The organism is Halobacillus dabanensis, assembly GCF_900114165.1.
Classification (GTDB): domain Bacteria; phylum Bacillota; class Bacilli; order Bacillales; family Halobacillaceae; genus Halobacillus; species Halobacillus dabanensis.
This window is the reverse complement of sequence record NZ_FOSB01000005.1, coordinates 1-57,671: the sequence shown is the minus strand read 5'-3', so window position 1 is coordinate 57,671 and position 57,671 is coordinate 1. Positions and strand designations below refer to the sequence as shown.

General features: G+C 43.6%; 61 protein-coding genes and 1 pseudogene (1 of these 62 running past the window's edge). 16 read left to right on the top strand and 46 right to left on the bottom strand.

The genetic code is table 11. The annotated features are described in order from the left end of the window. On the bottom strand, positions 1-140 hold the beginning of the coding sequence (locus BMZ58_RS09740; RefSeq protein ID WP_075036373.1) for an NADH:flavin oxidoreductase. It extends 961 nt beyond the left edge of the window; only the first 140 of its 1,101 coding nucleotides appear in the window; the start codon lies at positions 138-140; its stop codon lies beyond the left edge, outside the window. 427 nt (positions 141-567) lie between these two features. Beyond that, entirely contained in the window at positions 568-864 is a 297-nt protein-coding gene (locus tag BMZ58_RS09730) for an RNA polymerase alpha subunit C-terminal domain-containing protein (RefSeq protein ID WP_075036371.1), read from the bottom strand. Positions 865-1,175: 311 nt separating this feature from the next. Between BMZ58_RS09730 and BMZ58_RS09725 the strand changes: the two genes are divergently transcribed. After that, positions 1,176-1,631, top strand: coding sequence for a hypothetical protein (locus tag BMZ58_RS09725; protein ID WP_075036370.1), 456 nt, complete (start codon positions 1,176-1,178; stop codon positions 1,629-1,631). 348 nt (positions 1,632-1,979) lie between these two features. Here the strand turns inward: BMZ58_RS09725 and BMZ58_RS09720 are convergent, their stop codons facing one another. Further along, positions 1,980-2,216: a hypothetical protein gene (locus tag BMZ58_RS09720; protein ID WP_075036369.1), complete on the bottom strand. Its 237-nt coding sequence runs from the start codon at positions 2,214-2,216 to the stop codon at positions 1,980-1,982. Positions 2,217-2,769: 553 nt separating this feature from the next. On the opposite strand from BMZ58_RS09720, the gene BMZ58_RS09715 reads away from it, so the two are divergent. Continuing rightward, positions 2,770-4,017, top strand: coding sequence for a YeeE/YedE family protein (locus BMZ58_RS09715; protein ID WP_075036368.1), 1,248 nt, complete (start codon positions 2,770-2,772; stop codon positions 4,015-4,017). A gap of 390 nt (positions 4,018-4,407) precedes the next feature. On the opposite strand, the gene BMZ58_RS21755 is transcribed toward BMZ58_RS09715, so the two are convergent. The 12 genes from BMZ58_RS21755 to BMZ58_RS09655 form a co-directional block, all read right to left on the bottom strand. Further along, on the bottom strand, positions 4,408-4,479 hold the full coding sequence (locus BMZ58_RS21755) for a putative holin-like toxin (RefSeq protein ID WP_370551098.1): 72 nt from the start codon (positions 4,477-4,479) through the stop codon (positions 4,408-4,410). A gap of 179 nt (positions 4,480-4,658) precedes the next feature. Further along, entirely contained in the window at positions 4,659-5,741 is a 1,083-nt protein-coding gene (locus tag BMZ58_RS09710) for a copper resistance D family protein (RefSeq protein ID WP_075036367.1), read from the bottom strand. Continuing rightward, entirely contained in the window at positions 5,738-6,304 is a 567-nt protein-coding gene (locus BMZ58_RS09705; protein WP_075036366.1) for a copper resistance CopC family protein, read from the bottom strand. The genes BMZ58_RS09710 and BMZ58_RS09705 overlap by 4 nt, the downstream gene beginning before the upstream one ends. Positions 6,305-6,468: 164 nt before the next feature. After that, positions 6,469-7,287 carry a GNAT family N-acetyltransferase gene (locus BMZ58_RS09700; RefSeq protein ID WP_075036365.1) on the bottom strand — a complete coding sequence of 273 codons (819 nt, stop codon included), beginning with the start codon at positions 7,285-7,287 and terminating at the stop codon, positions 6,469-6,471. Positions 7,288-7,529: 242 nt separating this feature from the next. Continuing rightward, on the bottom strand, positions 7,530-7,751 hold the full coding sequence (locus BMZ58_RS09695; RefSeq protein ID WP_075036364.1) for a helix-turn-helix domain-containing protein: 222 nt from the start codon (positions 7,749-7,751) through the stop codon (positions 7,530-7,532). A gap of 10 nt (positions 7,752-7,761) precedes the next feature. Then, positions 7,762-8,244 carry a DUF2975 domain-containing protein gene (locus BMZ58_RS09690; RefSeq protein ID WP_075036363.1) on the bottom strand — a complete coding sequence of 161 codons (483 nt, stop codon included), beginning with the start codon at positions 8,242-8,244 and terminating at the stop codon, positions 7,762-7,764. Between the two features lie 370 nt (positions 8,245-8,614). Beyond that, entirely contained in the window at positions 8,615-9,898 is a 1,284-nt protein-coding gene (locus BMZ58_RS09685; protein ID WP_075036362.1) for a TRAP transporter large permease, read from the bottom strand. Beyond that, complete coding sequence (locus BMZ58_RS09680; protein ID WP_075036361.1) at positions 9,895-10,389, bottom strand: TRAP transporter small permease; 495 nt, start codon at positions 10,387-10,389, stop codon at positions 9,895-9,897. The genes BMZ58_RS09685 and BMZ58_RS09680 overlap by 4 nt, the downstream gene beginning before the upstream one ends. A 58-nt stretch (positions 10,390-10,447) precedes the next feature. Beyond that, positions 10,448-11,464: a DctP family TRAP transporter solute-binding subunit gene (locus tag BMZ58_RS09675; RefSeq protein ID WP_075036360.1), complete on the bottom strand. Its 1,017-nt coding sequence runs from the start codon at positions 11,462-11,464 to the stop codon at positions 10,448-10,450. A gap of 18 nt (positions 11,465-11,482) precedes the next feature. Next, the gene (locus BMZ58_RS09670; protein ID WP_075036359.1) at positions 11,483-12,127 is read right to left on the bottom strand and encodes a GntR family transcriptional regulator; all 645 of its coding nucleotides are present in this window, start codon (positions 12,125-12,127) and stop codon (positions 11,483-11,485) included. 741 nt (positions 12,128-12,868) lie between these two features. Then, positions 12,869-14,476 carry a catalase gene (locus BMZ58_RS09660; RefSeq protein ID WP_244151535.1) on the bottom strand — a complete coding sequence of 536 codons (1,608 nt, stop codon included), beginning with the start codon at positions 14,474-14,476 and terminating at the stop codon, positions 12,869-12,871. A gap of 226 nt (positions 14,477-14,702) precedes the next feature. After that, on the bottom strand, positions 14,703-15,119 hold the full coding sequence (locus tag BMZ58_RS09655; protein ID WP_075036356.1) for an Lrp/AsnC family transcriptional regulator: 417 nt from the start codon (positions 15,117-15,119) through the stop codon (positions 14,703-14,705). A 118-nt stretch (positions 15,120-15,237) separates the two neighbouring features. Here BMZ58_RS09655 and BMZ58_RS09650 point away from each other — a divergent pair, with 118 nt between their 5' ends. Then, the gene (locus BMZ58_RS09650; protein WP_075036355.1) at positions 15,238-15,999 is read left to right on the top strand and encodes an MBL fold metallo-hydrolase; all 762 of its coding nucleotides are present in this window, start codon (positions 15,238-15,240) and stop codon (positions 15,997-15,999) included. 326 nt (positions 16,000-16,325) lie between these two features. On the opposite strand, the gene BMZ58_RS09645 is transcribed toward BMZ58_RS09650, so the two are convergent. The 8 genes from BMZ58_RS09645 to BMZ58_RS09610 all read right to left on the bottom strand — a co-directional run bounded on the left by BMZ58_RS09645 (position 16,326) and on the right by BMZ58_RS09610 (position 24,123). Beyond that, on the bottom strand, positions 16,326-16,958 hold the full coding sequence (locus tag BMZ58_RS09645) for a class I SAM-dependent methyltransferase (protein ID WP_075036354.1): 633 nt from the start codon (positions 16,956-16,958) through the stop codon (positions 16,326-16,328). 45 nt (positions 16,959-17,003) lie between these two features. After that, positions 17,004-17,903 (bottom strand): NAD(P)/FAD-dependent oxidoreductase, encoded by a 900-nt coding sequence (locus BMZ58_RS09640; RefSeq protein WP_075036353.1) that lies wholly within the window; start codon positions 17,901-17,903, stop codon positions 17,004-17,006. A gap of 5 nt (positions 17,904-17,908) precedes the next feature. Beyond that, a complete protein-coding gene (locus BMZ58_RS09635) occupies positions 17,909-18,340 on the bottom strand; it encodes an Rrf2 family transcriptional regulator (protein ID WP_075036352.1) in 432 nt (143 codons plus the stop codon). A 168-nt stretch (positions 18,341-18,508) separates the two neighbouring features. Beyond that, a complete protein-coding gene (locus BMZ58_RS09630) occupies positions 18,509-18,904 on the bottom strand; it encodes a secondary thiamine-phosphate synthase enzyme YjbQ (protein WP_075036351.1) in 396 nt (131 codons plus the stop codon). 4 nt (positions 18,905-18,908) lie between these two features. Beyond that, complete coding sequence (dapF, locus tag BMZ58_RS09625) at positions 18,909-19,877, bottom strand: diaminopimelate epimerase (protein ID WP_075036350.1); 969 nt, start codon at positions 19,875-19,877, stop codon at positions 18,909-18,911. Between the two features lie 167 nt (positions 19,878-20,044). Beyond that, positions 20,045-22,069: an iron ABC transporter permease gene (locus BMZ58_RS09620; RefSeq protein ID WP_075036349.1), complete on the bottom strand. Its 2,025-nt coding sequence runs from the start codon at positions 22,067-22,069 to the stop codon at positions 20,045-20,047. 14 nt (positions 22,070-22,083) lie between these two features. Then, positions 22,084-23,106, bottom strand: coding sequence for an ABC transporter substrate-binding protein (locus BMZ58_RS09615; RefSeq protein WP_075036348.1), 1,023 nt, complete (start codon positions 23,104-23,106; stop codon positions 22,084-22,086). 192 nt (positions 23,107-23,298) lie between these two features. Continuing rightward, positions 23,299-24,123 carry a helix-turn-helix domain-containing protein gene (locus BMZ58_RS09610; RefSeq protein WP_075036347.1) on the bottom strand — a complete coding sequence of 275 codons (825 nt, stop codon included), beginning with the start codon at positions 24,121-24,123 and terminating at the stop codon, positions 23,299-23,301. A 573-nt stretch (positions 24,124-24,696) separates the two neighbouring features. Here BMZ58_RS09610 and BMZ58_RS09605 point away from each other — a divergent pair. Beyond that, positions 24,697-24,993, top strand: coding sequence for a hypothetical protein (locus tag BMZ58_RS09605; protein WP_075036346.1), 297 nt, complete (start codon positions 24,697-24,699; stop codon positions 24,991-24,993). Positions 24,994-25,016: 23 nt separating this feature from the next. Here BMZ58_RS09605 and BMZ58_RS09600 read toward each other — a convergent pair whose 3' ends face one another. The 9 genes from BMZ58_RS09600 to BMZ58_RS09560 form a co-directional block, all read right to left on the bottom strand. Continuing rightward, positions 25,017-25,223 (bottom strand): cytochrome C oxidase subunit IV family protein, encoded by a 207-nt coding sequence (locus BMZ58_RS09600; protein WP_075036345.1) that lies wholly within the window; start codon positions 25,221-25,223, stop codon positions 25,017-25,019. Positions 25,224-25,244: 21 nt separating this feature from the next. Then, on the bottom strand, positions 25,245-25,619 hold the full coding sequence (gene qoxD / locus BMZ58_RS09595) for a cytochrome aa3 quinol oxidase subunit IV (protein ID WP_075036344.1): 375 nt from the start codon (positions 25,617-25,619) through the stop codon (positions 25,245-25,247). A 1-nt stretch (position 25,620) separates the two neighbouring features. Next, entirely contained in the window at positions 25,621-26,226 is a 606-nt protein-coding gene (gene qoxC, locus BMZ58_RS09590) for a cytochrome aa3 quinol oxidase subunit III (RefSeq protein ID WP_075036343.1), read from the bottom strand. Position 26,227: 1 nt separating this feature from the next. Next, positions 26,228-28,171: a cytochrome aa3 quinol oxidase subunit I gene (gene qoxB, locus BMZ58_RS09585; RefSeq protein WP_075036342.1), complete on the bottom strand. Its 1,944-nt coding sequence runs from the start codon at positions 28,169-28,171 to the stop codon at positions 26,228-26,230. Between the two features lie 24 nt (positions 28,172-28,195). Next, positions 28,196-29,143, bottom strand: a complete 948-nt coding sequence (gene qoxA / locus BMZ58_RS09580; RefSeq protein WP_075036341.1) for a cytochrome aa3 quinol oxidase subunit II — start codon at positions 29,141-29,143, stop codon at positions 28,196-28,198. 561 nt (positions 29,144-29,704) lie between these two features. Next, positions 29,705-30,145: a hypothetical protein gene (locus tag BMZ58_RS09575; RefSeq protein WP_075036340.1), complete on the bottom strand. Its 441-nt coding sequence runs from the start codon at positions 30,143-30,145 to the stop codon at positions 29,705-29,707. A 167-nt stretch (positions 30,146-30,312) separates the two neighbouring features. Beyond that, positions 30,313-30,783 carry a thioesterase family protein gene (locus BMZ58_RS09570; protein WP_075036339.1) on the bottom strand — a complete coding sequence of 157 codons (471 nt, stop codon included), beginning with the start codon at positions 30,781-30,783 and terminating at the stop codon, positions 30,313-30,315. 13 nt (positions 30,784-30,796) lie between these two features. Further along, positions 30,797-31,750 carry a 3-hydroxyacyl-CoA dehydrogenase NAD-binding domain-containing protein gene (locus tag BMZ58_RS09565; RefSeq protein WP_075036338.1) on the bottom strand — a complete coding sequence of 318 codons (954 nt, stop codon included), beginning with the start codon at positions 31,748-31,750 and terminating at the stop codon, positions 30,797-30,799. Between the two features lie 4 nt (positions 31,751-31,754). Beyond that, complete coding sequence (locus tag BMZ58_RS09560; RefSeq protein ID WP_075036337.1) at positions 31,755-32,645, bottom strand: beta-keto acid cleavage family enzyme; 891 nt, start codon at positions 32,643-32,645, stop codon at positions 31,755-31,757. A 382-nt stretch (positions 32,646-33,027) separates the two neighbouring features. Here BMZ58_RS09560 and BMZ58_RS09555 point away from each other — a divergent pair, with 382 nt between their 5' ends. Both BMZ58_RS09555 and BMZ58_RS09550 read left to right on the top strand, forming a co-directional pair. Then, positions 33,028-34,581 (top strand): BCCT family transporter, encoded by a 1,554-nt coding sequence (locus BMZ58_RS09555; RefSeq protein ID WP_075036336.1) that lies wholly within the window; start codon positions 33,028-33,030, stop codon positions 34,579-34,581. Beyond that, a complete protein-coding gene (locus BMZ58_RS09550; RefSeq protein ID WP_075036335.1) occupies positions 34,578-34,985 on the top strand; it encodes a carboxymuconolactone decarboxylase family protein in 408 nt (135 codons plus the stop codon). Before BMZ58_RS09555 ends, BMZ58_RS09550 begins: the two co-directional genes overlap by 4 nt. 280 nt (positions 34,986-35,265) lie before the next feature. Here the strand turns inward: BMZ58_RS09550 and BMZ58_RS09545 are convergent, their stop codons facing one another. Beyond that, entirely contained in the window at positions 35,266-35,808 is a 543-nt protein-coding gene (locus BMZ58_RS09545; protein WP_075036334.1) for a TetR/AcrR family transcriptional regulator, read from the bottom strand. Positions 35,809-36,094: 286 nt separating this feature from the next. Here BMZ58_RS09545 and BMZ58_RS09540 point away from each other — a divergent pair, with 286 nt between their 5' ends. The 5 genes from BMZ58_RS09540 (at position 36,095) to BMZ58_RS09520 (ending at position 40,453) form a co-directional block, all read left to right on the top strand. Beyond that, the gene (locus tag BMZ58_RS09540) at positions 36,095-37,006 is read left to right on the top strand and encodes an ABC transporter ATP-binding protein (RefSeq protein WP_075036333.1); all 912 of its coding nucleotides are present in this window, start codon (positions 36,095-36,097) and stop codon (positions 37,004-37,006) included. Positions 37,007-37,023: 17 nt separating this feature from the next. Next, on the top strand, positions 37,024-37,767 hold the full coding sequence (locus BMZ58_RS09535) for an ABC transporter permease (protein WP_075036332.1): 744 nt from the start codon (positions 37,024-37,026) through the stop codon (positions 37,765-37,767). Between the two features lie 253 nt (positions 37,768-38,020). Continuing rightward, the gene (locus BMZ58_RS09530) at positions 38,021-38,773 is read left to right on the top strand and encodes a PAS domain S-box protein (RefSeq protein WP_075036331.1); all 753 of its coding nucleotides are present in this window, start codon (positions 38,021-38,023) and stop codon (positions 38,771-38,773) included. Between the two features lie 313 nt (positions 38,774-39,086). Then, positions 39,087-39,692, top strand: a complete 606-nt coding sequence (locus BMZ58_RS09525) for a cupin domain-containing protein (RefSeq protein WP_075036330.1) — start codon at positions 39,087-39,089, stop codon at positions 39,690-39,692. Between the two features lie 230 nt (positions 39,693-39,922). Further along, complete coding sequence (locus BMZ58_RS09520) at positions 39,923-40,453, top strand: DUF2179 domain-containing protein (RefSeq protein WP_075036329.1); 531 nt, start codon at positions 39,923-39,925, stop codon at positions 40,451-40,453. Positions 40,454-40,556: 103 nt separating this feature from the next. Here BMZ58_RS09520 and BMZ58_RS09515 read toward each other — a convergent pair whose 3' ends face one another. Then, a complete protein-coding gene (locus tag BMZ58_RS09515; RefSeq protein ID WP_075036328.1) occupies positions 40,557-40,868 on the bottom strand; it encodes a hypothetical protein in 312 nt (103 codons plus the stop codon). Positions 40,869-41,158: 290 nt separating this feature from the next. Then, positions 41,159-41,467, bottom strand: a complete 309-nt coding sequence (locus BMZ58_RS21605; RefSeq protein ID WP_279626126.1) for a gamma-type small acid-soluble spore protein — start codon at positions 41,465-41,467, stop codon at positions 41,159-41,161. A 161-nt stretch (positions 41,468-41,628) separates the two neighbouring features. Here BMZ58_RS21605 and BMZ58_RS09505 point away from each other — a divergent pair, with 161 nt between their 5' ends. Continuing rightward, positions 41,629-42,747, top strand: coding sequence for a glycerol dehydrogenase (locus tag BMZ58_RS09505; RefSeq protein WP_075036327.1), 1,119 nt, complete (start codon positions 41,629-41,631; stop codon positions 42,745-42,747). A gap of 314 nt (positions 42,748-43,061) precedes the next feature. Here the strand turns inward: BMZ58_RS09505 and BMZ58_RS09500 are convergent, their stop codons facing one another. The 6 genes from BMZ58_RS09500 to BMZ58_RS09475 all read right to left on the bottom strand — a co-directional run bounded on the left by BMZ58_RS09500 (position 43,062) and on the right by BMZ58_RS09475 (position 49,704). After that, a complete protein-coding gene (locus BMZ58_RS09500; protein ID WP_075036326.1) occupies positions 43,062-44,360 on the bottom strand; it encodes an APC family permease in 1,299 nt (432 codons plus the stop codon). Positions 44,361-44,604: 244 nt separating this feature from the next. Further along, entirely contained in the window at positions 44,605-45,963 is a 1,359-nt protein-coding gene (locus BMZ58_RS09495) for an amino acid permease (protein WP_425268652.1), read from the bottom strand. Between the two features lie 407 nt (positions 45,964-46,370). Further along, entirely contained in the window at positions 46,371-46,856 is a 486-nt protein-coding gene (locus tag BMZ58_RS09490) for a GyrI-like domain-containing protein (protein WP_075036324.1), read from the bottom strand. A gap of 152 nt (positions 46,857-47,008) precedes the next feature. Then, positions 47,009-48,499 (bottom strand): BCCT family transporter, encoded by a 1,491-nt coding sequence (locus tag BMZ58_RS09485; protein WP_075036323.1) that lies wholly within the window; start codon positions 48,497-48,499, stop codon positions 47,009-47,011. Between the two features lie 180 nt (positions 48,500-48,679). After that, positions 48,680-49,306: a LysE family transporter gene (locus BMZ58_RS09480; protein WP_075036322.1), complete on the bottom strand. Its 627-nt coding sequence runs from the start codon at positions 49,304-49,306 to the stop codon at positions 48,680-48,682. A gap of 146 nt (positions 49,307-49,452) precedes the next feature. Then, entirely contained in the window at positions 49,453-49,704 is a 252-nt protein-coding gene (locus BMZ58_RS09475; RefSeq protein ID WP_075036321.1) for a hypothetical protein, read from the bottom strand. A 237-nt stretch (positions 49,705-49,941) separates the two neighbouring features. Between BMZ58_RS09475 and BMZ58_RS09470 the strand changes: the two genes are divergently transcribed. The 4 genes from BMZ58_RS09470 (at position 49,942) to BMZ58_RS09455 (ending at position 54,659) form a co-directional block, all read left to right on the top strand. After that, positions 49,942-50,826: a DMT family transporter gene (locus BMZ58_RS09470; protein WP_075036320.1), complete on the top strand. Its 885-nt coding sequence runs from the start codon at positions 49,942-49,944 to the stop codon at positions 50,824-50,826. Positions 50,827-51,025: 199 nt separating this feature from the next. Next, on the top strand, positions 51,026-51,760 hold the full coding sequence (locus BMZ58_RS09465; protein ID WP_075036319.1) for a GntR family transcriptional regulator: 735 nt from the start codon (positions 51,026-51,028) through the stop codon (positions 51,758-51,760). After that, positions 51,753-53,291 (top strand): gluconokinase, encoded by a 1,539-nt coding sequence (gene gntK / locus BMZ58_RS09460; RefSeq protein ID WP_075036318.1) that lies wholly within the window; start codon positions 51,753-51,755, stop codon positions 53,289-53,291. Before BMZ58_RS09465 ends, gntK begins: the two co-directional genes overlap by 8 nt. A 21-nt stretch (positions 53,292-53,312) precedes the next feature. Then, positions 53,313-54,659: a GntP family permease gene (locus BMZ58_RS09455; RefSeq protein ID WP_075036317.1), complete on the top strand. Its 1,347-nt coding sequence runs from the start codon at positions 53,313-53,315 to the stop codon at positions 54,657-54,659. A 276-nt stretch (positions 54,660-54,935) separates the two neighbouring features. Here the strand turns inward: BMZ58_RS09455 and BMZ58_RS09450 are convergent, their stop codons facing one another. From BMZ58_RS09450 to BMZ58_RS09435, 5 genes and pseudogenes are all read right to left on the bottom strand, one after another. After that, the gene (locus tag BMZ58_RS09450) at positions 54,936-55,391 is read right to left on the bottom strand and encodes an SRPBCC family protein (protein WP_075036316.1); all 456 of its coding nucleotides are present in this window, start codon (positions 55,389-55,391) and stop codon (positions 54,936-54,938) included. Positions 55,392-55,742: 351 nt separating this feature from the next. Further along, positions 55,743-56,183 (bottom strand): Rossmann-fold NAD(P)-binding domain-containing protein, encoded by a 441-nt coding sequence (locus BMZ58_RS09445; RefSeq protein ID WP_075036315.1) that lies wholly within the window; start codon positions 56,181-56,183, stop codon positions 55,743-55,745. Positions 56,184-56,283: 100 nt separating this feature from the next. Next, positions 56,284-56,749: pseudogene (locus tag BMZ58_RS09440) on the bottom strand (GNAT family N-acetyltransferase). Between the two features lie 168 nt (positions 56,750-56,917). Continuing rightward, complete coding sequence (locus BMZ58_RS21435; protein ID WP_341864784.1) at positions 56,918-57,052, bottom strand: DUF6366 family protein; 135 nt, start codon at positions 57,050-57,052, stop codon at positions 56,918-56,920. A 147-nt stretch (positions 57,053-57,199) separates the two neighbouring features. Then, positions 57,200-57,671, bottom strand: a 472-nt coding sequence (locus BMZ58_RS09435) for an IS3 family transposase (protein ID WP_075036314.1), incomplete at its 5' end; no start/stop codon positions are given.

The window sequence follows — 57,671 nt, the reverse complement described above, 5'->3', positions numbered from 1 at the left end:
TACGCTGCTACATCTTCATCAGGAACGTTTCCAGGAGAGAATCCGCGTGTCATCGGTGCCATTACGGTACGGTTCGGAAGGTTTAATTTATCACTAGTAAAAGTTTCGAATAATGGTTTCGTTGTTGTTTGGTTTGTCATTGATCTTCCTCCTTGTTCAACGATGTATGTAATTATTACAGATGAAAGAAGGAAACGAAAGAAATCTGTTTCTATCATCAATACTCGACAAGAATGGAGGAGTCAGATCTCTTGTTCTTATAGATGCATCTGCATTTCTGGATTTTATCTCTTTCCATATTGCGTTACTTTTCTGGACTGTAAAACCTTCTTTTTCAACGATTTCCTTAGCTTTAGGTATGGCATATGTAAATGTTTTTCTACTCCAACTGATGGTCGTGTTCAACCTCCCTTCTTTTTGGTTGGGCCCGGTGATTAACCACAATTATGTACCCCTTTTTACTCTTGAAGGATGGATACCAAGGTATCTATAAATAGCTCTTTAATGGAGGGGGAATTTTATTGTAAGAGAACAAATCCCAAACTCCTTGCTACAGAACTAAGTAAATTATTTCTTAAAAGATAACCCCTTCTCGTTCAAAGCCGCTTTAAGCTTCGGTAAGGATGCTGGCCCCATGCCATGAAATGTCAAAATTTCTTTTTCACTGTACGTCGATAAGCTTTTCAAAGAAGTTATTCCGTTATTTTCCAAAGCTCTTCTGGCTGGTGCTGATAGTAATGAGAGAAACCCACTCTCAGGTTTTCGTGCGTTTTCACAGATTGGACAAGTTGGACAATCACTGCTTTTATAATATTTGTGCCCTTTGTCACATATCCTTTGAATTTTTTGCGTCAAGGTGAACATCTCCTTAATTAATATTCTGGGCTACCTAGTAAATAACTATCGGTCTTTTCCTGCCAATGGAGAAGGCGAGTATAGTAATAATCTATCTATTCACTAACTGGACATTAGAAGTTATCTTTACCGTATTTATTGTCTTCACTTCAGTTCATAAATGGGCAATCCTCAGAGAAGCCAGGGGATGGTTCCTCTTATGCTTCATGATGGAAGCGCACGAACCGCCCTCTCGCTTCACTATAGAAAATTCATAGGACAATTGTACAACCCAATCAAATGGTATAAGTAATCATAGTCTATTCCATGGAGGTGAAACTATGTCTTTTAACCCGAAGGATAGGGATGATGAACAGGAAAGCCAACAACAAGAAGATCAGGAAGAAAACAATGAAACAGAAGATTCCTCTACTCCAACAATTAATATTACAGGTTCTTTTAATATCGTCATCATCCAATATGACACAGTAAATGAAGGCAGCATAAGTCCGGAAATTGCTCCTAGAGCTGAGGGAGGCGGGCAGATCAACAATGATGTTGGTGCCAACGCTAACCAAGGTGGTCAAAATGCCATCGACCATAGTGCATCTGAAAATAATAAATCTCAATTTGCTGACGGAAATGGCCGCAGTGGTATTGCAGGTAAAAACAATGATGAGATGGGAGGGCAGCAGGGAATTAAAGTCCGTGATAGTGAACTGGATGAAAGTATTGTAGGTTCTGTTTCAGACCAATTAGAAATCCACGAAGATGATATAGAGGTGGACGAAGAATGATAATAGATGGGGACGGTCCAACAGTTCACAAACAATAGACCCGTCCCTATGTTTTTATTATTAATGTAGTCATGGCATTGGTGTTAGCTTATTCTGCAATCATGATCTGGATTTAGAGTGAGGAATGAATCCATTGGAAAAATTCGTCTTTAATAAATAAGCCGGCATCACCGACTCGAAAGCGAGGAGACTGCCCTTATGCTTCATTAAGCAGTGCTCGAACCCTCCCCTCTTCATGATCATAAGTTTAGTTACTTTTTAATAAAAATACTACTTATGTCCACAAAGAACTGTTTTACATATAAAAGAACCCGGCACCTAATGACCCTTAGGTGCCGAGTTTTATGCTCAATCTCTGCTAAAACGTGTTCTTTTCGCACATTTATCCAGATAGAAGCTTTCCACCCCACTCGTGTGAAGCGCCACCCCATCTTCAAGGAACCACCATGTGCCACGGTCGAGCTGTTTGATGATGAACTCCGATGTTTCCCTTTCGTCCATCTCTTCGCTCAATTCTAGATCATGGGTCACCACTCGCTTACTATCCAGCAGAAAAATGACATGCCATTCTTTCTTTTTCGCCATAAGATCACTCCTCTATATATGTAGTTATCATTCATTACCCCGCTGCTTTTTAGTTTAATCCTAGAATCTGAACCCATACATTTTATTTCATTTTTATCTTTGGCTTCATCAAATGCCAACTCAATAATGCAGGTTCCTTAAAGCAAAGACTTCAAACAAATTAGGTTATATAGCTTCTTTTTGCTTGTACAACAAAAAAGCAACGCAGGAAGCGTCGCTTTTGTATCAGTCTTTATGTAGGGGGAGGAGCGCCAGATGTACGCCAGGATGTTCTTCGATTTGCTTTTTCACAAACAAAGAAAAACCAGCGATTGACATATGAGCGAACGACAGGTATAAGACATCCCTCCAATAATAATTATAGGTCGTCCTGTCTACACTTCGAGTTTACCACTCGTTTCCTTCATGTAGTGTTAATTCTACGTAAAGACTGAGCTTTGTTCTCTTTGTACAACCATTGTATGCAAAAAGATTTACAAATAGACGGGTCTCCTTTATAATAGCGAAAGTTCTTTAAAACTTAGTAATCAAATCGGATTTAGGAGGAATCAATATGCAACAACAGGCTATCAATGAAACGGTACAAGAGAACAACCGTTCCACCATGATCGCTCCACTCGATCCGGTGCAAAAACCTTTCGTATGGATTGGCGCGATTGTATCGTTGCTTTTATTTATAACTATCATTACGGTCACTAACTTTACTCAAGGAGTACTGTTCCTGATCGGTATCGGTTTCGGCCTCGTACTTTTACATGCACGTTTCGGCTTCACTAGTGCATTCAGAAGACTTATTTCGGTCGGAAACGTTCAAGGTTTACAGGCACATATGCTTATGCTGGCCGTAGCAACAACCCTTTTCGCAATTATTTTATCGACAGGCTTCAGCTTTACAGGTAACACTCCTCAAGGGTACGTCTTCCCTGTAGGGATAAGCGTTGTTTTCGGTTCTTTCCTTTTCGGAATCGGTATGCAGCTTGGTTCCGGTTGTGCATCTGGGACACTTTACACCGTTGGCGGCGGTAAATCGTCCATGGTGCTGACATTACTCGGCTTCATCGCAGGCTCTGTCCTTGGGGCATACCACATCGGATTCTGGCGTGAGACACCGACACTTCCTGCGATTTCGTTGGCAGAATCAACAGGTTTCGGTTATTTCGGTGGCTGGATTTTGCAATTAGCCATTTTCCTCGGCATTTACGGTATTACTGTCAAGATTGCCAAGAAAAAGAATCCACCTAGAATGGCACCACTGAAAACGACGACAGGACTGAAAAAACTTTGGCGCGGTGCATGGCCATTACTTTTAGCTGCCGTCATCCTCGGTGTGTTGAACGCCATTACTCTTGCTGTTCGCGGAAACCCTTGGGGAATCACTTCTGCTTTTGCTCTTTGGGGATCCAAATTCATTCAAATGTTCGGCGTCGATGTAGCGAATTGGACGTATTGGTCCGATGACCCTGCGCCGCTGAACCAGACGGTGCTCGCTGACTCCACAAGTGTGATGAACTTCGGAATCATCCTCGGTGCCTTCCTTGCAGCAAGTTTCCAGGGCAACTTCAAGCCTGGAAAAATCAAACCAGGCATCGCTACTGCATCGATTATCGGTGGTATCTTTATGGGATATGGTGCACGCCTAGCTTTCGGTTGTAACATCGGCGCATATTTCGGCGGCATCGCTTCTTTCAGTCTGCACGGCTGGGTATGGATGCTCATGGCACTTATCGGAACATATCTCGCATTGTTCCTGCGACCATTATTCGGCATGAAAAACCCGAACCCGAAAGACTCCATTTGTTAAAACAAAAGCGCAAGTGCCCCGATAGTTACGAAACGCATAAGCAAAGCGGCCGGAGGATGGTGGTTTTCCCTTCCACAGGACGGATTGCTTATGTCGCGAGTGTCTGGGCGCTGGAGCTGGATGATACTAACTACTAAAAGTTATTCTCTTCTTTATTTTATTAATCCCTAGGACACCGAAAAGCCTCCAGCATCGCGCTGGAGGCTTTTTTCACCCTATCGATCATGCCCCTGTTTCTTTTTTCAGAAAATGTGGTATGATAAAGACAGAAGAAGGATACACATAAGAAAAGGACCACAGCTGGCACTGCGGTCCCCCCGGATGAGCGTTCTGCCAAAGGGCGCAGCCTGTAAAAATAGACTCACCCGCATTCACGTCAGAATAGGGAGTCTATTTTTTTATGCGTAAAATCGCGACAACTAAGCCGAGAACGGACACGATGAACGAACTGAATGCGATCATCACCATCAACGATTCATACATACTCAGAGGCATCACCCCCTTTACTGTGGGGTTAGCCGACACCCTATTCAATTGGCAAAACACTATCCTCTATAAATTATAGCATGTCTTCTCCCTGAAATAGACAGGCTTTTTGGACTATTGCTGACTACTCGAAAAAACATTTATCGTTCCGCCAATTATAATAGCTCTACACCACTCATCAGACCAAGATACAAACTACTTACGAACAACAGACTGACAAACAGAGCACCCGAGACCGAGTCCCGTTTAACCATGGACCATGCCAGAAACAGGAATGCCCCTGCAATGATCATGAAAAGAACACTGATGACATTCGGTGCAAGGATGAGGGGGCCATAACTTTCCATCATAGTGAAGCTGCGAAAAAGAAAGGATGGATCCTGCTCGTTCAGCATTTGAGAGATATCCCGGGGAGGCTCTTGTTCTGTCATATATCCGGTGATGGTATAAACCAAAAGCACAAGAAGACTTTCCGCTCTCCACCAGCGTCGGGGTGAAAATGATGGACGGTTCTCGACTAGTTTTTTCATTAGGAAGCCGTTCACCAAAGCAAACCCTAGCAAAACAATAAACAAGAGGTGTTTGAGCAGTAAAGACTGGCCATAAGAAAATATCCAGGAAGACACAAGATTTTCCGTCAGCGCCAAGCTCATCACGATTCCAGTCAAGGCAATCCAAACCATACAGCCAACAGCCACTTTTGTAAACCAGCCCACAAAGTTCTGCCAGTTTCCCTCGTCTGTTGAGAACAGGCTGACAACCAGTAGAATACCTGACCATATCCCGACCGCCAGGAAATGAACCGTGTGGAATACCGCCCCTTGTACGGAGTTCATACTCGCTGAATGACCGATCAAACTTTGCAGGACAATCATCGCGATAATTAAGAACAGGCTCAACGAGTCAGCTAGCCTTTTTCTATGAATGGTATTTAAGATTACCACATGAAGTAAGGCTAAAAAAAGAAGAAGAAGCCAGGCCCTTCCCCCTTCAATATTAGTCAATACATAGATGAAGCTGGAAAGCCATCCTCCTTCTCTATATTCCTGAAGCGATGTCGCCAAATCGATGATCGGAACCATTGCGAAGATAGGAACCCCGATCGATAGAAGGATACCTATGTTTCCTGGAATGGCAAGCTTCACCTTTCTTTCCACAGGGATAAAAGCTAAAATGCTTATCCCGAGTAGAATGGAGAGACAAAGATATAGCCCTCCATTCGTCCAGGCATAAATCACGATTTCTTCCTTGCTCCGAAGAAGATAAGCCCTGCTGTAATGAGTAGTCCAACTCCTATCAGCGGCAACAACCATGAAGAACCGCCACTTTCCTGATCCTCAGCCTGCTGTTCATCCGTGGATTCAGTGGCTGACTCTGCTTCCTCTCCTTCATCTGTAGAAGAATCTTCTGTGGCTGCCTCCTCTTCTTCAAAAGCATCCGCCTCGTCACCACCATTATAGTTAAACATCAACGTATTCTCCATGACATGTCCATCTTCACCGATGATACTGTAAAAGAACTCGATTTCACCATCTTCCACTTCTTCCGGCACCTCAAATTCAAGCGTATCTTCAGGGGAATGAGTGAAGTTTTCAATCGTGTATTCTTCCCCTTGTTGATCGGTCACTGACAATGTGTTCGGCTCCTGTACCGGAGAATCGAAGGTTAAGGTGACGGCAGGGTCATCTCCACTCACCGTTCCTCCCTCTTCAGGTGTCGAACTTTGCAAATGTGTATGCGCTTCTACCGTTACTGGCAGGGTGAACGCAAAAAGTACAACAAGCATCATTATATATTTCATTATCCATTCTCCTCTTTCTAACTGTTTAACAAGCCCATCCATCATCCCTATTTATAACAGACCAGACGTTGAAAAACTAGAAGGAAAGATGGACAATTTCGTGAACGAAATGCCTTTGATCCATCCCAATACTATTATTAAATTTCATGAATACTTTACCGGAATTAAAATTTCTCCCAAATACTATTCGTATAGGCTATCTTCAAACCTGCTCGTTCCATATTCCTTTGACTTACACTTCCATATGCCGCCTGCCCTACGATTAAATGACAGTTTGAATCCATCGCCTTTATTATTCGTTGGTTTATGAGGGCCTTCTGTACCCCATGATTTCTATATTCAGGGACCGTAGCAGATGCTGCCAGTGTGGCAATACCATTTTTCACAAATAGAACACCCACCCCGGCAGGCTCTCCTTCCACCCTCGCTAAATAAAAAGCCCAGCGGCCACTTTGTAAAAGAACTTGGTTGTTTTCTGTAACCCCACTACTTAAAAACGACGGCATACCAAACCCTCTCGTATAAATATCCCCAAATCTATCAAAGTTCTCCCTTGTCATTTCTTCTATACTTATTCCAGTATTTAATTCCTTTTCGGTCGTTTGTGCTACTCCCTCTAATGTTCCATAAAGAGACGAATGGAAGCCGCTTTGAACATATCCTCTGTTACCCAAATTCCTAAACAGCTCTTTTGAAACCCTTATAGGAGTAATCTCGAATCTGGCCGGGAGTTCTTTAGCAGTGTAGAATTTTAAAATAGAATCAAGCTGGTCTGTCTCTGCATCTGTAATGCCTTTCACCGTATTGAACGATGGACCGGGAATGTTTCTCACAGAGAAAGCAACCGCGTTACCAAAAGTTTCGATAGCTACATTCATAGGGTTTCCATTTCTATCTCTTATCTTTTCCAGACGATCTGTTAATGTCTCAATGTCCGATTGTTCAATCACGCGGGCATTTTCTTTGGATAATAAAAAAGACATGATCACCACTCACTTCCATGAATAAAGTCCATCTGTTTATTTATTACACAGAAAAAGGCAGAACCCTTCTACAACATAGAAAATTAAATGAGGCTTCAAGCTAAAAACTGGCAGGCGTTTGGCACAACGATTGTCAAATATGAACAAAAAAGAAAGCGGGACGAATTCTTTCACATTCGTCCCGCTTTCCCTTCTGATGAATCCCATTTTCAGTAAATTCCCACACCTTCAAAGCACAGCGATTATACGTCTTCTTCCTCATCTTTTCTATATTCCAGAACATCACCAGGCTGGCAATCCAGCGCTTGACAAATCGCCTCCAAAGTTGAAAACCGTACCGCCTTCGCTTTGCCGTTTTTCAATATCGAAAGGTTCGCCATCGTAATGCCCACCTTTTCTGAAAGCTCGGTTACACTCATTTTCCGTTTCGCCAGCATCACATCAATATTTATCACTATTGCCATTATACTCACCTCAGACCGTAAGATCATTTTCTGATTTTATGTTAATGGCTTCCTGTAAAAGCCTTTGGAGAACAGCCGCAAACACCGCAATCACCGTTGAAGCAAAAACAATGAACATCCCGATCAAAATAAGACCAGGCGCATCGTCCGCCTCAGCTATGATATAGATGAATGGTAAAAATATAACATAAAGAATACTAATGAGAACCGCACAACGCTTGATTATCCTTAATGCTTTTACAGATAAGTCAGAGAATGCCTTATTTTTGTCAATGAAGGTAAGCAATTGATATGCCTGATACAGAGCACAATAAAAAGGAATGGCCGTCCCATACACATAAATCAGTACAAGGGCCTCGATCAAAGGAAAATCTGTGAATATTTCAGCAGCATAATCGGCCATCCCTGGTACGAAAAAAATACATAAAGCAAGAATCGGTAATCCGAGAAGAATGACAGCCACTTTCAAAAAGAGTGTTGTTCCACGTTTCATAATTCCTAGCACCTCATTTCATTTGGTCCATTTGATTATAAACCTATATTTATCGTTTTTCAATAAAAATATATCCTTTTTAGTGATAATATTGTTGTTGTTTTATTCAAATGATTTTTAAAATAGCAGTCTTCAGGATAGAAGATCTGTTTTTAACATTAACTCTGTAAAAGGTTTGAATTTACACAGCACAAGAAAACATCCAATTTAATGGATGTTTTTTCGATCGGTGACCGCCCCCCAGTGCGTTAGTGATTTAGCAATTGGTAGAAGCAGTTCCATGCTATTAGAAAGGATATTTCCTAATAAAAGTTGTTTCACAAAAGAAAAGCCTTACAGAGAACCCTCCCTGTAAGACTTTCCCGAAAAACTATCGATACATTTCTGTTAACCACATCGACAATGCAGGAACATACGTAATAATAAACAAAGCGAAAATCATCACCACTAAAAGCGGAAGGACGCCTACGACGATTTTTTCAAATTTCACTTTTCCGACGGTGGAGGCAACGAATAAATTGACACCAACAGGCGGGGTGACAAATCCGATGGCCAGGTTAGCGACTAAAATGACACCAAAGTGGACGGGATCTACGCCGAACTCTGTGACGATCGGCAGCAGAACTGGTGTCAAAATCACTACAGCAGAGATCGTATCAATGAACATACCGACGAGCAGAAGCAACAGGTTAATGACGAGCAATATGAAAATCGGGTTCGTCGTTAGCCCTGTCAGGTAGCTTGATATTTGATCCGGTAGCTGGACGAGCGTCATAAAATGGGCAAAAGAGACGGACAGGCAGATAATGATCATCGTCGTTGAATTGATGATGATCGTTTGAATGAATGAATCATAGACCGTTTTCCATGTCAGTTCTTTATAAATGAAAGCTCCGATAATGAGAGCGTAGACCACAGATACGACGGCCGCTTCTGTCGGAGAGAAGATACCTCCATAAATTCCGCCTAAAATGATGACTGGGATAAACAGTGCCCACTTCGCATCGTTTAATGCGCGGAACACTTCTTTTCCGGTCGTCTTGGAACCGTCTTCTGGACGGTAGTTATTTTTCACAGAAATGACATACGCGGTTACCATTAATAGTACGGCAATGAGCATCCCCGGGATAATCCCTGCGATGAACATGTCTCCGACTGATACATTCGCCGTCACGCCGTAGATGACAAAAGGGATGCTCGGCGGGATGATGACCCCGATTGAACCTGCTGCAGCCGGTACACTGGCAGCAAAGCCCGGCTTATAATTTTTTGCGATCATCGCTGGAATCATAAAGCCGCCAATAGCGGCAACAGTTGCAGGGCCTGAACCTGAAATTGCTGCGAAAAACATACAGGCGACGATCGTAACCATCGACAATCCGCCGGTCATCCAGCCGACCATGGAAGTTGCTAAGTGAAGCAGTCGTTTAGAAACGCCGCCTTTCCCCATCAATATGCCGGCAAGCATGAAGAAGGGGATGGCTAATAACGGAAAAGAATCTAAGGAAGTAAAGGCTTTTTGAACGATGGTACCGAGAGGGAGTGTCGTTCCGAAGTAAATGGCTGTTAAAGCCGATACCCCAAGAGAGATCGCGATCGGGACTCCGATAAGCAAACAGACGAGCAACGTTCCAAATAAGAGAAGGACACTCATGTGACGATCCCCTCACTTTTTGGTTTTTCATAATTCCCTTTCCAAATCTCTATAAGCTGGAAAACTAATCGGACCGCCATCCCCAAAGATCCGATCGGCACAGCGACCATTGGAAGCCACATCGGAATCTGCATCGCAGGTGACCGTTGACCGTAACTGATGGTGTCCATCACAAGGGCTGTTCCGAATATCGCTAAAAATAATACGAGCGAAAACCACAAAATGACGCTGATTGATTCCAGTATTTTTCTCCCTATTCCTTGAAACAGGCTGATGAATGCATCGACACGTATATGTTCTCTCAATTTCACGGCATAGCTTGCGCCGATCCACACTTGAAATATGTGTAAATAGCGTGCGATTTCTTCCGTCCAGCTTGGAGCGGACTGGAAGATGTACCGTCCAACAACTTGTCCAAAAATGAGGACGACCATTAGGACTAGTGTTGACACGAGTATACCTTTTTCAACGTTTGCGAAAATCTTCGCCATGACTGTCCCACCCTATTATGTATTAAAAGGAAGGCAGCCGCCTTCCTTTTTTCTATCGTTATTCACTGGCATTTTGAACGTCTTCGAGGAGGTCCGCACCAATCTCCTCTTTAAATTCTTCATAAACCGGTTCCACTTCATCCCGGAAGGATTCCATCAATTCATCAGAAGGTTCATTAACTTCCATACCTTCTGCTTTTAATTCTTCCAGAAACTCACTATCCTGCTTCCGAGCCAGTTCCCTTTGTTCTTTCCGGTATTCTTCGGAAGCCTCCACGACTAACTCCTGCAAGTCTGGGGAAAGACTTTCGTAAAATTCATTATTCATCAATAGAGCCGTCGGCGCATACACATGGCCCGTCAATGTCAGATAGTCCTGTACTTCAAAGAACTTATTCGTATAAAACAATGACACGGGCGCTTCCATTGCGTCATAAGTCCCTTGCTGAAGGGCTGTATAAAGCTCACCGAAAGCGAAAGGTGAAGCATTCATTCCGAGGGCATTGAAGGTTGCCGTGTGAACCGGGCTTTCCAGTGTACGCATCTTCAGCCCCTGAATATCCTCCAGAGATTCCACCGGCCCCTCGTTATTCGATAGATGACGGAAACCATTTTCTGCAAAAACAAGTCCTTTAATGTTTTGTTCTGTCAGATCATCAAGCAGACCTTGTCCAATCTCTCCATCTAACACTTGATAAGCCTGCTCGTAGTTTTCAAATAAGAAAGGAAGATCAAACACCATGAAGTCTTTATTAAAAGAAGAGATCGATGCAACCGCTGGAATCGTCATTTCCACGTTTCCTTGCTGGACTGCTTCAATCGCTTCCCGATCAGATGGATAAAGTTCCCCATTCGGGTGAATCTCGACTGTAATTTGACCATCCGATTCTTCTTCCACCTTCTCTTTAAAAGATTCCGCTGCAATATGAGAAGATTGATCTTCCGAAACTAAGTGAGCAATACTGATCTTGTAACTTTCTCCTCCGCCATCCTCTGAATCACCACCGGCTGAATCTGGGCGTCCGCAAGCAGCTAACGTGAGCAAAGCTGCGAATAGAACCATTAACTTCTTCATATGTACTCCCCCTGTGTCTTATTGCGTAATTCGTTTAACAATATTGTCCATATGTATATTCATCGCTTCGACGGCTCGCTCCACACCTCCATCCTGTACCGCTTCCAATATGCTTTCATGCTCGTCACAAGCTGCGTCGGCACTTTTAGGCAGCGTGTTAGATAAGATGATGAATGCACGATAATCCCCTGAATTCATTTGCAAAATCAAATCTTGCAGCTTCTTGTTCCTATTGACTTTTGTAAGCAATAAATGAAAATCCCGATCCAACTCAAAAAAAGTCTCATAATCTTCTTTTGCAACCGCTTTCCTTTGATTCGATACATTATTCCGCAGTTGTTCGATGATCTCCTTAGATAAAATAGGGGTGACCGTTCGAAGGTTGTGCGTTTCCAGCAGCGTGCGAATTTCCATCAGATGTAAGGAACTTTCCATTGTAAACGTAGCCACCTTGGCTGGTTTGCCATTTCGCAGAACAACGAGGCCATCCATAGAAAGACGGCGCAAAGCATCACGCAGCGGCGTTCGACTGACACCGATCTGCTTAGCAATTTTCTCTTCCCGTAATTCTTGATCAGGAGAGAGCTCACCAGAAACAATAGACTGACGCAGCAAGTCGTACGTCTGCTCCGTTATCGACATCTTCTTATGGATCTTTTTCATGAATCACTCCACCCGCAATTTTTCTGTATACAGTATACTGGAAATTGTATAAGAGATTAGTGTTTTTGTAAACTGAATTTTTTAAAAATTAGGAATAAGCTGCAAATAACACTCGTTAATCCAAAGAATATCCAGGCTTAATTTAAAATTCGAAGTAGGAAAACTAACCATCAAATAGTTCCTTCACAGGGAGCAATTTGATGGTGTATGATCTGGTATAACACTTTGATTTTGTCAAAAGTTTTATCCATTTCACTCCATACATTTAATATCCTGTTACGTGATCCTTTCAAACTTTTCATTTTTGCTCTTGAATACTTTCCTGCATAACCCCATCCTCTTCCCCGTCTCAAAACCTCAAAGGGGTAGGGGTAGACCCCGGAGCTGGATGATTCAAATGTGCAAGCGCCTTGCTCACCCCCGACATGCTTAAGCAAACCTTTGAAGTGGCGTCTCTTTGCCACATCAAAGGGCTTGCTTAAGACCTCGAGGGGGTAGGCGCTGGAGCTGGATGATTCAAATGCGCAAGCGCCTTGCTCACCCCCGACATGCTTAAGCAAACCTTTGAAGTGGCGTTTCTTTGCCACATCAAAGGCTTGCTTAAGACCTCGAGGGGGTAGGCGCTGGAGCTGGATGTAACCCACCGCGTAAAGTCATCCACAAAAAGAAAATTTTATAATTCCCTGGACCAACATATAAAAAGACTGCCAGCACATTTCCTCTGCTGACAGCCTTTTTCTTTTAATACGGATCTGCCTCATGGCTTTTCTTCACAGCATCTTCTGCTGCTTCATTTTGAGCCATCGACCCTTGACCATATTTCGATCTTCCTGCATCACGCCCTGGAACTTCCCGACTTCCCGACATTTTCTCCATTTCCTTCATTTTCTCTTCTAGCCCTTCTTTCACACGAAGTCCATACTCTTCATCTGCTTGGGTGAAATGGTCGATCATCGCATCTTGAATGCGTTTGTCACAAACAGCGAGCGCATTGGAAAGGTTTTTGATCAATTCATCTCTTTCCCAATCTTCAAAGCTGCGATACGTATGCCCGGCCTGTCCATAGTTGTTCGGACGATCGATCGGTTCACTCATGGCCGCCGCGTTGTACGTTGGCTCATGAGGAGGGGTTTTCGCCCCGTCCGCCTCCTGGAAGCCGCCTTTCATCGACGGTTCGTAGTTGATATGCGGATTTTCCCCTGATTCTCTAGGATCGCGCGTATCCATTTGCCCGCGCTGCTGATTTGTCCGGACACCGGTTTTCGGAGCGTTTACAGGCAATTTCAAATAGTTCGCCCCTACACGGTAACGCTGGGTATCAGAGTAGGAGAACGTCCGCCCCTGAAGCATTTTGTCATCAGAAAAGTCCATGCCATCGACAAGAACGCCTGTACCGAAAGCCGCTTGCTCGATCTCCGCATGAAAGTCCTCTGGATTCCGATCGAGGACCATACGACCGACCGGATGCCACGGAAACTGATCCTCCGGCCAAAGTTTCGTATCGTCAAGCGGATCAAAATCCAATTCCGGGTGATAATCATCTTCCATGATTTGGACAAACAGCTCCCATTCCGGATATTCTCCCCGCTCGATCGCTTCATAGAGATCCTGAGTGGCATGACTCACGTTTTTAGACTGGACCATGTCCGCTTCTTCCTGTGTTAAATTACGAATGCCTTGTTTCGGCTCCCAGTGATATTTCACCAGTACCGCTTCGCCTTTGTCATTCACCCATTTATACGTATTCACTCCAGACCCCTGCATATGGCGATAGGTTGCCGGGATTCCCCAAGGCGAGAACAAAAATGTAATCATATGGGTCGCTTCCGGGGTGCGGGAAACGAAATCGAACATCCGCTCCGGGTTTTTCACATTGGAAGCAGGATCCGCCTTAAAGGCGTGAATCATATCAGGAAACTTCATCGCATCACGGATGAAGAAGATTTTCAGATTGTTTCCAACTAGATCCCAGTTGCCATCTTCGGTATACATTTTCACCGCGAAGCCCCGGGGATCCCGATCGGTTTCCGGTGCGTCTTTCGCTCCTGCCACTGTGGAAAAACGGACCATCAACGGCGTTTTCTTCCCCGCACCAGAAAAGACTTTCGCACGCGTGTATTTTTCCACAGGCTCGTCGCCGACTTTGCCATATGTCTCAAAATAACCGAACGCTCCCGATCCTCTTGCATGCACGACCCTCTCCGGCACTTCTTCCCTGTCGAAATGGGAGATTTTTTCAATGAAATGATAATTCTCAAGGGTAGCCGGACCACGGTTCCCAATCGTCCGGATATTTTGATTATCCGTCACCGGACGTCCTTGCCTTGTTGTCAATGTCTCCCGTTCCATATCCTGATCGTTCTTATCCTTTTTATGGTTGTCTTTCGCCAATATAAAAACCTCCTCACACAGAATCAGCTTTAGCATCTCTCCTATTAGTAAATTTATACAGAGGTTGTAACATCTTCTTTTATTCCCAGCTTGTCTGTATGATGGAAGTTTTCTATGGCAATATCCTTCTTTTAAAATAAAAAAAGCCTCCATCGCTGGCAGACTTTTCTTCATGAATATCACGTTAGGTTGCTTTATTGATCACGATTGACAATTGATAGTTTGCCTGTCTATTCAAATCAACCAAAAACTCATCCAATCGTTCGTGGGATGGAAATTTACACTCCAGAAGATAGCATCCACCTCCACTGATTTTATAATTGTTGATCACAAATTCCTTTTCAGATTCAATAAAGTCCAGGTATGGCTTGTGATTGGTGTTTTTAGTAAAAATAGTGATGAATGCATGGACAGGAAGCCCCATCTTTTTCTTGTTGACGTTAATCGTGTACCCTTCAATGATGCCTTGGTCTTCCAGCTTAGCCACCCGTGCTGCAGCCGCTTGTCCTGTCAGATGCACGTTATCGCCCAGTTCTTTCATTGTAATCCTGCTGTTTTGTGATAATTGATCCAGTATCTTTCTATCTGTCGCATCCAACATATACGTAAATCCTTTCATTAATAAAGTAAAACCACGGAAAGACTTGATTTTATCTATGTCCTTCCATCTTTATCTAAGTATAAAATATAGGTAGTAAATATAAAAGGAGTGGGAATGGATGAAGATTAAACACATTCGAAATGCAACTCTCCTTGTAGAGTATGCAGGTCGTAAAATATTAATAGATCCGATGCTTGCAGAGAAAGGAACATACCCTCCCTTTCCAGATTCACCGAGGCAAGATCAAAACAACCCATTAGTAGAATTGCCGACATCTGTCGATGATATCATGAAAGATGTGGATGCGGTGATTGTCACTCATCTCCATTTAGACCATTTTGACGATGCAGCTAAAGATGTTTTGCCAAAAGATATCCAACTGTTTGTCCAGAATGAAGCCGATCGTGAAGAAGTGCAGAGTGCCGGCTTTCACCATGTAGAAGTGCTGACAGAACAAACCGTTTTCGAAGATATCGAACTCATTAAAACAGACGGACAGCACGGCAGAGGAGAAATTTTGAAACTTGCCGGCGAAGTGTGCGGGATTGTTTTCAAACATCCGGAAGAGCAAACGTTATATGTAGCAGGAGACACGGTATGGTATGAGGCCGTCGAAAAAGAAATCGAAAACCACCAGCCGGATATCATTGTAGTCAACGGCGGGGACAACCAATTCCACCAGGGGGGTTCACTCGTCATGGGGAAAGAAGATATCCATTCAGTAGCTAAAGCCGCCCCCAATGCCAAAATCATCGTCGTGCATATGGAAGCCGTCAACCACTGGACATTATCAAGGAACGAACTAAGAGACTTTATTCATCAGGAAGGAATCAGCTCCAACATTTTCGTTCCTGAAGATGGCGATTCTTATTCCTACTGAAAATGTCATGGATTGAGGAAGTCCCTTTAAGGGGCTTTCTCTATTTCACACCTTTTATCAGCGGTTTTTTCAAAAATTAGAATCAATTAACCTTTAAAGAATCCATGGTTACCACAGTTAAATACATTCTTTTCGTTTCGCCTTCATATAGAAGAACAAATCCCCATTTTAAGCAGGCCTCCAAGGTGACCATTCTCCCTTCATTCTATTCACCAGCAAATGTGCTCCTTTTCTTTTCTTTACGTAGACACCCAGCTAGAGTTACCATTTCCTCATAGAAAAGACGACTATTCCTAAAGAATAATCGCCCCACCATATAACATATATTAAAGACTCTTAATATCCGTAATTAAGCCAAAAAAATATTGCTCCATCGAATCAGCTGGTTTTTGAACAATGAAGACATAGATAGATTCGGTCGGATAAAACTTCTGATGGATATGAAATCCCGCTTTGGTTAATTCCTGTTCCATTCGAGTGGAAGAGATTCTTGGATGATTATTATTTGGGTCATCTTCTAATTCCACACAAACGAAGAATCCATTTTGTTTAAGAACCTGCTTAATATCTTGTAACGTTTCCGCTAGAGGGTTGATTTCATGGAGAACTAAAGATGCCATCACTACATCAACCGAATCATTTGGTAAGGAACTGTCTTTCATACCAGCTTGGATGGTTTGAATATTTTCTATCCCTTCCTCTTTTGCCTTGGATTCTAGCAAACCTATCATGTTTGCATCGATATCCAGGGCATATACCGTTCCATCCGTCCTCTTGGCCGCTGGGATGGTTAAGAAACCTGTTCCAGCACCAACATCCAATAAGTGATCATGACGCTGAATCTGGAGAGAATCCAGTAAACTTTCCGGCGAGAATTGCTCTCTTCGCTGGCTGCTATCCAAATAAGCTACCTTTTTTCTAAACTTGTCGATAGAATTTACGTTTTCGTGGTTTTTCATAAAAATCCTCCTGGAATAAAATTTATATAAAGTGTAAAAGTCCTGTTAAAAGTTTTCCTCCACCAGGGCGGCGTTGACACCTATGGCGGCTTTGCTGCCTTCCGCGGCCGCAATGATTAATTGGGAAGGGGCGATGATCGAAGCATCGCCACAGGCAAATACTCCATCGACACTGGTCCGACCGATGCCATCCGTTTTGATAGCACCTTGATTGTTAAATTCACATCCCAAACCCTCTCCGATCGATGCGGCTTGTTCCAATTCTGTTATGACAAATCCTCCGTCACGGGAAATGGTCGTCCCATCATTAAATGAGATTTGCTTCAAATCGCCTTGATCCCCAGTTAAGGCAGCGATCGGCTGTTCATATACGGTCACTCCTTTTTCTTCTAAAAGCCGCTTTTCCTCTCCCGATAACGTTTGCTTTCCATTCGTACAAACAACCAGATCCCTGGACCAGTTATAAACAACCTTCGTCATATGAAGGGCTCCTGAATTTTCGGCAATGACAGCCAATGGGCGGTCTCTTAGTTCCCATCCATCACAGAAAGGACAGCTGAATAAGCTCGTTCCGTAAAATTGATGGATATGGGGTATTTCTGGCAACCGTTCTTTAAGACCTGTCGCTACTATAACTTTTTTTGCCGTATAGAGATCCCCTTCCTCTGTCTCCATAGAAAATATCCCATCATGCTTCCATACCCTTGTCACTTTTTGCTTCTTTATATGGACGTCTGGGTACTTTCCAAGTTCTTCTCTAGCCAGGCGTCTTAACTCTCCCGGATTGATTCCATCTCTCGTCATAAACCCATGAGCTTCCTGGGTTACCGCATTTCGAGGTTGTTCATTATCAAAAAGCACGGTCGCTCGTCTGGACCTTCCAAGGACCAAGGAAGCATTCAATCCAGCTGGTCCTCCTCCGATTACAGCACAATCCAACATCATTTATATCAGCTCTCTTCCTTTGCATGTGTGTGTTCCAGCCGTTTTTCTTCCATCTTATCAGCTATATCTATAAGATATTTGTTTGCCAGGTCTTCCTTCATGTTTTGCTCCGCTTGGATCATCACATTTTCAATCAGGCAGTCTTCATTATGATCCAGGGAACAGTGGAATAACTGGGACTCTCCTTCGACGGCTTTGATAATGTCTAAGAAAGAAATCTTCTCTTTCTTTTTCGACACCTTATACCCTCCTTTAACGCCTGGGGTAGATTCAATCCACCCACCTTTTGCGAGTTTCGTTAAAATTTTGGAGAGATAAGTGGGAGACAAATCCTGCATCGCTGCCAATCGCTGAACACCAACAGTCGTTCCTTTAGGTAAGGAAACTAAATAAACCATCGTGTGTAAGGCGTAATTCGTTGCTTTTGAGTATTTCATTATTATCTCCTCCTTATTAAGGATATTAAAGACTATTGTTGTCTATAATTCAAATAATACTTTATCACCACGGAACAATGGTGTCAACTTATATCGTTCTATTTACTGGCTGCCATATATAAAAAAAGCAGGACGAAATCTTTCCTTCGTCCCGCTTTTCCTATCTTCCTATAAAAACTTCGCAACAAACTTCCGGTTTCTTGGTCCATCAAATTCACAGAAATAAAGTCCCTGCCATGTACCGAGAACCAGGCGCCCGTCTTCTACCAACAAAGTCTGGGCATGTCCGACCGTGCTTGTTTTCATATGTGCAGCCGTATTGCCTTCCGCATGGCGGTCTTCTGGATGCTCCCATGGATACACTTCCCGGAAACGGTTCAGCATATCTGTTTTCACATCCGGGTCGGCGTTTTCATTGACGGTGAGTCCGGCCGTCGTGTGCATCGACTGCACAACAATCACACCATCTTTCACCCCTTGTTCACTCACCCAGTCCTGTACTTGATCGGTAACATCAATCATTTGATCATGATGACTGGTCTTCACTTGAAAGGTCTTCAACATCGTATCAACCTCCTATTTCCGAAGCGGCGAATGCTTCTAATTTTTCATACGTTTTATTCTCTTTTTCAAAAAAGCTTTGCTCAGACACGGCAAATGTCCGGGCTTCCGGGTCAACATCTACGACTGCCTGATAGACATTGGTACCATTCCCGCGTAATTGAATGGAGAAACGTCCCTCCTCTTTTTCGACGACACAATTGACAAGACCACCTTTATTGATGACGACAATCGGTGTGTCCTTTTCGTTCGGGCCGAGAATCGTCGAGACCAAGGAAGAGGCACTCATCGCCGTCCCGCAAGCATTGGTCAGACCGACGCCACGCTCAAACGTACGAACAAAGATTTTATTCTTCTCTAAAATTTGCACATAGCTTACGTTCACACCATTCGGAAAGACTTCCGGCAAATCGTTCGCCTTTTTCCCTACCGCTGACAGTTCGTCTTGATCCACATTGTCCACGATGCTCACGATATGTGGATTCGGTACGCTCAAAGCTGTAAAAGTACGTTCTGCAGACAATTCAGGTATAGCTACATCCACCGCTTCCTCTCCATTATAATTCATTGGCAAGGATTCCACTTTAAAGGAAACAGGATCAATCATGACTGAAAATGTATCGATTTCCGGAAAAATTTCCTCCACCTGGCTGACAGGAAGCACCGCTTTTTCTGTTTCAATCGCAATTTCTGTTTTCCCCAGCTTTTCAATCATGTGACGCGCAACACAACGGAGGCCGTTCCCGCACATTTCCGCCTCTGTTCCATCAGAGTTGAACATACGCATCCGTCCTTCTGCTTTATCACTCGGCATGACGAACAAGATACCATCTGATCCGATGCCATCCTGCCGGTCACACAACAAGATAGAAAGCTCTCGTCGGTCTTTTTCTGAAAATCCAAAGTCATTCTCGATTTCGTCGATCAAGATAAAGTCATTTCCTGATCCATGGCATTTAATAAAAGGTATTTTCATCTCATAACTCTCCCCTGGCGTTCATATTTTTTCTCATCATAGCATACATACGCAAAAACGAAAGTGAAAGTGCCTTACTGATCCCCACATGCTGAAAAAGTGGAGAAAGCAAGCTCCCCCCTCTGCAAGACGAATGGTAAAGGACCAGAAAAAAAAGCGTGTGACCATTAGGCCGCACGCTTTTTCATCAACCATAAGAAATAAGGCGCACCAATCAGTGCAACGAGAATACCTGAAGGAATTTCGTTCGGAGCGAGCAGTGTCCGACTGAACAAGTCAGCTACTACAAGCAGCGCCCCACCGATCAGCATCGTAACAGGTAACAGCTTCTGATTGACACTTCCGACAAGCAATCTTGCAAGGTGTGGAGCTATCAACCCGACGAAACCGATCGAACCGACCGCGGCCACACTACAGGCGGCAAGCAATGTCGCAATCAATGCCATTTGGAAACGAACACTGACAACCCGTAATCCAAGCCCTTTTGCGGTATCATCCCCAAGGGACAACACATCAAGTGTTTTAATATAAAAGGCTAATAGCGGAATGAACAATAGTACAGGCCAAATTAAATACTGTAACAACTCTGCCCAGCCTTTCGCGTACGTTGTCCCAGAGAGCCACGTCAGAGCAGAGGCAACGCCAAGGTCTGACTGCACGACCATGATCTGAATTAGCGCGGAACCAAATGCAGACATCCCTATTCCAAGCAGGGCCAAAACAGTCGGTTGGAATTCAGCTTTTGCCCCTAACACCATGACGACGAGGAAGAAAACTAACGCCCCTGCCATCGCACCTACTGGAATCCAGACCGCTGAAACACTGAACCAATACATCGTCATCAACGCACCGACACCAGCACCAGAAGTGATCCCGATCACCGACGGATCCGCCAGTGGATTTCGTAACACCCCTTGGAAAATCAAGCCACTGACTGCTAGAACCGCTCCACTGAACAACGCGACAAGCGCTCTCGGCAGCCTTAAGTCAATAATCAATCCACGCAGGAAATCATTCGCTTCCCCGAAAAAGGCGTTGTAGGTGACCAGAGGTTCAAAACCATAGTTACCAGAAGCAAGACTTACGAGTAGAGTCAGGCCGATAAGCAGGAGAAGCACTGGAAGTAACTTAGCCATCGACAATGTCGCCGAATTTTTCCCGGCCATAATTGCTCCCGAGTCCTGGCTGTTACTCCTCTTCATGCGCATGACAAGCCAGATGAGCCACGGCGAACCTACAAGCGCCGTAATAGCCCCGACAGGCAATTCATTAAACGACGGATCGATCACCCGGGCAAGGACGTCGGCAAGCAGGAGCACGTTGCCTCCCCATAAGAAGGAACCTAAAATTAACGGCAAATGAGCACGGTACCCGATCAATTTGATTAAATGCGGAGCCACTAGTCCGACAAAACCGATCGGTCCGACGATACTTACTGTCACACTCGTCAACAGTACGGCTGCGATGATCGTGACAACCTTTACTGTACGGACATTTTGCCCAAGTGCTGTGGCCACATCATCCCCAAGTGTCAGGGTATCGAGTTTACTTGAAAACACTAAGGTTACGATTACTCCGACAACGATAACAGGAAGGGAAAACGACACCCCGTCCCAATCATTTTGAATCAGGGTGCCAGATCCCCACAAGAACAATCCCTGTGTCTCATTTTCATAAAAAATTTGCAATACCGAAGTCAGTGCTGAAAATAAGAACGTCACAATCATCCCGGCAAGCACCATCCGGACAGGAGTCGCATCCGAACCACCAGACAGCACGTATACAAATAAGAACGTTAGAATGCCCCCGAGAAACGCTGTTACGATCCCATTACCGATCATTGCTGTCGGCACAAATATCGTCGTTACTACAACAGCAAAATACGTCCCCGAATGAATCCCGAGCGTACTTGCCGAAGACAACGGGTTTTTCGTTACCGTCTGCAAAATGACCCCAGACACCGCAAGCGCTCCACCCGCGATGATTCCCATGACTGCACGCGGCATGCGGAGCGTACGGACCGTGTGATGCTGCAGCGTATCCTGCGGACTGATCAGAGCATCAACAACAGTTGATAGTGGAATTTCTACATTCCCTTGATTGATATGTATAAAAGTTAAAAGACACAACAACGCGGTCCCACCTCCGAAGGTGAGAACCGCAATCATTGTGTTCTTAAGCGTCGAATTCATAAAACCCACTCACTTCAGTTTTCTTCCAGTGCCGCGTTGACTACTTGTTCAGCTAGAACTTCTGCTGAAAGTGGTCCACCGAATGTCCAGGCATCACCCGGCATTTGATAGGTGCGGCCTTCCTGGACAAATCCAAGGTCTTCCCAGACAGGGTTTCCAGCCAGTTGTTCTTCAAAAATATTATCCTCTTCCTGAACGATGTAGAAGAAGTTGGAATCCTGGTAGTTTTGCAGTGCTTCCACCGTCGTTTCCGTGTAGCCATAAATTTCAAGCTCTTCGGATTCATAATCGTTCTCCATACCAAGATTATTCATGATCTTAGCTACCATCGAATTATCTGTGAATAAACGCAATGTCGGTGTATCCTGCATAGTGAATGCTTGTGAGATTACGTAATTCATCCCATCTTTATCCGCTTCCTCGAGACGGGCTTGCTGCTCTGTGAACGTCTCTTCCATGTTCATAAGCACTTCATCTGCTTTATCTTCTTTATCAACAATTTTAGCCATTGTGTTGAATTCATCAATCATGTTTTGGAATTGATCCTGTGCCGCTTCTTCCGAATAAGGCGCGAACATTACCGTCGGAGCGATACTCTCCAAGTCTTCCTTAATTGCTTCATGACGGAAATCGACACCGATAATCAAATCCGGATCCAAGCGAGAAATCGCTTCTAAGTTCGGCTCTTGGCGAGTCCCGACGTCCTCGACATCCTCACTGAATGGAATCCCTACATTCACCCAGTCGCCATACTGATCCAGACCAGCAACGCCGACTGGCTCCATACCAAGTGCTTGAAGGTTTTCTGCATATGTCCACTCAAGGACGACCACTTTCTTCGGTGTTCCTTCAATCGTTTTTTCCCCTGTAGCATCTTCAATCGTTATCGAACGGGTTTCTTCCCCTTCTGATGTTTCCTCTTCTTTTTCTTCTTGATCATTGGTCTCCTCATTCTCAGAACCTTCGTCGGTTCCTCCGCCACACGCAGCAAGGAGAACCAGCCCTAACAACAGGGCGAACAACCAAACCTTTTTCATGTATAAACACCCTCTCGAACTTTTCTATTATGTAGAATCGTTTACCAGCGATACCATTTTCATACCCTTATTTAGAAAAATCAAACAACTGATAAAGATTCTCATTATCATCAACATCTATAATCCTACCTGAGACTCAATTTTCTGTCAATGAAATATTTCTCACCCATTTAGCTTAAAAAAGATGTCGGGTTATTCAGCAGTCTCTTCCTCCAACCAATTATAGAAAATGAGCTCCTTCCCCAAAGTAAAGCCTTCCTTGCGAGCAATCTGCTTCCATACTTCCATCAGCCCACCATAAAAATAGCGCAATAATTCCGTACGCACAAGACCTTTTTTATAGGCAAAAACTGCTCGTTTGAACGTCTGATTGATAACTTCCAAGTAATCTTCTATAGGAGATTCCAATTTCCACTGACGATAGGCACTCTGCACTGTCCTCCACGCAGGCAATACTTGTTCCACACCTAAATAAGGTTGGCTTGTTTCAATGAAAGAAGCAGGAATGAACGATGGCAAAAAGGAAGCATCAAACGGTACTACTTTACTAAAAGAAGATTTACACTGATTATTCTTTGTTTCCGTCGTCGAATTTGTCCTTTGAGGCTTGTCCTGGTGCTTGTTTTCCTTTTTCTGAGGAGTGTCACGAAGGGTGTCAGGTGGGGTGTCATCAGAGGGTAAAAAAAGATCCGTCTGCGGAAGAAACACGAGTAAATTTCCTCCCTGACGGCCATTCGGTTTCTTTGTGGTCACCTTCTTGATCAGGCCTTCTTTCACTATGCATCGGAGCGCCCGGATAACCGTGCTCTCGCTCAAACCTGTACCATCCACAATCGTCGCCCTTTTCGGAAAAGCGACACCGGGATATTTCACCGCATGACGCCAGATAAATGTCAGTACCTGAAACGTCCCTTCTGACAAGGCGGCCTTTCTTTTGTAAAGAAAACTGCGCACGTGGTAATCGAGCTCCTTTTTATCTTTGAACTGCTGCTGCTCCCGAATCCAATTCATATCCATTCTCTCCAACTCCCATTTCATCGTCTTACTCTATAATCGAAAGAAGTCGAAGTTTGGTGTCTAAGAAAAATCATTTTTTTAATTTCCACAAAAGCTCCCTACTTTTGAAGAATCAGTTTCGAGGCAAATAGTTAAGTGTATCTCGAAACTGCTGGAAGAGCAGGACAGGGAGCTATTATGAAAAGGCTCTACAACAGCTTTTCTCAACACTCCCCCGTAGACGGAATGGAGAGCGATTCCGAAGTGCTTCATACGGCAAAGGGGCGGAAGGAAACGGTGAGACTCCTGTGGGATGAACATGATAGGTGAGATCCCGGAAGACGAAGTCTGAGGAAGCTCACCACATGCCCACGGAAAGCGAACCGTTTCCTGGAGCCCCTATAGTACAAAAAGATCTCGGAATCAGGTCTGCTCTATTTAGTGAAAAATATTGTTTAACAAGGCAGCAAAAAGGAAAATCTAAAAATGTAAGCCTAATTATGAACATTTTGTGTCCAAAGTGAGAATTATTTGTTACAATATAATCAAAGAAAACATTTTCAAGGAAGAAACATCCAAAAGGAGATGATTTTCATGGGTATGATTGTAATGTTCTTACTATTAGCTACCGTTGCTCCATTCCTATTTTTAATTACTAAAAAAACATCCTTAGCCGTTGTGCAATCGATTTTACTTATCGGCATGTGGCTCTACTTTTTCCAGGTCACCATTTACACAAATCCCGGCGCGTTCTCTATCACATGGTCGATGTTCTATTTAGGACTGATCGGCGCACATGTCGCCTGGGTGATGTTCATCATGGCAACAGTAAAAGCAAGTCCCGCTTATCAAGAAAGCTTGAACAAAGAAAAAGAAACGCTCCTTTCCTAATTAGGAAAGAAGCGTTTCTTTTTTTAATCTTTCGGTTGCAGTTTAACCAGTTGGATCATCGCTTGGGTGAAGCTCAGTCCTGTCAGAATGATAAGAACAAACTTAGGGTCATAAGTAGAGTACAAGACACCACCTAAGGCAAATGCCGTCAATGCAATGCAAAGGATAAATCCGATTAAATCTTTCCATGGCCAGCCGGCCTCTATAGGCATGTTTCGTTTTTGTTCCATCCTTATAACCCCCGTTTGTTTTTAGTGACCGCTATGGTCTTGTTGTTCTTGTTCTTCGTGCTGCTGGTGGTCGCCGCCACCTCCACCATGATCGTGGTCAAAGCCGAAGGACATCGTGAACAGTGATCCTGCTACAATGATTCCAGCCAGGGCAAACCCGTGGAACATCATATTCCATGGGACATGCCCATTTCCGCTTTCTGCTTCTGTCACGTGCATGAACATGAACAATTGCACACCAGCCTGCAACAAGGCAAGTATCATGATTCCGATAATGATCCATGTTACAGGTAAGTCAGATCCGATAGCCGCCCATGCAGCAACCAATGTCATGACTAATGACAAGACAAATCCAATGACATGATTCATAGGGACGCGTTTTTTTGAATTGGCCATATTAAATCACCATCCCAATCAGATAGACACTTGTAAAGATGAAAATCCAAATGACATCAAGGAAGTGCCAATATAAGCTGATAATAAAGAATTTACGGCTAGTGACGTTTGTAAGTCCACGCTGCTTGATTTGGATCAAGAGCAGGATTGCCCAGCCGATTCCCAATGTTACGTGCAAGCCGTGGGTACCGGCCAGGATAAAGAATGCAGACCAGAAGGCACTGGACTGAATCGTAGCACCTTCGTGGGCATAGTGTACAAACTCGTATATTTCAAAACCAAGGAAGCCTAAACCTAATGCCAGGGTAATAGCCATCCATATCGTTAAGCCTTTCACAGAACCCCGGCGCATTTCGTGAATCGCCAGCCCACAAGTAAAACTACTTGTAAGGAGCAAGAAAGTCATGATGAGGACGATGCCCGGCTCGAATAATTCACCTGGATGCGGCGCATCAGCAGTACGTCCGAACAGTACGGCATAGGTCGCAAACAAGGTGGAAAAGAGGACGACCTCGGCGCCTAGGAAGATCCAAAAGCCCATGATGCCCATCTGACCTTCTTGGGTGCGATACTCTAATGGCCCTGTCTTCAGTTCTTCTGCAGCCATATCATAACCCCCTCGCTTTTTTCTCGGTGCGTTTGATTTCTTCTACCGGTACATAATAACCGTCATCATAGTCGAAGGAACGGCGGATCATCATAACGACGCCTCCGAGCAATCCGAAGACCGCTACATACATCCATTCGAATACAAGTCCGAAGCTTGCCAGACCAAGGAAAGCCATCATAATGAATGGTTGACCTGTGTAACTCGGCATATGAATCGGCTTCACTTTGGATTCTTCGAATGTTGTTTTTCCTTCTTCTTTCATGCGGACATATGGATCGATTTCATCCACGTACGGTACTGTTGCAAAGTTGTAATAAGGAACTGGTGTCGTTGTCGCCCACTCAAGCGTACGTCCATTTCCGTTCCAGGAGTCGCCCGTTGTTTCACGCTCACTGTAACGGAAGCTGTAGTAAACGTTGTAGACGAATACGATGAAACCAAGTCCCATACCGAACGCTCCTACCGTAGAAATGACGTTCAACGGCAGCCATTCGACAACGTTTGTAATGAACAAACGACGCGGCATTCCATCAAGTCCAAGGAAGTACTGCGGGAAGAAGCAGACATGGAAGCCAAAGAAGAACAACCAGAAAGCCCACTTACCAAGACGTTCGTTCATCTTGTGACCGAACATTTTCGGATACCAGAACACAAGGCCTGCAAAACAAGCAAATACGGTACCAGCAATCAGCACGTAGTGGAAGTGTGCGATCAGGAAGTACGAGTTGTGGAACTGATAGTCCGCAGCCGCCATACCGAGCATGACTCCTGTGACACCACCAAGAATGAAACTCGGGATGAATGCCAGTGACCATAACATCGGTACAGTGAACTCGATTTTCGATTTATATAAGGTTGCCAGCCAGTTGAATATCTTCACTCCGGTCGGTACGGCGATCAACATAGTCGAAATGGAGAATACGGAGTTGACGAAAGCACCGGCGCCCATCGTAAAGAAGTGGTGCACCCATACTAAGAAACTGAGCAATGCGATGACGATCATCGACCAAACCATCACATTATATCCGAACAAACGTTTTTTCGCGAAAGTAGCAATAACTTCAGAGAAAATACCGAATGCCGGAAGGATGACAATATAAACTTCCGGGTGTCCCCACATCCAGAAGAGGTTCGCCCACATCATCGGCAACCCTTCTCCTGTCAAAGTGAAGAACTGGGAACCGAAAATACGGTCAATCGTAAGTAGTGCAAGAGCTACAGTCAAAATCGGGAACGCGAATACGATGATGAAACAAGTGACCAATGTCGACCATGTGAAGATCGGCATATGGAAAAGCTTCATGCCAGGGGCACGCATTTTCAAAATCGTAACCATCAAGTTGATCCCTGTTGCCAGGGTACCAATCCCGGATAGTTGCAGTCCCATAAGATAGAAGTTCTGCCCTGGTCCCGGACTCATTGCTGCACCGGATAGTGGGGTATAACTTGTCCAACCAGCATCCGGAGATCCTCCGATAACGAAGGAAATGTTGAAAAGCGCCATTCCGAAGAAGAACGACCAGAAACTTAATGCGTTCAAATATGGAAAAGCAAAGTCACGCGCTCCGATTTGTAAAGGAACAATAATGTTCATCAAACCGATCAGGAACGGCATCGCCATGAAAATGATCATGATCGTACCGTGGGTTGTGAAAATTTCATTATAGTGCTGGGAGTTCAGGAATCCCAGATCAGGAAATGCTAATTGCACCCGCATCATCATAGCGTCCACGCCGCCACGGAATAACATGAGCAGGGCACTTAATATATACATCACACCGATTTTCTTATGGTCAACCGTCGTCAACCATTCACGCCACAGCCATCCCCACTTTTTGAAATACGTCAAAAGGAAAAAGAGGGCGATGCCCACTAGCGCCATGGAAACCATTGCACCATAAATGATAGGCTCACCGGTGACTAAAATATCTGTAATGTGCATGTCTTCACCTGCTTTCTTAACGTTCTATTGGAAGCTTTCTTGTTCTTCGATTTCATATAAATGAAGCTTCTTCTTGAATTGTTCACGGTAATTCTCTACTACGTAGCCCATACCTTCCTTCGTATGGTGCTGTACGTATTCCAAGTGTGTGCTCGAGAAGGACTCCTTGTCCGTCAATCCTGGCTGCAGCAGTTCATCATAACGCTCCGCTGTCAACTCAGGAGCTTCGTTCTTCACTTCTTCTGCCCAAGTGTTGAACTCTTCCTCACTTTCGGCATGTACTTTGAAGGTTTGTGCTGCAAAGCCTTCTCCGTTGAAGTTCGAGTTACGTCCATCGTATGTCCCTTCTTCATCGGCTTCGAGGTACAATTTCGTCATCATACCCGCCATGTTGTACTTTTGACCGCCAAGGGCCGGGATCCACAGAGCTGACATGGAATCAGCAGATGTTAAACGGAATTCAATCGGACGATCTGTCGGTATGTGTAAGTAGTTGACGGTTTCAATATCCTGTTCCGGATAACTGAAGAACCATTTCCAATCCGCTGTAGTGGCATAAACCACAAGTGGATCCTTCGCCTCTTCCCCTGCTTCAGGTTCCGGCGGTTTTTCCAAATCATACAAAGTCGTAACGGTTGGAATCGATAAAAGAATAACAATAATGAACGGAATGACCGTCCAAACGACCTCGATCGTTGTATTTCCGTGCAAGTTCGGATCATAATCACTTTCTTTACGTCCCGGACGGTTCTCGCGGTACTTGATAAGCATGTATGCAAACAATGCAAACACGACGACAATGATACCTAACATGAACCAAAGCGAGTATACAATCAGGTCATATTGACTTTCTGCGACTGGTCCCTTTGGATCAAGCACAGTCATTTCCAGTTGCCCGCACCCGCTTAAGAAAAGAATCAAACCGAGCGGCAACAATCCTAACCATCTATTTCGGAGATGTTTAGCTTTCATTAATCTGAACCCTCCTATCAATCTATTAAATTATAAGTATAAAACTCGAATACAAGGAGCTGTTATACGTATCAGGGCTTGACTGATTATATCAGATTTTGAAGAAATACAAACACAAGTTCACAACTTTGTCATACATCGTTCACGAACTGTTAATAAATTCGACAAATGTTAGACGCTTTCAAGGAAATTACTAACAATTAGGCAAAAAACTAGTACAAAAGCGAGTTGGATGAATAATAATAAAATTGGACATATTGATGAGTTAATCGGACGAATATGGTAAAAAAAGTAAGACCTGGTCAATCAAAATATGGTTGACCAGGTCTTACTTTTTTTACCATGTCGATCGGGAATGGTTTTGAGAAATGCTGTGGAGGTTTATAAATGTGATACATACAAAAACCAACCTACAACCCTTTTAAAAAAAGATGTAGATTGGTTCATAAAATATATTCTTAAGGAATCAAAATGATTATCCCTCGTTTTCCTGTCTTTGAATGAAATGATTGAATCAGAAAAATAAAAAAAGAGAATAAAACTCCCCTTTAATATCTACACCTATTCAATAGGAAGAAAAACCTCTACTTCTTCCCCTCGTTCGGTTGGATGATACGTTTCTATTATATAAGAAGCAAAGTCCCGAGAATATTCTTCCTTCTCTGTCCAATCAGCAAGCTCCTTATAAAGGGAATTAATATCTGCTATCGGACCTCTTATGGATGTGTAAGAACGAGAAACTTCCATATACTCCATACCTCTAGGGATATAACGAGGCTTATCATGGACCACAATTCCTACATAATAGTCACCTTCCAGATGATTTTCACCTTTCTTTGGTTCAAACAAAGCAATTTCACCATTGGTATGGTCTTCCATTTCTCTCGTACGAAGCAAAAGCTGCCTGGCGAAATCGGGGACTTCTGTTGAAAAATCAGCAAAAGCGCCATGTCCATTAATGCCAACAATCTTGAATGTTTTATTCACTTGTCGGGCTTTCATAAAAAAACCTCCTAATAATTGCTGGAAGATCCCACTCCATACCCCCAAGCTTACTACTAAGGCTAAAAAATACAATGAATAACATTTTAACACCCAAAAAAAGTAAGACCTGGTCACCCAGATTCTGGGTGACCAGGTCTTACATATTTTACCATTACAATTCCTTATTACTTCCTGCGGATGCCGATGGTGCGGCCGACTTGCTTCGGTGTGTCTTCACCAGCGTTCACTTTATATTCCGCTTCCACTTTCTCCGCTACTAAATCTGGAAAAGGTGCCGGACGTCCCTCGTCTTGGTCCATGCCCATCAGCATTTCTTCAAGAGTAGAGACAACCTCTCCATCAGCATTGTACATCGTCAGGAACAGATGGATCCGCTTGGCATCATAATCAAAAACACGAGCAACCACTTCGAATTCCTTCCCTTCATGCATTTCCTTCAAGTAACACGTATGCGTCTCTAGGGTGAAAATCGTGTACTGATACTGTTCACGACCTTTGGCATCCAATCCGATGTGATCGATGAACGCATCGGTAGCGAGACTGAACGCACGGTTATATTCCGCATCATTCATGTGCCCGTTGTAATCCACCCACTCGGATGGCACGGTTTGTTTGTAAGAAAAGGATGATTCCACGAGAACTCCTCCTTTATACTTTCGCTTTTTCTGTTTCCTGTGGCCAATATTCCTGGACTAGATCGTACAGACGAATCAAAAATTCATTACGATTTTGGTCGAGCTCAGCCATCGACATGCCATTCGCTTGATGTTCACAGCCAGAAACTACCTTATTATATAGCTCGTCCGTTAATTCCGGTGCTTCAAGCTTCGTCCATGGTTTTTTCAAGGCTGGTCCGAACTGTTTCAGCATATGGCGCATGCCTCCTTCGCCCCCTGCCAGGTGGAACGTAAGGAAAGGTCCGTACTGTGCGTAGCGCAACCCTGCTCCGTGTGTGAACGCTTTGTCTACTTCTTCTGTCGTTGCGATTCCTTCATTGACGATATGAAGAGACTCTCTCCAAATCGCTTCGATTAAACGATCGGCAATGTGACCTTCAATTTCATGACGGACCAATAGCACACTCATATTCAAGCTTTCATAAAAAGCCTTCGCTTTGTCTACGTTCTCTGTTGTTGTCTGTTTTCCTGCAACAACTTCCACGAGCGGCAAGATATACACCGGGTGGAACGGGTGTGCGACAACGAAACGCTCGGGATGCTGCAAGTTTGCCTGCAGTTCTGATGGCATGATTCCAGAAGTACTGGAGCCGATCAACGCATCAGATTTTGCATGCTGATCAATGTTTTGCAAAACGGTCTGCTTCAATTCTTCTACTTCTGGTACATTCTCCTGAATAAAATCAGCGTCTTTCACCGCAACCGCCAATTCTTTTTCAAATGTTAAACGGTCTTTAGAAGCACCTTCTGCAAGTCCAAGAGCTTCCACATACGGCCACGATTGATCGACCGCTTGGCGCATCCGTTCTTCCGCTCCTTCTGCTGGATCTGTCGCAATGACATCATAGCCTTGGGCCAGCATGCGGACAATCCAGCCATTTCCGATTACACCTGTGCCGACGACGGCAACTTTTTGTACTGACATATAATTACTTCCCTCCGTGTGGATTTCTTAAGTTGAGATATTGACGTGCTTCTTGTGGCGTCATCGGCTCAAGGTCCAATCCGCTAAGCATCGTGACAGCTTTATCGACAAGCTGTTCATTTTTCGCGACAACGCCTTTAGAAAGATAGATGTTATCTTCCAAACCGACACGGACATTACCGCCGAGCATCGCTGCTTGAGAAGCCATCGGCATTTGCATACGACCGATGCCGAATGCCGACCAGTGGGCATTTTCCGGAATACGATTTTTCATATAGATCATCGTTTCCGCATCAGCCGCTGCTCCCCACGGAATCCCAAGGCAAAATTGGAACATCGGATCGCCATCGATCAGCCCTTCTTCCACCAATTGATTGGCAAAACGGATGTGACCGGTATCGAAACATTCAAGCTCTGGCTTCACACCACTTTCTTGAATCATTTTCGCCTGGTCGCGCAGCCAGTCTGTCGGGCTCATATAAATCATGTTGCCGAAATTCGTACTTCCGCAGTCGAGAGTGCACATTTCCGGAAGCAATTCTCCTACCGGTTCGTGACGTTCTCTTGGTGTTTGGATATCGGTACCGTCCCCTCCTGCTGCAGGTGTATTCAAACTCGGGATAAAATCACCGCCACCTCCAGAGGTAATATTAATGATGACATCTGTCTCTGATTCACGAATGCGATCGACGATTTCCCGGTAGTGCTCCACATTGTGACTGATAGCACCTGTTTTAGGGTCCCGTGCGTGAACGTGAGCAACTGTCGCTCCCGCCTTTGCCGACTCAATCGCAGACTCCGCAATTTCTTTCGGCGTGACAGGCACGTGTGGATTTTTCTTCATTGTATCTCCCGCCCCTGTGACGGCAGATGTTAACAATACTTTATTTTTCATTCCAAAGGTCCTCCTTTGAATTCGTTTGTTTGATCAACCAGCTAAAACTATACCATCCGGACTGTTTAGTTTCAACACGCATTTCTCATATTTTTCGTATTACACTTGCGAAAACTTATCCTGAATCCCGTCATCCCGCTAGATTACACCTATTATTTTGTACAATATTTTTTTTACAGACTGAACAAACTGAAATTAAAGCATAAATAATACGAAAATAAGGGAAAATTAACTTTCTACTCTATAATTCCTTGAACATTGCTTAATATACTCCCATTTGCACCCCTATCTCCCCTTTGAAACAGAACCGTCTGGATTGTACAGTTTAAAACGGCGTTAGCGAAACAAACAATTTCAGATTTTTATAAAGGAGGACATTTTCATGAAGAAACAACTCATGGATTGGAAAACATTTGGAGGGGCGCTCGCTTTATTACTATTTGTAGCCTTGCCTCTCCTCATTTTCCCTGAACAAGGAAAAGAAGTGGTACTCGCAGCCAACGAAATCGTGACCCAAAAACTAGGTTTCTTATTTCTAGTTGTAGGATTAGTCCTATTGCTTTTCCTATTATTTGTCGGAGTAAGCCGCTATGGAGATATCAAACTCGGAGATAAGGAAACAAAACCGGAATTCAAAACTGGTTCCTGGGCAGCCATGCTGTTCACGAGTGGAATCGGTACCGGCATCCTCTACTGGGGTGTGATCGAGTGGGCTTATTATTATCAAGGACCACCCTTTGGTGTGGAACCTGGTTCCAAAGAAGCGATTCAATGGGCATCTACGTATGGATTTTTCCACTGGGGACCGATTGCCTGGGCGATGTTCGCCATTCCCGCCCTGCCGATCGGCTATATGTTTTATGTCAAAAAGACACAGGTTTTTAAAATTAGTGAAGCCTGCCGTCCTGTACTTGGAAAATACACGGATACATGGGTCGGACGTCTAGTCGACATTCTATTCATGTTCGGACTGCTAGGCGGAGGGGGAACAGGGCTTGCCCTTTCTGCACCGATCATTTCAGCAGGTTTGAACAACCTTGTAGGCATTCCCGATACCATGATGACAAAATCGATCATCCTGGTATTCTGTACGTTGATCTTTGGGTTGAGTGCCTATTCCGGATTGCAAAAAGGGATCCGCGTCCTGAGTGACATCAACTTATGGCTCGCCTTCATCCTATTGATTTTCATCTTTGCGGTAGGACCAACGAGCTTCATTACAGAATCGACAGGAACAGCCCTTGGTCGGATGATGGACAACTTCTTCCTAATGAGTTTATGGGCAGAGCCATTCAATGACCTTGCTTCCTTCACCCGGACAGGATTCCCTGAAGGATGGACGGTTTTCTACTGGGCATGGTGGATTGTTTATGCCCCGTTTGTCGGCCTATTCATCGCTCGTATTTCCAAGGGGCGTACGATTCGTCAAGTCGTCTTCGGTACTGTCCTGTTCGGAAGCTTAGGTACCATTCTGTTCTTCGGAATTCTAGGAAACTATTCCATGTACTTGGAACTGAGCGGCCAGTACCCAGTTATTGAAACATTGAATAACCAGGGCGCACCAGCAGCGATCATCGGCACCCTGACAGAATTGCCATTAGCAACGCTTGCCATCATCGTCTTCATTTTGCTTGCGACGATCTTTTTATCTACCACGTACGATTCCGGTTCTTATGTGATAGCCTCTGTCGTACAAAAACATGTCGAAGGTGAACCACTGAAATGGAACCGTCTGTTCTGGGCGCTGGCACTATCGATTTTACCGATGATATTCATGAACATGGGCGGACTGACCACCCTTCAAACAATCAGTATTGTTGGTGGATTCCCGCTTCTAGTCATTCTGCCGATTCTCGGATGGTCGTTTATTAAGATGGTCAATGAAGATAGGCAGAAAGAAAAGAAAACAAGCGAGAAAGAGGAGCATATTGCATGAAGACACGTTATGAAAAAGGATTAGAAATACTGAAATCCTACACAGATGAAGAAAAAGGAACCAACCACTTTGAACTTATGAAAGCACTCGAAGATATCGCTCCAGATCTCGGTAAGTACATTATCGAGTTTGCCTACGGCGATATTTACAACCGGGATCATCTCAGTAAGAAATCCCGTGCGCTTACCGTTTTATCAAGTCTCGTCACCCAAGGATCCGGCAGTCTTCCACAACTGGAACTGCACATCAATACAGCATTGAACGCGGGGCTGTCCGAAACTGAAATCACCGAAGCGATGATTCAGCTTATCCCTTATGTCGGCTTCCCGTCTGTGATCAATGCACTTACCCAGGCTCGAAAAGTATTTCAAGAGCGTGAAACAGAAGAAATGATGTTTACGTAAAAAAAGAAATGCGGAAGCGCCTTGCTCACCCCCGACTAGCTTAAGAACGATAGTGACGTGGCCCGATCTTTGTCACAATGTTTAAAGAGGAAGTTCGGTTAAGTTCGCAACGTCCTGTTGCAACACCGAACGACCCCACTTCCTGTGGGGCCTAAGACCTCGAGGGGGTAGGCGCTATAGCTGGACAAAAAGAAATGCGGAAGCGTTCTGATAGACACGAAACCCATAAGCAAATAGAAACAAAAAATCACCAGTTCCTAAAAAAGGAGCTGGTGATTTCTTATTTTGATTTATATGTTTGTTCATTCAAGCGTTCCAGCACTTGTTCCCTAAGTGTTGGTGGGAGTGTACCTAAACCGAATATTTCCGATAACCATAAACCGTCAACTGCAAGCCGTATAATCGTGGCATCGACTTGATCGAGACCGTCATGTTCCATATGGTGTTGCCAATCGGCATATGTATCCTTTAGTGGTTGCAGTAATTCCGGGTTGATTCCTTGAGCCGCCAGCATTCCTGCACTGATCGTCCGGTTCTCCCCACTCTTATCATGCATAACATTAATGAAGGAACGCGCCCATTTCCCTATTTCCTCTCTATCCTCTTCTACTAATTCTTGGACATTCTCCCGATAAATATCATTCATATGCTGGACGAGTCCCTCCACAAGCGCCTGCTTCGTGGAAAAGTGATATAAAAGACCGCCCTTACTAACTTCTGCTCTTTTTGCGACGGCATCCAATGTCAACGCATCACTGCCCTGCTCTTTTACGATCAGAGCTGCCGCTTCCAAAATCTTTTGCCGTTTTGATACTCGTGGCATGTGCTTCCCTCATTTACGTTCATTTTCCCATAATGTTATCAGTAATCATGGGGGTTTTCAATTTGATTGATCCCCTTTCTCATTTCTCCAGGTAAAAGGGAAAGGAATATCACTGATTACGTACCACCCTCCTTCTTGTTTCCAATCCCCAGTAACACACCAGTTTTCCTCCCCTTTATTTCATGCCGTAATTATTTTCCAGGATATGAAACCTTTATTTTCCATGCACGTATAGATAGGAAAGAAGACAAACTGACTTGAGAAACGAAGGAAAGGGGACAATGCCGTGATTGATGTAAAAGGCATCAGTAAACAGTATGGTGACATCCAGGCTTTGGACAACATCAGTTTTCATATCGATGAAGGAGCTTGTTTCGGACTAGTCGGGCCGAACGGGGCCGGAAAATCCACACTAATGAAAATTCTCTCCGGGATATTGCTGAACTTTCACGGAGACATGGAAGTGAATGATTGGAGTGTCTCCAAAGAGCGGTTGAAGATAAAACAGCGGATCGGGTATGTCCCGCAGGAAATTTGTCTGGAGGAAACCCTGACAGCCAGGGATAACCTGACTCTGTTTGGACATTTGTATGAGTTGAAAAGAAAGGCACTTCAGACAAGAATCGATGAAGTACTTGCACAAATCGGCTTGCAAGACAGGGCTAAAGATAAAGTGTCCACTTTTTCAGGTGGTATGAAGCGGCGGTTGAACATCGGTTGCGCCTTATTGCACAAACCTTCCATTGTCATCATGGATGAACCGACCGTCGGTATTGATCCCCAATCCAGGAATTCGATTTTTTCCATCATCCAGGAATTGCAGAAAGATGGAAGCACAATCATTTATTCCAGTCACTATATGGAGGAAGTCGAACATCTCTGTGATAGCATCGGTCTCATAGACAACGGAAAACTTGCAGAATTCGGCCGGATGGAAGATCTGCTGGAAAAACACGCCAGTCCTTCCTTGTTTATCGCAGGGGAAGGGATTGATCAAGATTTCCTCCAATCGTTCGGTAAGGTCGAACGTAAAGGAACCGGATACTTGCTTAACAGTGAAGATTCCCTCCAAACCCTTGAAAAAGTGGCGGTACATTGCCGCGAGCAAGACATTCATCCCTACCGTTTGGAGCTTTACCAGCCCAGGTTGGAGGATATATTCTTCCACTTGACCGGAACACAGCTGCGAGATATGTAATAAAGGAGGAATCGACGATGTGGGCAATCGCTCGTACGGAGTTGAAAAAAGTGGTTCAAGACAAGGGACTATGGTTTTGGACGTTTATTTTACCTGTGATATTCATTGTTGCCTTTGTAGCGATTTTTTCAGGAGATGAAAATACGAGCTACAAAGAAGTGGTGACCCAAATCATCCCCGGGTACACGATCATGTTTGCTTTTTTCATCATGATTTCCATGGTCATTGCTTTCGTAAAAGATCGTGATAGTGGGATGGTCGCACGAACCGCCAGTACCCCTCTGCCTATCCACCATTATTTCTTTGGCAAGTGGATCCCTTACATGATTATTGTCCTCGTTCAAGTTGCCGTTTTATTCGGATTCGGTGTCGCTGTTTATCAATTACCGCTCGGAGACCCATTCTCCTTGGTCCTCCTATCCCTTGCCCTTGCTTTTATTGCTACAGGATGGGGAATGGCGATGGCTGTGCTTGTCAAAACGGAAAACATGGGCATCGCCTTGACGCAAGTCCTCGCCCTCGGCGGAGCGATGCTTGGCGGACTGTGGATGCCGGTGGAACTGATGCCGGAAATGGTTCAAAACATCAGCAAAGCACTCCCCCAATACTGGGCGCTTCAAGGGTTTAAGGATGTGATTCTCTCCGGGGCAGGCGTAACGGATGTTTGGCTCAATCTCCTTATATTGATGGTAGCCGGAGCGGCCGGCGGTGTGTTGGCACTCGTTTCTTACCCACGCTTTTTAAGGCAATCCAGAAACTAGCTAAAGCTATCCCCTCCCTTTTCATCTCGAGGGGTTTTGGTAATTCTTGAAATGAGGGATTAACTAGGTGAACTGGACTCCGCCTGTGCCTGTCTCCACTTAAACTTCTCTTTAGTACAGGAGGATCATCTGCCTTACTTATATTCCCCCATTACTGCATAAGCCTAAATGTCCTCTTTGGAAATAACTACCCCACCCGGGCTCTTGCTAACAATAAAAATAACCTGTATCTTTTGTAACAGGGGGAAGCCTGGTGAGTGAAAATATTTCAGAAATAGATTATCGGGAGGTCATTGAATACTCTCTCGACCCACTGATCATCCATACAGATTATCGAATCATCTACATTAACAAGGCAGCCGAAGAATTTTTCAGAACGAATAGAAAAGAAGTCATCGGTGCAAGTCCATTGGATATTTTCAAGGAAACGTCCAAGGATGCGATTAAAAAACGAATACAATCTGCATACGGAAAACCGGCTGATGTCATTGAAGAAACGGTATATAGAATGGACGGAACAACCGTTGAAGTTGAATTATACTGTCACCCAATTATGATTGATAATAATAAGGCCATTCAAACCTATGTACGTGACATCACGGACCAAAGAGAAACGGAAAAGAAACAAAAGGAAATGACCAAACAGATCAATGAATTGTCTGCCACCGTTGTTCCTATTTTAAACGAAATAGCCGTTCTTCCCTTAGTGGGTAAGATTGATGAAGAGAAAGCACGATCTCTTTTAGAGATGGTACCAGAGAAGGTGCAGAATCAAAATATAAGTCGTTTAATTATTGATTTTTCAGGTGTATATACCATAGATAATGTGGTAATCGATAATCTCTTTAAAATAAATAACGTTTTATCACTGCTTGGTGTGCGTCCTATCCTTACAGGTTTGAGACCAGAGCTATCGATAGCCGCCACAAACCTGAATACAGATCTATCTTCCATCCCGACATTCGCTACGGTCAAAGATGCCTTATCTTACTTGGGAGTAAAATAAAAAGTTCCATTATCGCCTAAGATATATGGATCGACGTTGGGATAAGTCGAACTAAAATAAGAGCGGCCAGTGAACCTTGTTCACTGGCTGCTCTTTTTGTTTTCATTTTTCTCTATTCACTCTGCCACGTTATATTCAAGATGATTGGTGCTTCCTGTAACGCCACACAACAAACAGGAATATCCCTCTTATACCGAAGTAAAACGGTTCTCTTTCAGTAGTAATACAGAATAAGAATCGGGAGGGGCACACATTTCGCTTTTTTCCATATAAATGAGTGTACCAATTACTACCCTAAGGATTGTGATGATCAATGACAAAATATATGGATTATACATCTCCCTCCGCCCAATTCGCTTTTGACATGAACAAGAGTACGATTGTCAAAAAGAATGACCAGAACTTAATCAATGTGTTAGGTGTCAATCAGTTGAATACATTAGAAAACTCGTCCCTGCTTGATATTCACCTTAGTAAAGGGAATTATGTAGAACCCCATTACCATCAAAATGCATCAGAACTGGTTTATATGATCTCAGGAGCACTGAACGTATCGATGCTGAACCCTTTCACAAAGGAAATATCCAGCTACACCATCACCCCTGGACAAGTCGCTAATGTCCCACACGGATGGTGGCATTATGAAGAAGCCCTGGTGGATGACACCCATTTCCTTGCCATCTTTGATGCACCTACCCCTGAAGTTATTCTAGGATCAGACCTTATAAAACTGACCCCGCCGAAAGTAATGGCAGAAACCTACAGTATGAATGAAAACAAATGGAAAGAAGCCATCCAACCAGTAAAACCGGGTACACTCATCGGACCGGTTAACCATTCATCCCGGCAACATCCATCCCCACCGACCTACTATCCTTACCATGCCTACCATTATCAGCCCTATCCCTATTTTTATTGATTTTCTTCTACTGGTGCCTGATCCCCGCTCTGCTGAAGCATTCATGCAGCGGGGATCAGGCACTTTTTCAGTTTAGTGAATAAAGTCGCAGGGAATATATTTACTTCTAACAGGTTTATAGCTGGCTCAGAAACTACCCGGATAAAAGTCCATACATTAATTTCTCCTTTTTGCTTACTATAAAAGTAATTCATAGACTGAAGGATCACATTAGAAAGTGGGGTATCAAAATGGCTAACATCCTATTAATTTTTCTCTTACAAATCATTTTAGTACCAACCTTATCGCTTCGGATTATTTTTGTTGTTAAGAATATGAGCGTATTTGCTGCTATCTTCGGATTTATAGAAGCATTGATTTATGTATTCGGTTTATCCATCGTCCTGAGTGGGGAGCAAAGTATTCCAGAGATGCTTGTGTATGCCATGGGCTTTGCTGCAGGGATCTTTTTAGGGAATTATATTGAAAATAAACTGGCGATTGGTTATACAACGCTTACAGTGAACTTGATGAATAACAATGCGGAGCTCGTTTCCACACTAAGGAATAATGGATATGGTGTAACTGTATTTGAAGGAATGGGAAGAGACAGTGTCCGTTATCAACTTCAAATATTGACAAAAAGGAACATGGAAGCAAATGTAACGAAAACGATCGAAGAGTATGAACCGAACGCCTTTATCATTTCTTATGAACCACGTAAGTTCAAGGGAGGATACTTATTGAAAGCAATGAAAAAAGTAAAGAAAAGCAAAACATAAATCCAGGACACCTCAACATTTTCCAGCACCATAAACCATTCTGGATATAAAAAAAGCAAATCAATCAGCAGATCAATTTGCTTTGCAAACTTCATGAAATTCTTTACTCCATTTGACTGTTATCTTCGTTCGGAGCTTCATTATAGGGATCTTCGGACTCGCTATTTTTATCATCATGCGTAGGGTGGGCACCATCCTCCTGGCGGGGTAACCCAGCATGTAAGTTTCTATTTTCGTAAGCAAAATTGCTGTAATACTGTTGCCCTTCTTTCCAGGGTGTATCCTTGTTAGAAACAGCTTTTTCCTTCCCTATAGAGTTACCATAAGAACCCTCAGGGAACTCTTCGGATGTCAGGAAATTACGCTGGGTTTCGACATTGGCAAAGTCGGTGTATTTTTGGTTTTTCTTAGACATAATATACCTCCCGTACCCTTTATTTTTTACGGGGGATACAATTTTTATGTATGGACGCCTAATAAAAAATAGAAGCTCATTCAACGAACTTTGTACCCTAGACCGTTCAGTAATCCCGGTCGACTGTGGTCGATATTCTTTTATGAAAAAATGGCATGGAGATACATATCAAGCTTATACGGAGATAAAAAAAGGCTGTCCAGTCCGTTTACCCGATCTGGACAGCCTTTTTGAGTTTTCACCTTATAAAGACTCCTGTTTATCTGGAGCTCTTTTTCAATGAAAGAGGGTTACTTTTTGTTTCTTTGGGATTGTTGATTTTGACGTTTGACCTCTTGAACATCCGTCTCTGATGCAAATTCCGTTCCAAATGGAGCCTGTTGCCCAGCACTGTTTTGGCTTTGCAGGTTTTGTGCACCTTGAGCCATATTTTCTAATTCCTGAGCAGCTTGTGCTTCCATTTGAGCCATATTTTGAGCTTTCTGGCTGCCCTGTTGCTGTTGAAGCTGGGCCGCATTTTGCTGTTCTTGTTGAGCAAGCTTCTTGCTTTCTTGTTGAATTTGGTTAAGTTGCTGGTTCATGTTTTGGTTATTTTTCATGAGAGGTCCCCTCCTGTTTTTTATGGAGCATGTTTAGTCACAGCATCGATGCTCATGACAGTTGTATTGTGTGCGGATGTGATTTTTTATATACCCGTTTAACATCACTCACGATCAGGGAAGATAACAAAATGTAATAGATAAGAAAGGATGAGTTAAAAATGAAAGAACGTGTATACATTAGTCCAGCAAAATATGTACAAGGCAGAGATGCTATCAAAAAAATCGGGCAACATTTAGAAGGTATTGGTGAGACGGCTGTGGTCATTGCAGACGAAACCGTTTGGAAAATTGCAGGTGATGATGTCGTATCTTACCTGGAAGAGAAAAATATCCATACGAAAAACGTTGTATTTAACGGGGAAGCCTCTCCAGCGGAAATGGACCGAATCGCCGATATTGCCAAAGAGGCTCAAGCTTCCATCGTCATTGGTGTCGGTGGAGGAAAAACGCTGGATACTGCAAAAGCGGTTGCTGATGAGGTACAGGGATATACGGTAATCGTTCCCACAACCGCTTCTACAGATGCACCAACGAGCGCACTTTCCGTTGTTTACTCAGATGAGGGTGTATTTGAGTCCTATCGTTTCTACAGCAAGAATCCGGATCTTGTATTATTGGATTCGAAAATCATTGCAGGCGCACCTCCTCGCTTCTTAGCATCTGGTATTGCCGATGCCCTGGCAACCTTCGTAGAGGTTAGAAGTGTTGTGAACAACAGCGGTAATACGATGGCAGGAGGTCAAACGACGCTTGCCGCGCAGGCAATTGCCGAAAAATGTGAAGAAACACTCTTTGATTATGCATTACTCGCTTACCAATCGAACGAACGCCAAGTAGTAACGCCTGCGTTAGAAAATGTGATTGAAGCGAACACCCTACTCAGCGGTCTTGGATTTGAAAGTGGCGGACTGGGTGCTGCCCACGCGATCCATAACGGCTTCACCGCATTAGAAGGGGATATTCATCATCTTACACATGGGGAGAAAGTGGCTTTCGGAACCCTTGTCCAATTGACGATGGAACAACATCCTCAAGATGAAATCGAGCAATATATGGCATTATATTCAAGCCTTGACCTGCCAATCACGTTAGAAGACATCAAACTGAAAGATGCGTCCAGAGAAGATATCCTCAAAGTTGCAGAAGCAGCAACCGCCGAAGGAGAAACGATCCACCAGGCCTTTTCTGTAACTGCTGACGAGGTGGCAGATGCGATCATTGCTACAGATCAATATGCCAAAAGCTTCAAAGGAATGTTGCAGCTAGACGAATCATAAAAAAAGCTGGGGTGCCATACCCCAGCTTTGTATTATCTACCGGTGCCTGACCCCCACTGTATTAAAGCATTAGTGTAGTGGGGGTCAGGCACCTTCTTTTCAGGATCCACTTCCGGCTCATGATAAAAGTGACACCCGCAATGATCGCGGTCAGTAACAGACTGATAAACAGACCTGGATGGGTGCTTTTCCCCAGCACCCCGATTATGGCGGCTAAAATCAGAATCAAACCCACAATGAAAACTATTTCAAATCAGTGCCTGACCCCACTGTATGAAGGCATTAGTGCAGCGGAGATCAGGCAATGTCGAACTTTACTCCTCCGATTTATTTTTCAAAAAGAAATGTTCCCCAATAAAAATGAACACAATAAATAATAGAGATACAGCTACGATCAGCCAATCATTTTTCAATTTCACCCATGTAAAAGCCGTCAATACAATTCCATCTAAACAGAATGCTGTTAATACGATTCCTGGATTGGCATTAACTTTCTTACGAAGATGTTTAAATACTCCCCAATGTACCATCATATCCATGACAAGATACAAGATAGCCCCTACAGAGGCAATCCGGGTTAAATCAAAGACAACCGCCAGAAACATCGCCAACACAATCGTATAAACAAGTGTGTGCTTTTGAATTCTTCCTGGCATGCCAAAATGCTTGTGAGGAATCAACTTCATGTCTGTAAGCATCGCTAACATACGGGAAACAGCAAAAACACTAGCAATAATACCGGAAATGGTTGCAACAATAGCAATAGCAACTGTGAACCATACCCCGTAGTCACCAAAAGCAGGTCTAGCCGCTTCAGCAAGTGAATAGTTTTTTGCCTCAATAATATTACTTAGCGATAAATTACTGGAAACTACCCATGCAACAAGCAAATAAACCACAAGAGTGATCAGTATCGTTATTATGATAGCTCTCCCGACATTTTTCTTAGGTTTAACAATTTCTGAACCACTATTTGTGATGGTTGTAAAACCTTTAAAAGAAAGAATGGTTAAGGCGATTGCAGCAATCATACTTGCCACTGTGGATTCAGGGGTTCCACTTCCTCCTTCTGCTGGAGCAACGGAAAAGCCAACTACCCATAATCCTCCCATAGCAAAAACGACTAACCCGATAATTTTCAAAAGGGATATAACAGAGGTAAAAGTTTGAATAAAGCTATTCCCTGATATATTTACTATAAAAGCAAATAAAAGTAATCCTACACCTAGAACAGGAACAAGAAAGCTGCCTTCATCTACATTGAATATTTGCAAAGTGTAAGTACCAAAAGTACGGGCCACTAAACTCTGGTTGATTACCATAGATACAGCCATCAACATAGCTGCTGAGGCAGTCAATGTTCCTTTTCCATAAGCTTTCACCAGAAACATTCCTATACCACCGGCGGATGGATATTCATTGCTCATTTTAACGTAAGAGTAAGCACTGAAGCCTGTCACTATTCCACCTGCGATGAACATGAGCGGAAACCATGTTCCTGCCAATTCTGCGACCTGTCCAAGTAGAGCGAAGATTCCCGCACTAATCATGACACCTGTACCAAGACCAATCGCCCCAATGAGCGAAAGACTATTTTCCTTATACTCTCCCATAGATTTTCACTCCTTTTATCCAGAAAACTTATCGTTTTATCTAATATTTTGTTCCTATTCCATGCATTTCTCATTTTGGCCGCCAAGTAAACCCCTATTTCATTGATGGATTATAACGGAAACCTTCCGCATGGAGTAGTTCAGAAAAAAAGTGCCTGTTCCACTACATGACTAGAGGAATTCAGGCACCATCAAACAAAAAAACCACGAACAGAATCCGTGGTTTCCTGGAATTTATATTTTCTCAAGACTTTTTCCACTTCCGGCTCATGATAAAAGTGACACCCGCAATGATCGCGGTCAGTAACAGACTGATAAACAGACCTGGACGGATGCTTTCTTCCACCAGTGTCCCACTTATCGCGGCTAAAATCAGGATCAGTCCGACAATGGATACTATTTTAGCAAACATTTTCGTTTCCTTAAGAATCCGAAAAGAAGAAAGAATGATGAACGTCCAGTTATACAAAAGCAGAATCCCTGCAGCCGTTGTAATGTATTCATACGTCTTGTCTGGCAAAAGCAGGGCAGTTATGACAGAGGCCATTAATCCGATCGCTCCAAGACCGAGAGAAGGTAATGGAAGCTCTTTGAAATTTTTAAGTTTCTTCGCAAATATAGAAGGTGCATCGCCATCCTTTGCGATTGTGACGAGCAGGGTCGTAACACCGAACAAAGCTGCAGTCAATGTAGAAAATCCAGCTATGATGATAGCTGCATTGAATACATGTGGGAAGAAGGCAAGTTTATAATCAGCTAAAGCTGTCACAAAAGGACTTTCATTAGGATCGATAGCATCCACCGACACCATCGTCACCGCCAATCCTAATGATAATACGTAAATGACGGTAAGCAGCAGCAACATGATTGTACCTGATTTAGGAGCATCTTCCTTATTTTTGAGCCTGATCGCCATCAGGCCGATGACTTCTATCCCTCCGAACGCATAGAAAGCATAAATGAGGGAAGCCCAAAACCCAGAAAAACCTTCTGGGAAAAGCTCATCCCTGGTATTCGGAAAACCTGTTTTTTGATCTGGCCCTCCTGGTATCCATCCTAGTAGAGCGGCTGCACCTAAAAGGATAAACATAATGATTGCAGCCGTTTTGATTACGGCTAATATATCTTCCACCTTATCAAAACTTTTCGTTCCCATGAGCACGACTAATATGGACAAAATGGCATATCCACCTGCAAAAACCCAGAGCGGGACATTGGGAAACCAAAACTGGGAAAGGATCGACAAAGCAATGAGTTGACTTCCCATGATAAGCGTTGTTGACCACCAATAATTCCAACCACAGCTGAACCGCGCCCAACGCCCGAAGGCTTTTCCTGCATAGTAACAGAACGACCCTTCCTGCGGGTCCTTTGCAGTCATTTTTGCAAGTAAATTAAAAACAGCGTAGGTGCCGATGGCTGCTAAGAGAAAGGAAAACACGATGGAAGGCCCTGTGATTGTGATCCCGATACTGGAACCTAAGAAATACCCGGTTCCTATCGTGCATCCTACACCCACCAGAGATAGTTGCCACCACTTGAGATTCCCTTGCTTTTCGTTCTTAGAACCTTGCCCCCCGGAAGTTGAACAGCTCATAATCATACCCCTTTATATAGACTAGGCCCTGATCCTGCTAATTAGTTGAGAAATGTAGGAAGGGTCCATTTTTGCGTAAATTATATGCTGAATTACTTAACCCTCTTGCCCACCCGCTTGATTCCCCTCCGTTTATCAACTGGTGTTATCTTCTGAAAGCAAAAGCGTTTCTTTGTTGCCTGTAATCACCCATTTATAGGGTGCCCAGAACAATCACGTTTATCGAGGCCAAAAACAGGATGATCCCGATTGTCTTTTTCCATCTATACCTTTGCGCTTTTTATTTCGCCAATAAAATAACGTTCAAGGCACACGATGATCATCCATAAAGGACAAACAAAAAAACGCCTGGATTTTAATTTTCCAAGCGTTTTTCCTATTCCAATCAATTGGCCCCGTAGTAACTAATAACCTCATTTTTTTACAATCGGTATAAGAATATCAAAATGCGGATCATCTGGATCACGGTCCAATGGGTAATACTCATGTTTTATTGGCATATAAGGGTCATAGTAATCTACACCAGGTTCTCTCAACGCCTTGTAGTCACTCTCAAAAAGCCATTGATGTAAATCGGTGTAAGTTTTTTGTATGTCTTTTCCTTTGTGATGCTTCGTCTTCCCATACGTCCATTCAGGAACCCTCACTTCGACCATCCCATCAGGAATTTCCTGTTTCTCACTCACTTCATACACTGCAAAATGAGCGAAGCCATTTTCGACGACATGATAAGATAAACCTAACTGAACATGTGGATTCACCTTATATTCTAATTCACCTGCTCGCTGTTCACTTTGTCGAATGACATTTTTTAAATCTGGCACGATTTCAGAAAATGTCCCCTCCCACTTTAACCCTACTGCCCTGTAGGCTGGTACAGTTACAATTTCATAACTCACTCTATCTCCCCCCTAAAATTCCTTATACGTTTTCTCCATCTATGGATGAAAACCCTTCTTCTCCCCTTCATGAAAATAAAATAAAAGGAGCTGCAGCAACAACTCCTTTTTCACTAATGACTCCCCTGAAAGAATGTATATCCTCCCTCTTACTAATGATTTTCCATCAGCTTGAGGAAAGACAGGGATAACAATATCATGATCAGACACGAAGGAAGAGCTACAATTATAGCAACAGCCTGGAGTGTATTCAGACTGCCGATGAATAATAAAGCCATCGGAGGAAGTGCCAGGGAGAAAGCCCAAAAAAGGCGGTTCCACTTAATCGGATCCCCATCGAGTGATTTTTGAGTGACGGCAGCGATGATATAGGAGGATGTGTCATAGGTAGTTGCAACGAAGATGATCGCCAGAACAGTAAATAAAAGGACCATAAGATTTCCAAGAGGCAGGGTGTGGATGATGGAAATGATCGCGTGATGAGGTTCTCCACGATGAAGGAAAGCTGTAATATCAAGCAGCTGGGATAGCTGGAGATGAAGACCATAGCTGCCGAGGATGAAGAAAAAGAGCCAGCACCCTAAAGGGCCGAAGATAATCGTCCCCAAAATCATTTGTTTAATGGTCCTCCCTTTAGAAACCTTAGCAATGAACAGTCCTACAAACGGGGCGTACACCAACCACCATGCCCAATAAAAAATCGTCCATTTTTCCGGGAATCCTGACCTTCCGATGGGGTCGATCCACGTATTCAGCCTGAAAAAATTATTGGCGATCAACCCGATACTATTAGTCGATATTTCCATAATAAAGACAGTCGGACCGATAATGAAAACAAACAGCAGTAAGAAAAGAACTAAAACGATGTTCACATTGCTTAACACCTTGATTCCTTTTTCTAAACCAGAATAAACACTGATAGCGAAGATAACTGTACATATAAAAAGGATGGTTAAATCTAAAAGAAAACTGCTTGGAATTCCGGTAACCTTGGTTATACCAGCAGACATCATCGGCACACTGATTCCAAGACTTGTCCCAGATGCCCCTAGTAAGCTGATGACAAAAAACAAATCGATGATCTTACCGATCAACCCATCACTGTGGTGTTTCAAAAGAGGACGACAAGCTTCACTGATTTTAAGGATCGGAAGTTGTTTGACATGATAAAGATAAGCGATAGGCAAAGCAGGTAGCCCATACATCGCCCATGCCGTCGGCCCGTGATGAAAAAGCCCGTAAGCCGCGCTCCACTCTACAGCGGCCGGAGTATTAGGAGCAAGGCCTAATGGTGGTGCGTCATAATGGTACCCCCATTCGATCGTACCCCAATACATGATCCCCGAACCGATCCCCGCACAAAAAACCATGGCTACCCAACTGAGATTAGAAAAGGCTGGTCCCTCCTCCGGCCTGCCTAATTTGATTTGTCCATACCTGCTGAACGCCACCCAGATCAAAAACAATAAAGAACACATGCCGATCCATAAAAAGACAATCCCGAATGCTTCGTTGATCTGTGTGCGGATTGATTCAAACATGAGATAAATCTGTTCAGGGAATAAAAAAATCACCAGACATATGCCGAACAATAGTGTAGCCATCGTCAAGAAAAAAGACCAATCAATCCCTGCTTTTTTCAACAGCAAAACCCCTTCACAATCCAATTTACGTTGGAGGAAGTATGTAATCATGGAAAACGTGAATGTCTAGAAACCGTGAAGCCAAGGAAATAAAGAAAACGTTTAACTAGTCTATTTTTTCATGAACTGGCCGGATATCCGCCAAATCCAAGGATATCGCCCACTATCCCAATTATAAAATCAAAAAAAGATCATCTTCACTGCCTGATATCCAAAATAAAAAGCGAAACCGAGCAAGGACACACCCGTGAAAACTGCAATGCCTTTAAGCGTCCGCTCTGTCAAAAAATTACGGAAGCCACTAGAAACACAGGCCATCGTAATATCCCATACCATCACACCGATCAAGATCGCCCCTCCATAAAGAAGTAAATGGGCATTGTCATACTTATGGATCGTGTTGGCTAAAACAGAGCCATAAATTCCAAGCCAGAATAAAATCGATAACGGGTTACTGATGGAAATCAAGAACCCTGTCGAGAAGGTCTTTATTAACGAGTCTTTGCTGCGCTCGTCATTCAATTGCAGCTTTTGGGAGCTTGTAATACTTTCGATCCCTGTGTAAAGAAGAACAAATGCACCGAAGGACCAGAGGAATGTTTTCATGAATGAAGTTTCTAAGAAGTGGACAACCCCGAAAAACACGGCCAAAATAAAGAAGATTTCGGCAACGATCGAACCTAACCCAATCAACCAAGAATGAAAAAAACCATTTTTAATCCCATGATTGATTTGTGCTGCATTGATAGGGCCGAGAGGGGCAGCAAGAGATAGTCCGAGGAAAATGTAACTGAGAAACACACCCAAAGTTCTCACTCCTAGTTATTTGACTTAGCTTGTACTATTTGTATTCTTGTCCATCGTAAGTAGAACAAAGGCTAAATCAATTAACCGGACATGCCCTCGGTTGGAGGAGTAAAAAAGAAAAAACACATTGCTTGTCCAGCAATGTGTCAGGAGTTACGATTGATCGCTTGATTGGTTTCTTCAATCAAGCGGAGCAAATCAGCTGCTCGTTGCATTTCTTTTTCGTTCGCTTGATTATTGAATTGTGGATTCCGCCTTGCCTGGCTCAACATTTCTTCTGCCTGCTTCACATGCTGCTGGGCCTCCGTATATCCTGTACGGTCTTCCTGGGCCCTTTCAACAGCAAGTTTGGCGTTATTCAAACAACCCATGATTCCATCCATACTTTCTGAATTCATCGTCATCATTCCTCCTTTTGTTTCTCTTCTATGTAGAATTGCATTTTTCCCTAGTTTTATACCTCCGTTTTATCGGTACCTGCCCCTTACGCTGCTAAGCTGGTAACGAATTCGGGGTGAGGCACCGATACTGGACGACCTAAGGTTTAAAAATAAGAAGTTAAAGGAACTACCTTTAACATCTTTTTCAAACAACATACGTAGATTAGACACGTATTTTACTTCAGGAGGTAAGCGATGAAATATGCAGGTATAGGTTTAGTGATGCTAGCCGCTATTTGCTGGGGCATCAGTGGAGGAATTGCCGATATTTTAATGAACAAAGGGTGGGATCCTATTGTCATCTCCTTTTATCGAGGGGCCGTTGGATTCCTATGTTTTTTCGTCTGGTTCCTCTTCCGCTTCAGACAAAATTGGGTGACATCTCGCCGCTTATACATTTGGTCCCTGTTAGCTGGGATTGGTGTTGCGGGAAATTTCACTTTTTATTTTATAAGTATCGAAGCTTCAAGCGTTGCTATCGCCGCTACTTTAATGTACACCGCCCCTGTTTTTGTCCTGTTGATCTCCTTTATATTACGGATGGAACGTTCTTCCTGGTTTAAGTGGGGATGCATTGCGGGTGTACTTATGGGGATCGTCCTTCTTACAGGTGCCTATAACACCCAATCGATTTCCGTGAGTTTTCTAGGGGCGGCAGCTGGGCTTGCTTCTGGTCTTGCTTACGCTTTGTTTATATTCGGATTTAAAAACGCTTCTGCTATCGGGAAGCCGCAGACCTCGTTAACGATCGCCTTTTTTTCCTTTTGTCTCCTCCTTTTTCTTTTCACCGACAGTAAGGAAGTAGCGGCTGTTATGACATCCAGCGATTTAGGATGGTTTCTTTTATTAGGCCTTGTCGGTGCCGGGATTTCCTTCATATTGTATTTGATCGGTATTCGATGGACTGCTGCGTCAACTGCTTCGATGGTCGCTATGGTAGAGCCAGTGACGGCTTCATTGTTCGGCGTCCTGCTTCTTGGAGACCATTTGACATTGATTCAACTTCTTGGAATGGCGCTCATCCTGTTGACGATCACCGTGCTTAGTGTGAAGCAATCCGACAATACGGACAGTGCCTGATTCCACTACGGAAAGTGCCTGACCCCCACTCTGCTAAAGTGGTGACAGAGTGGGGGTCAGGCACGTTTTATAAAGCATTTAACAGACTCCCTTCCGACTTTTTTCGACAAAAATTTAAGAAAAGCGTTTTCAAACTTAGGAAGTTGTACTATACTACTTGTATACAAGTATACAGATGATGAACAAACGAGGTGAATAAATGAAGGATTCCAGCGAATTTATGTACCCGCTCCAATGGCTATCCAAAGCTTCTGCAGGAGAACGAGTGGCCAGTGAGCTCCGGATGCGTATTATCTCGGGCGTGATTGAAAGCGGTTCAATCCTATCCGAGAACCACCTGGCTTCTGAATTTTCCGTAAGCCGCTCTCCAGTGCGCGAAGCATTGAAAGTGCTTTCTTCGGAAAACCTCATCCAACTGAAAAGGATGGGAGCCTTAGTACTCGATATCACGGAAAAAGACATACAGGAAATGTATGATGTGCGATTACTTATTGAAAGTTTCGTATTTGAGCGTCTCGTTCATATGGAAACAACGGAACTCGTTAAAGACCTCAGTAAAATTTTTGAGATGATGAAAATAGCGGTCCAATACAAGGATGCTGATGAGGTTGCCAAACAAGACCTGCTTTTTCATGAAACCATTATCCGTTCCATCAGTCATTCTCACATTCAAATGATATGGGACAATTTAAAACCAACACTCGAAAGCCTTGTCCTGCTTTCTATGCGATATAGAGTTGCAGAGATGTATGAAGATTTTGAGAGAATATTAGCCAACCATGAACTATATATCGAGGCCATTGATAAGAAGGACCGGGACCTTATGGTGCAGTCCTTGCACTTGAATTTCGATGATGTCGTTCAAGGCAGAGTCGAAGAACTATGGATGGCCCAGCAAACTTTTACTAAAGGAGTCGAAAGAGAAGATGACTAATTACATGCTCGGTGTCGATATTGGTACCACAAGTACAAAAGCCGTATTGTTTAATGAAAAAGGCGATGTCATCCAAAAGGAAGGCAAGGGCTACCCCCTGCATACACCTGACATTTCCACAGCTGAACAAGATCCGGACGAAATTTTCCAGGCGGTGGTGATCGTGATGACCGCCATTATGAATCAACATAAAGACAAGGATATCTCGTTCGTCTCTTTCAGTAGTGCCATGCACAGCCTGATTGCCGTAGACAAAGACGGCGTGCCTCTGACCCCATGCATCACATGGGCGGATAACAGAAGTGAAGCATGGACACAGAAAATAAAAAATGAGTGGAATGGCCATGAAGTCTACAGACGGACAGGCACTCCTATCCACCCTATGTCCCCTTTGAGTAAAGTGACATGGCTCGTTCAGGAACATCCTGAAATCGATTCCAGAACCAGTAAATATATCGGAATTAAAGAATATATTTTTCATAAGTTTTTCAACGACTATGTCCTTGATCATTCCCTTGCTTCTGCCACTGGAATGATGAACTTGGAAAATTTGGACTGGGATGAAGAAGCTTTGAATATAGCTGGAATTTCCCGGGATAAGTTATCAAGGCTTGTACCGACGACCGAGGCGTTTACTAATTGCGACCATTCTCTGGCCAAAAAGATCGGCCTGAATCCGGAAACTCCATTTATCATCGGGGCGAGCGACGGGGTTTTATCGAACCTCGGTGTAAACGCTATCCGAAATGGGGAAATCGCTGTCACGATCGGGACGAGTGGAGCCATCCGCACGATCATCGATAAACCGCAGACAGATGAAAAAGGAAGAATCTTCTGCTATGCGCTGACAGAAGATCAATGGGTCATCGGCGGTCCTGTCAACAATGGGGGAATGATTCTGCGCTGGATCAAGGACGAATTCGCTGCGGCTGAAATTGAAACAGCGAAGCGTCTGGGCATTGATCCATATGAAGTGCTGACTAAAATAGCCGATGGAGTAAAACCAGGAGCAGAAGGTTTAATTTTCCATCCTTATTTAGCCGGCGAGCGTGCGCCTCTTTGGAATCCAGATGTACGCGGATCCTTCTTCGGACTGACCATGTCCCATAAGAAAGAACACATGATCCGTGCAGCCTTGGAAGGCATCATTTACAACCTGTACACCGTCTTCCTCGCCCTAGTGGAATGTATGGACACACCAGTGACCCGGATTCAAGCGACCGGAGGATTTGCCCGTTCCGATGTATGGCGGCAGATGATGGCCGACATTTTCGAATCAGAGGTTGTCGTGCCGGAAAGCTATGAAAGTTCTTGTCTCGGCGCTTGTATTCTAGGACTCTATGCCACAGGAAAAGTAGAATCGTTCGAAGTGGCTTCCGAAATGATCGGAAGTACCCATCAGCACACTCCGAATGAAGAAGCCGCTGTAGAATACAGACAATTGCTGCCAATCTTCATTGATTTATCCAGAAGGCTGAGCAGTGATTATACGAGAATTGCAGAATACCAGAGAAATTTAATTAACAAGTAACCACAACATGGAGGGATCATCATGCCATTATTAATGGTAGCTATCGGAATTGTCGCCCTGTTGATTTTAATTATGGGGCTTAAGATAAATACATTTGTTTCATTGATTATTGTTTCGTTTGGTGTAGCGATCTTATTGGGGATGCCGCTTGAAGATATTGCCGGAACGATAGAAGAAGGAATCGGCGGTACACTTGGACACCTGGCACTGATCTTCGGTCTTGGAGCCATGCTCGGTAAGCTGATAACAGACGCCGGTGGTGCGCAGCGTATTGCCATGACGTTTGTCAATAAATTTGGTGAGAAAAATATTCAATGGGCTGTTGTTTCCGCATCGTTCGTCATCGGAATCGCCCTGTTCTTTGAAGTAGGACTTGTACTCCTTATTCCAATTGTTTTTGCGATTTCAAGAGAATTGAAAGTTTCCGTCTTATATTTAGGAATTCCAATGGCTGCTGCTTTGTCTGTCACCCACGGGTTCCTGCCCCCACACCCTGGACCTACTGTAATCGCGGGTGAATATGGGGCTGACCTTGGGGAAGTCCTGCTTTACGGAATCATCATCTCCATCCCTATCGTAATTGTAGCGGGACCGATTTTTACAAAAATTGCACAGAAAATAGTGCCGGATTCCTTTACAAAGCAAGGGGATATCACTTCTTTAGGAGAACAGAAGAAGTTTGAACTAGATCAAACACCGAAGTTTGGCATCAGTGTTTTCACCGCCATGCTTCCAGTCATCTTAATTGCTATTTCCACCATCATCACATTGATTCAAGAGATGGCAGGAATAGAAACAAATGCGTTCTTATCTATTGTCAACTTAATCGGAAATGCCTCCACAGCTATGGTCATATCCTTGCTTGTGGCAATGTACACTATGGGAATCGCCCGTAATATCCCTGTGTCATCCGTGATGGAGTCCTGCTCTACTGCCATTGCCCAAATCGGTATGATGCTGTTGATCATCGGTGGTGGCGGTGCGTTTAAACAAGTATTGATCGATGGCGGTGTAGGAGATTATGTCGCTGAACTTTTCGAAGGGTCTACCATGTCCCCGATTTTACTAGCGTGGCTGATCGCAGCCATTCTACGGATTTCTCTCGGGTCAGCAACCGTTGCCGCATTGACGACCGTCGGACTTGTCATCCCTCTATTGGGAGAATCAGACGTCAACTTGGCCCTAATGGTTCTTTCCACAGGTGCAGGAAGCTTGGTCGCTTCCCACGTGAACGACGCCGGATTCTGGATGTTCAAAGAATACTTCGGCCTGACAATGAAAGAAACTTTTGCCACATGGACATTGCTAGAAACGATCATCTCCGTCCTCGGCCTTGCTTTCACATTGTTGCTGAGCATATTTATATAAAACGAATCAGGATATAAATTCAGACTGTCGAGCCCCACTCGGCAGTCTGTTTTTCGTTTGGAATATTTTGGTGTACCAGGTCATACAAATATTGGAAATCCTACCAATAATAAAGCCGCTCATCCTGGAATGATAGCGGCTCATTCTTTATTCATTTGATTGTTTTTCCATTTTGCTTGTGGAAGAGAAGTGATTCTATTACCTTCCTCTACCAAAAACATAAAGAGATAACCTTGAGTTGTTTTCAAAATGGTTCCCACCTATTCGTTGCCCAAGCTACTTCCCATCTTCTGCTATTCTTTTCAGTTCTTTTGCCCGGGAAACGATAAAGTCAGTCATATACTTTTCTAAAAATAATTTATCCGCCAGTATCCCAAGAGGACCATAAGGAGACTTATACTCAAATGTATCTGTCATTATCGTCCCACCTTCCTCCTCTTTGAAGCGATGAGTATGGGTGAAAGAACGAAAAGCTCCTTTTACCATACTGTCTACAAACACAGTAGGCTTTTCCATATGAATTATTTTTGCTGTCAGCCTTTGTCTAATCCCAAAGTGGGTAGCTTCCCAAGTAACAGTATCGCCCTTTTCTAACAATCCTTCCGTAACCCCGCCGACAGCTTTCTCATTTGTTCCAGCAGTGGTTTCCGTATGTATATCTACGTTCCTTGCAAGATCAAAGCATACATCCACAGGTGCATGGATAAATTGCTTATGGTTAATAATAGGCATTTGCTTTCCCCTTTGTAAGAAAGTTGGACTATGTACAGCACACTTCCTATTTATCTATGTGCGTGTCTATTTTCTGAGAGATGAAGAAATTGCGATTATAAATAATACAAAGAAAACCAAACCGACACCAAGCATAATGTTAACCAAGCTCACAAAGTCCCCTCCTTTGTTAATTTTAGTCGGTGCCTGACCCCCACACCGTTACTACTTTAGCAGAGTGGGGGTCAGGCACTTTTTTATATTTTAAAAACCCGGCCGATTCTCATAAGGATGAAGCACCCCGATCAATGACTCCCGATGATCCTTCGCTACACTTTGGATGACACCCTGTGAAATCTCCGTATTCGTTAACTAGCGTGATGTATTTCCTTCTATAACAAACCCCAAATAAATACTTCGATGCTTGCAATTGGGAGGCACCTGGAGAACATCATCTTCAAAATATCTTTTGCTCCCCTTTACCTGATACAACTTCCAACCACTGCTATGTTCTGATACTATTTTAATGATAAATTCCAAGGAAGGAAGCGAGGATACCCAGCTGACTACGATAGAAAACGGACCGTATTTTTCCATAGCCCGAATCAACTGTCTCTCAAGCGAGGAGTGATTTGTATAGTCCTGGGTCAAACTATTTATGAACTCTGGGTTGGCTGCTTCCGCGGCCAAACTTTCGTGTTTTCTTGGCGTTCTTCCGATTACTGATACGATATATCCGTGTTCACTGAACCATAATGAAGCCTCTTTTAACATACCAGTACCACCAATGACTAAAACATGTTCCCTGTTCATACCAATCCCCTCCTTCCATTTAGAATACAATCTCAAACTTGAAAAGTATTCAGAAATAGGGATGAAAACATCTCCAACCTTTGATGTAGTCATTATCCAGTCAACATTTATAAGACATCTTTAGAAATTCAAAAGTACTGCCGTTTGTATCCTGCATGAAAGTCTCCACATCTTCAAAACCAAACTTCCTATAAACCTTTATTGCCCTATCATTAAAAGTGGCTACGGCTAGGGTGATTCTCTTCGGCTTATTATGTAGCTTTCACAAAGTTTATACCTTCTTCTAGAAATTCTAACCCTTTCCCTTTACCTGTAAGATCTGGTCTCATTCCTAAACCAATATCAAACGTTTGATCATCCACTTTGTTAATACTGAAGAAACCTATCAAATCATCATCATTGAAAACAGCATAGGTGGAACTCCCCCGTGCTATCGGATCTAAGAATTCCTTCAAATCCTCTTCATCCGCTTCCATGTCATAAAACGAATAATCATCGTCATAATGCCAATTGAATGCAATGGTTTCAGCCTGCTTTTGCGTCATGACACTAAACTTATAACTCATAATAATCAACTCTTCCATACATTTTTATTACCGCTACCAACAACTATAGATTATTCACAAAATTTCGTAAACGATGAAAGATCTATAAAAAGGGACGACTCTCCATATAGAGTCGTCCCCTGTACTATAAAAACAGTTAAAGATACAAGGAATAAATGAACAAGCTCGTTAACGAAAGACTACGGCATAAATGATAAACGCTACTATCAATAGGAGAAAAAGTATTCCAGTACCCTTCCAGCCTAAACCACCAACTAAATCAGAAAGGTTGTTGCCACCACTACTAGAAGGATTCTTTAATATGAATTACGAAAAGTCCGCTGTGAAGTTTCATTAATAAGCATTTTCCCCCGTTTTTTCGGAAAACCGGCCCTTCATCAACTTCATAAAAAAAGACGACTATTCCCCATTGAACTGTAACCCTAAAAATGGACAGTTTAATAAAAAGTGCTAGGCTGCTAATAGGTGACCTCGGTATTGTACCGGGGTCATTTTTTGTAAGGACCACTGATAACGACCTTGGTTGTAATACTCCATATATTCTTCAATTGCTTGCTTCACTTCAAAAACAGAAGTACACGCTTTAAAGTCGATTCCATCTTTCATGTGCCCAAAGAAGGACTCCATCGGGGCATTATCCCAACAGTTACCGCGACGGGACATCGACTGATTTAAGCCTAGGTCACTTACTTTCTTTTGGAACTCTGGATGGGTATAGTGCACGCCTTGGTCGGAATGGATGAGACAGTCTGGGTGAGGGATAAAGTCCTCACGTTCTATTAACTTATCAAGCGTCGTATACACGATCTCCATCTTCAGGGAGGTGAAAAGGTGATAAGCTAAAATCTCTCGTGTTGCCCCATCTTTAATCACGGATAGATAAGCTTTCTGTCCTTTCGCATAATAAACATAAGTAATATCT

Coding starts and splice junctions, on each gene's coding strand:
- BMZ58_RS09730 (WP_075036371.1), bottom strand. CDS start 864: ATGTTCACCTTGACGCAAAAAATTCAAAGGATATGTGACAAAGGGCAC.
- BMZ58_RS09725 (WP_075036370.1), top strand. CDS start 1,176: ATGTCTTTTAACCCGAAGGATAGGGATGATGAACAGGAAAGCCAACAA.
- BMZ58_RS09720 (WP_075036369.1), bottom strand. CDS start 2,216: ATGGCGAAAAAGAAAGAATGGCATGTCATTTTTCTGCTGGATAGTAAG.
- BMZ58_RS09715 (WP_075036368.1), top strand. CDS start 2,770: ATGCAACAACAGGCTATCAATGAAACGGTACAAGAGAACAACCGTTCC.
- BMZ58_RS09705 (WP_075036366.1), bottom strand. CDS start 6,304: ATGAAATATATAATGATGCTTGTTGTACTTTTTGCGTTCACCCTGCCA.
- BMZ58_RS09700 (WP_075036365.1), bottom strand. CDS start 7,287: ATGTCTTTTTTATTATCCAAAGAAAATGCCCGCGTGATTGAACAATCG.
- BMZ58_RS09695 (WP_075036364.1), bottom strand. CDS start 7,751: ATGGCAATAGTGATAAATATTGATGTGATGCTGGCGAAACGGAAAATG.
- BMZ58_RS09690 (WP_075036363.1), bottom strand. CDS start 8,244: ATGAAACGTGGAACAACACTCTTTTTGAAAGTGGCTGTCATTCTTCTC.
- BMZ58_RS09685 (WP_075036362.1), bottom strand. CDS start 9,898: ATGAGTGTCCTTCTCTTATTTGGAACGTTGCTCGTCTGTTTGCTTATC.
- BMZ58_RS09680 (WP_075036361.1), bottom strand. CDS start 10,389: ATGGCGAAGATTTTCGCAAACGTTGAAAAAGGTATACTCGTGTCAACA.
- BMZ58_RS09675 (WP_075036360.1), bottom strand. CDS start 11,464: ATGAAGAAGTTAATGGTTCTATTCGCAGCTTTGCTCACGTTAGCTGCT.
- BMZ58_RS09670 (WP_075036359.1), bottom strand. CDS start 12,127: ATGAAAAAGATCCATAAGAAGATGTCGATAACGGAGCAGACGTACGAC.
- BMZ58_RS09660 (WP_244151535.1), bottom strand. CDS start 14,476: ATGGAACGGGAGACATTGACAACAAGGCAAGGACGTCCGGTGACGGAT.
- BMZ58_RS09655 (WP_075036356.1), bottom strand. CDS start 15,119: ATGTTGGATGCGACAGATAGAAAGATACTGGATCAATTATCACAAAAC.
- BMZ58_RS09650 (WP_075036355.1), top strand. CDS start 15,238: ATGAAGATTAAACACATTCGAAATGCAACTCTCCTTGTAGAGTATGCA.
- BMZ58_RS09645 (WP_075036354.1), bottom strand. CDS start 16,958: ATGAAAAACCACGAAAACGTAAATTCTATCGACAAGTTTAGAAAAAAG.
- BMZ58_RS09640 (WP_075036353.1), bottom strand. CDS start 17,903: ATGATGTTGGATTGTGCTGTAATCGGAGGAGGACCAGCTGGATTGAAT.
- BMZ58_RS09635 (WP_075036352.1), bottom strand. CDS start 18,340: ATGAAATACTCAAAAGCAACGAATTACGCCTTACACACGATGGTTTAT.
- BMZ58_RS09630 (WP_075036351.1), bottom strand. CDS start 18,904: ATGTTGAAGACCTTTCAAGTGAAGACCAGTCATCATGATCAAATGATT.
- dapF (WP_075036350.1), bottom strand. CDS start 19,877: ATGAAAATACCTTTTATTAAATGCCATGGATCAGGAAATGACTTTATC.
- BMZ58_RS09620 (WP_075036349.1), bottom strand. CDS start 22,069: ATGAATTCGACGCTTAAGAACACAATGATTGCGGTTCTCACCTTCGGA.
- BMZ58_RS09615 (WP_075036348.1), bottom strand. CDS start 23,106: ATGAAAAAGGTTTGGTTGTTCGCCCTGTTGTTAGGGCTGGTTCTCCTT.
- BMZ58_RS09610 (WP_075036347.1), bottom strand. CDS start 24,123: ATGGATATGAATTGGATTCGGGAGCAGCAGCAGTTCAAAGATAAAAAG.
- BMZ58_RS09605 (WP_075036346.1), top strand. CDS start 24,697: ATGGGTATGATTGTAATGTTCTTACTATTAGCTACCGTTGCTCCATTC.
- BMZ58_RS09600 (WP_075036345.1), bottom strand. CDS start 25,223: ATGGAACAAAAACGAAACATGCCTATAGAGGCCGGCTGGCCATGGAAA.
- qoxD (WP_075036344.1), bottom strand. CDS start 25,619: ATGGCCAATTCAAAAAAACGCGTCCCTATGAATCATGTCATTGGATTT.
- qoxC (WP_075036343.1), bottom strand. CDS start 26,226: ATGGCTGCAGAAGAACTGAAGACAGGGCCATTAGAGTATCGCACCCAA.
- qoxB (WP_075036342.1), bottom strand. CDS start 28,171: ATGCACATTACAGATATTTTAGTCACCGGTGAGCCTATCATTTATGGT.
- qoxA (WP_075036341.1), bottom strand. CDS start 29,143: ATGAAAGCTAAACATCTCCGAAATAGATGGTTAGGATTGTTGCCGCTC.
- BMZ58_RS09575 (WP_075036340.1), bottom strand. CDS start 30,145: ATGAAAGCCCGACAAGTGAATAAAACATTCAAGATTGTTGGCATTAAT.
- BMZ58_RS09565 (WP_075036338.1), bottom strand. CDS start 31,750: ATGTCAGTACAAAAAGTTGCCGTCGTCGGCACAGGTGTAATCGGAAAT.
- BMZ58_RS09560 (WP_075036337.1), bottom strand. CDS start 32,645: ATGAAAAATAAAGTATTGTTAACATCTGCCGTCACAGGGGCGGGAGAT.
- BMZ58_RS09555 (WP_075036336.1), top strand. CDS start 33,028: ATGAAGAAACAACTCATGGATTGGAAAACATTTGGAGGGGCGCTCGCT.
- BMZ58_RS09550 (WP_075036335.1), top strand. CDS start 34,578: ATGAAGACACGTTATGAAAAAGGATTAGAAATACTGAAATCCTACACA.
- BMZ58_RS09545 (WP_075036334.1), bottom strand. CDS start 35,808: ATGCCACGAGTATCAAAACGGCAAAAGATTTTGGAAGCGGCAGCTCTG.
- BMZ58_RS09535 (WP_075036332.1), top strand. CDS start 37,024: ATGTGGGCAATCGCTCGTACGGAGTTGAAAAAAGTGGTTCAAGACAAG.
- BMZ58_RS09525 (WP_075036330.1), top strand. CDS start 39,087: ATGACAAAATATATGGATTATACATCTCCCTCCGCCCAATTCGCTTTT.
- BMZ58_RS09520 (WP_075036329.1), top strand. CDS start 39,923: ATGGCTAACATCCTATTAATTTTTCTCTTACAAATCATTTTAGTACCA.
- BMZ58_RS09515 (WP_075036328.1), bottom strand. CDS start 40,868: ATGTCTAAGAAAAACCAAAAATACACCGACTTTGCCAATGTCGAAACC.
- BMZ58_RS21605 (WP_279626126.1), bottom strand. CDS start 41,467: ATGAAAAATAACCAAAACATGAACCAGCAACTTAACCAAATTCAACAA.
- BMZ58_RS09505 (WP_075036327.1), top strand. CDS start 41,629: ATGAAAGAACGTGTATACATTAGTCCAGCAAAATATGTACAAGGCAGA.
- BMZ58_RS09500 (WP_075036326.1), bottom strand. CDS start 44,360: ATGGGAGAGTATAAGGAAAATAGTCTTTCGCTCATTGGGGCGATTGGT.
- BMZ58_RS09495 (WP_425268652.1), bottom strand. CDS start 45,963: ATGATTATGAGCTGTTCAACTTCCGGGGGGCAAGGTTCTAAGAACGAA.
- BMZ58_RS09475 (WP_075036321.1), bottom strand. CDS start 49,704: ATGAATTCAGAAAGTATGGATGGAATCATGGGTTGTTTGAATAACGCC.
- BMZ58_RS09470 (WP_075036320.1), top strand. CDS start 49,942: ATGAAATATGCAGGTATAGGTTTAGTGATGCTAGCCGCTATTTGCTGG.
- BMZ58_RS09465 (WP_075036319.1), top strand. CDS start 51,026: ATGAAGGATTCCAGCGAATTTATGTACCCGCTCCAATGGCTATCCAAA.
- gntK (WP_075036318.1), top strand. CDS start 51,753: ATGACTAATTACATGCTCGGTGTCGATATTGGTACCACAAGTACAAAA.
- BMZ58_RS09455 (WP_075036317.1), top strand. CDS start 53,313: ATGCCATTATTAATGGTAGCTATCGGAATTGTCGCCCTGTTGATTTTA.
- BMZ58_RS09450 (WP_075036316.1), bottom strand. CDS start 55,391: ATGCCTATTATTAACCATAAGCAATTTATCCATGCACCTGTGGATGTA.
- BMZ58_RS09445 (WP_075036315.1), bottom strand. CDS start 56,183: ATGAACAGGGAACATGTTTTAGTCATTGGTGGTACTGGTATGTTAAAA.